Source organism: Variovorax frigidus (genome assembly GCF_051216515.1).
Classification (GTDB): Bacteria; Pseudomonadota; Gammaproteobacteria; order Burkholderiales; family Burkholderiaceae_C; genus Variovorax.
In genome coordinates this window covers 451,985-506,391 of the sequence record NZ_JBPJZF010000004.1, presented here as the reverse complement: position 1 = coordinate 506,391, position 54,407 = coordinate 451,985, and the positions used below count along the sequence as shown (strand labels likewise).

The 54,407-nt window shown below is 68.3% G+C and carries 53 protein-coding genes, 1 pseudogene and 1 riboswitch (1 of these 55 cut by a window edge); of the genes and pseudogenes, 33 read left to right on the top strand and 21 right to left on the bottom strand.

From position 1 onward, the window contains the following. Window positions 1-275 precede the first annotated feature (275 nt). From ACSFBC_RS14655 to ACSFBC_RS14625, 7 genes are all read left to right on the top strand, one after another. Window positions 276-1,493 (top strand): multidrug effflux MFS transporter, encoded by a 1,218-nt coding sequence (locus tag ACSFBC_RS14655; RefSeq protein ID WP_435511047.1) that lies wholly within the window; start codon window positions 276-278, stop codon window positions 1,491-1,493. Beyond that, on the top strand, window positions 1,494-2,942 hold the full coding sequence (locus ACSFBC_RS14650) for an MFS transporter (RefSeq protein WP_435511046.1): 1,449 nt from the start codon (window positions 1,494-1,496) through the stop codon (window positions 2,940-2,942). Between the two features lie 11 nt (window positions 2,943-2,953). Next, the gene (locus tag ACSFBC_RS14645; protein WP_435511045.1) at window positions 2,954-3,604 is read left to right on the top strand and encodes a paraquat-inducible protein A; all 651 of its coding nucleotides are present in this window, start codon (window positions 2,954-2,956) and stop codon (window positions 3,602-3,604) included. Next, window positions 3,601-4,272 (top strand): paraquat-inducible protein A, encoded by a 672-nt coding sequence (locus ACSFBC_RS14640; RefSeq protein ID WP_435511044.1) that lies wholly within the window; start codon window positions 3,601-3,603, stop codon window positions 4,270-4,272. Before ACSFBC_RS14645 ends, ACSFBC_RS14640 begins: the two co-directional genes overlap by 4 nt. Then, window positions 4,265-5,905, top strand: a complete 1,641-nt coding sequence (locus tag ACSFBC_RS14635; RefSeq protein ID WP_435511043.1) for a PqiB family protein — start codon at window positions 4,265-4,267, stop codon at window positions 5,903-5,905. The genes ACSFBC_RS14640 and ACSFBC_RS14635 overlap by 8 nt, the downstream gene beginning before the upstream one ends. Then, window positions 5,902-6,531, top strand: coding sequence for a PqiC family protein (locus tag ACSFBC_RS14630; protein ID WP_435511042.1), 630 nt, complete (start codon window positions 5,902-5,904; stop codon window positions 6,529-6,531). Before ACSFBC_RS14635 ends, ACSFBC_RS14630 begins: the two co-directional genes overlap by 4 nt. A 126-nt stretch (window positions 6,532-6,657) precedes the next feature. Beyond that, the gene (locus tag ACSFBC_RS14625) at window positions 6,658-7,008 is read left to right on the top strand and encodes an AAA family ATPase (RefSeq protein ID WP_435511041.1); all 351 of its coding nucleotides are present in this window, start codon (window positions 6,658-6,660) and stop codon (window positions 7,006-7,008) included. Here ACSFBC_RS14625 and ACSFBC_RS14620 read toward each other — a convergent pair. After that, entirely contained in the window at window positions 6,918-7,406 is a 489-nt protein-coding gene (locus ACSFBC_RS14620; RefSeq protein WP_435511040.1) for an isochorismatase family protein, read from the bottom strand. The two genes, ACSFBC_RS14625 and ACSFBC_RS14620, sit on opposite strands and share 91 nt — an antisense overlap. Before the next feature lie 56 nt (window positions 7,407-7,462). After that, entirely contained in the window at window positions 7,463-8,371 is a 909-nt protein-coding gene (locus tag ACSFBC_RS14615) for an MBL fold metallo-hydrolase (protein WP_435511039.1), read from the bottom strand. A gap of 154 nt (window positions 8,372-8,525) precedes the next feature. Here ACSFBC_RS14615 and ACSFBC_RS14610 point away from each other — a divergent pair, with 154 nt between their 5' ends. Further along, on the top strand, window positions 8,526-9,521 hold the full coding sequence (locus ACSFBC_RS14610) for a GlxA family transcriptional regulator (protein ID WP_435511038.1): 996 nt from the start codon (window positions 8,526-8,528) through the stop codon (window positions 9,519-9,521). A 74-nt stretch (window positions 9,522-9,595) separates the two neighbouring features. After that, the gene (locus ACSFBC_RS14605; protein WP_435511037.1) at window positions 9,596-10,474 is read left to right on the top strand and encodes a DUF4272 domain-containing protein; all 879 of its coding nucleotides are present in this window, start codon (window positions 9,596-9,598) and stop codon (window positions 10,472-10,474) included. Between the two features lie 187 nt (window positions 10,475-10,661). On the opposite strand, the gene ACSFBC_RS14600 is transcribed toward ACSFBC_RS14605, so the two are convergent. Both ACSFBC_RS14600 and ACSFBC_RS14595 read right to left on the bottom strand, forming a co-directional pair. Next, window positions 10,662-11,327: a carboxymuconolactone decarboxylase family protein gene (locus tag ACSFBC_RS14600; protein WP_435511036.1), complete on the bottom strand. Its 666-nt coding sequence runs from the start codon at window positions 11,325-11,327 to the stop codon at window positions 10,662-10,664. A gap of 107 nt (window positions 11,328-11,434) precedes the next feature. Then, the gene (locus ACSFBC_RS14595; protein WP_435511035.1) at window positions 11,435-11,839 is read right to left on the bottom strand and encodes a (R)-mandelonitrile lyase; all 405 of its coding nucleotides are present in this window, start codon (window positions 11,837-11,839) and stop codon (window positions 11,435-11,437) included. Between the two features lie 97 nt (window positions 11,840-11,936). Here ACSFBC_RS14595 and ACSFBC_RS14590 point away from each other — a divergent pair, with 97 nt between their 5' ends. After that, a complete protein-coding gene (locus ACSFBC_RS14590) occupies window positions 11,937-12,860 on the top strand; it encodes a LysR family transcriptional regulator (protein ID WP_435511034.1) in 924 nt (307 codons plus the stop codon). Here ACSFBC_RS14590 and ACSFBC_RS14585 read toward each other — a convergent pair. Further along, complete coding sequence (locus ACSFBC_RS14585; protein WP_435511033.1) at window positions 12,844-13,743, bottom strand: LysR family transcriptional regulator; 900 nt, start codon at window positions 13,741-13,743, stop codon at window positions 12,844-12,846. The two genes, ACSFBC_RS14590 and ACSFBC_RS14585, sit on opposite strands and share 17 nt — an antisense overlap. 301 nt (window positions 13,744-14,044) lie before the next feature. Here ACSFBC_RS14585 and ACSFBC_RS14580 point away from each other — a divergent pair, with 301 nt between their 5' ends. The 6 genes from ACSFBC_RS14580 (at window position 14,045) to ACSFBC_RS14555 (ending at window position 20,537) form a co-directional block, all read left to right on the top strand. Further along, complete coding sequence (locus tag ACSFBC_RS14580) at window positions 14,045-15,268, top strand: MFS transporter (protein WP_435511032.1); 1,224 nt, start codon at window positions 14,045-14,047, stop codon at window positions 15,266-15,268. Between the two features lie 188 nt (window positions 15,269-15,456). Further along, a complete protein-coding gene (locus ACSFBC_RS14575) occupies window positions 15,457-15,798 on the top strand; it encodes a cyclophilin-like fold protein (protein ID WP_435511031.1) in 342 nt (113 codons plus the stop codon). A 270-nt stretch (window positions 15,799-16,068) separates the two neighbouring features. Further along, window positions 16,069-16,899, top strand: a complete 831-nt coding sequence (locus ACSFBC_RS14570) for a 2Fe-2S iron-sulfur cluster-binding protein (protein ID WP_435511030.1) — start codon at window positions 16,069-16,071, stop codon at window positions 16,897-16,899. Further along, window positions 16,886-17,878, top strand: coding sequence for an FAD binding domain-containing protein (locus ACSFBC_RS14565; RefSeq protein WP_435511029.1), 993 nt, complete (start codon window positions 16,886-16,888; stop codon window positions 17,876-17,878). Before ACSFBC_RS14570 ends, ACSFBC_RS14565 begins: the two co-directional genes overlap by 14 nt. A 13-nt stretch (window positions 17,879-17,891) precedes the next feature. Then, on the top strand, window positions 17,892-20,084 hold the full coding sequence (locus ACSFBC_RS14560; RefSeq protein ID WP_435511028.1) for a xanthine dehydrogenase family protein molybdopterin-binding subunit: 2,193 nt from the start codon (window positions 17,892-17,894) through the stop codon (window positions 20,082-20,084). 96 nt (window positions 20,085-20,180) lie between these two features. Next, window positions 20,181-20,537, top strand: a complete 357-nt coding sequence (locus tag ACSFBC_RS14555) for a cyclophilin-like fold protein (protein WP_435511027.1) — start codon at window positions 20,181-20,183, stop codon at window positions 20,535-20,537. Window positions 20,538-20,788: 251 nt separating this feature from the next. Here ACSFBC_RS14555 and ACSFBC_RS14550 read toward each other — a convergent pair whose 3' ends face one another. Next, window positions 20,789-21,766 carry a formylglycine-generating enzyme family protein gene (locus ACSFBC_RS14550; RefSeq protein WP_435511026.1) on the bottom strand — a complete coding sequence of 326 codons (978 nt, stop codon included), beginning with the start codon at window positions 21,764-21,766 and terminating at the stop codon, window positions 20,789-20,791. 158 nt (window positions 21,767-21,924) lie between these two features. On the opposite strand from ACSFBC_RS14550, the gene ACSFBC_RS14545 reads away from it, so the two are divergent. After that, on the top strand, window positions 21,925-22,203 hold the full coding sequence (locus ACSFBC_RS14545) for a DUF4148 domain-containing protein (RefSeq protein WP_435511025.1): 279 nt from the start codon (window positions 21,925-21,927) through the stop codon (window positions 22,201-22,203). A 19-nt stretch (window positions 22,204-22,222) separates the two neighbouring features. Here the strand turns inward: ACSFBC_RS14545 and ACSFBC_RS14540 are convergent, their stop codons facing one another. Next, on the bottom strand, window positions 22,223-23,521 hold the full coding sequence (locus ACSFBC_RS14540; RefSeq protein WP_435511186.1) for an MATE family efflux transporter: 1,299 nt from the start codon (window positions 23,519-23,521) through the stop codon (window positions 22,223-22,225). Window positions 23,522-23,733: 212 nt separating this feature from the next. Continuing rightward, window positions 23,734-24,300 carry a DUF2239 family protein gene (locus ACSFBC_RS14535; protein ID WP_435511024.1) on the bottom strand — a complete coding sequence of 189 codons (567 nt, stop codon included), beginning with the start codon at window positions 24,298-24,300 and terminating at the stop codon, window positions 23,734-23,736. Window positions 24,301-24,527: 227 nt separating this feature from the next. Between ACSFBC_RS14535 and ACSFBC_RS14530 the strand changes: the two genes are divergently transcribed. The 4 genes and pseudogenes from ACSFBC_RS14530 to ACSFBC_RS14515 all read left to right on the top strand — a co-directional run bounded on the left by ACSFBC_RS14530 (window position 24,528) and on the right by ACSFBC_RS14515 (window position 27,439). Next, entirely contained in the window at window positions 24,528-25,256 is a 729-nt protein-coding gene (locus ACSFBC_RS14530; protein WP_435511023.1) for a DUF4198 domain-containing protein, read from the top strand. Between the two features lie 59 nt (window positions 25,257-25,315). Continuing rightward, window positions 25,316-25,552 carry a DUF3649 domain-containing protein gene (locus ACSFBC_RS14525; RefSeq protein WP_435511185.1) on the top strand — a complete coding sequence of 79 codons (237 nt, stop codon included), beginning with the start codon at window positions 25,316-25,318 and terminating at the stop codon, window positions 25,550-25,552. Further along, window positions 25,549-27,146: pseudogene (locus ACSFBC_RS14520) on the top strand (PepSY-associated TM helix domain-containing protein). Before ACSFBC_RS14525 ends, ACSFBC_RS14520 begins: the two are co-directional and overlap by 4 nt. Further along, window positions 27,143-27,439 carry a DUF3325 domain-containing protein gene (locus ACSFBC_RS14515; protein ID WP_435511022.1) on the top strand — a complete coding sequence of 99 codons (297 nt, stop codon included), beginning with the start codon at window positions 27,143-27,145 and terminating at the stop codon, window positions 27,437-27,439. Before ACSFBC_RS14520 ends, ACSFBC_RS14515 begins: the two are co-directional and overlap by 4 nt. A 3-nt stretch (window positions 27,440-27,442) precedes the next feature. Here ACSFBC_RS14515 and ACSFBC_RS14510 read toward each other — a convergent pair whose 3' ends face one another. The 3 genes from ACSFBC_RS14510 to ACSFBC_RS14500 all read right to left on the bottom strand — a co-directional run bounded on the left by ACSFBC_RS14510 (window position 27,443) and on the right by ACSFBC_RS14500 (window position 28,609). Continuing rightward, a complete protein-coding gene (locus tag ACSFBC_RS14510) occupies window positions 27,443-27,574 on the bottom strand; it encodes a hypothetical protein (RefSeq protein ID WP_435511021.1) in 132 nt (43 codons plus the stop codon). A gap of 16 nt (window positions 27,575-27,590) precedes the next feature. Beyond that, complete coding sequence (locus ACSFBC_RS14505) at window positions 27,591-27,977, bottom strand: lipoprotein (protein ID WP_435511020.1); 387 nt, start codon at window positions 27,975-27,977, stop codon at window positions 27,591-27,593. A 131-nt stretch (window positions 27,978-28,108) separates the two neighbouring features. Continuing rightward, entirely contained in the window at window positions 28,109-28,609 is a 501-nt protein-coding gene (locus tag ACSFBC_RS14500) for a hypothetical protein (protein WP_435511019.1), read from the bottom strand. 81 nt (window positions 28,610-28,690) lie between these two features. Between ACSFBC_RS14500 and ACSFBC_RS14495 the strand changes: the two genes are divergently transcribed. The 12 genes from ACSFBC_RS14495 (at window position 28,691) to ACSFBC_RS14440 (ending at window position 46,556) form a co-directional block, all read left to right on the top strand. Then, window positions 28,691-31,069: a Tex family protein gene (locus ACSFBC_RS14495; protein ID WP_435511018.1), complete on the top strand. Its 2,379-nt coding sequence runs from the start codon at window positions 28,691-28,693 to the stop codon at window positions 31,067-31,069. A gap of 9 nt (window positions 31,070-31,078) precedes the next feature. Further along, window positions 31,079-32,152 carry a patatin-like phospholipase family protein gene (locus ACSFBC_RS14490; protein WP_435511017.1) on the top strand — a complete coding sequence of 358 codons (1,074 nt, stop codon included), beginning with the start codon at window positions 31,079-31,081 and terminating at the stop codon, window positions 32,150-32,152. Window positions 32,153-32,276: 124 nt separating this feature from the next. Next, window positions 32,277-32,834, top strand: a complete 558-nt coding sequence (locus tag ACSFBC_RS14485) for a fasciclin domain-containing protein (protein ID WP_435511016.1) — start codon at window positions 32,277-32,279, stop codon at window positions 32,832-32,834. Between the two features lie 93 nt (window positions 32,835-32,927). After that, window positions 32,928-33,207: riboswitch (cobalamin riboswitch) on the top strand. Between the two features lie 130 nt (window positions 33,208-33,337). Then, the gene (locus ACSFBC_RS14480; protein WP_435511015.1) at window positions 33,338-35,506 is read left to right on the top strand and encodes a TonB-dependent receptor; all 2,169 of its coding nucleotides are present in this window, start codon (window positions 33,338-33,340) and stop codon (window positions 35,504-35,506) included. Beyond that, window positions 35,506-36,396: an ABC transporter substrate-binding protein gene (locus ACSFBC_RS14475; protein ID WP_435511014.1), complete on the top strand. Its 891-nt coding sequence runs from the start codon at window positions 35,506-35,508 to the stop codon at window positions 36,394-36,396. The genes ACSFBC_RS14480 and ACSFBC_RS14475 overlap by 1 nt, the downstream gene beginning before the upstream one ends. A gap of 571 nt (window positions 36,397-36,967) precedes the next feature. After that, on the top strand, window positions 36,968-37,975 hold the full coding sequence (locus tag ACSFBC_RS14470) for a FecCD family ABC transporter permease (RefSeq protein WP_435511013.1): 1,008 nt from the start codon (window positions 36,968-36,970) through the stop codon (window positions 37,973-37,975). Beyond that, window positions 37,972-38,748, top strand: a complete 777-nt coding sequence (locus ACSFBC_RS14465) for an ABC transporter ATP-binding protein (protein ID WP_435511012.1) — start codon at window positions 37,972-37,974, stop codon at window positions 38,746-38,748. The genes ACSFBC_RS14470 and ACSFBC_RS14465 overlap by 4 nt, the downstream gene beginning before the upstream one ends. Next, window positions 38,748-39,668 (top strand): LLM class flavin-dependent oxidoreductase, encoded by a 921-nt coding sequence (locus ACSFBC_RS14460; RefSeq protein ID WP_435511011.1) that lies wholly within the window; start codon window positions 38,748-38,750, stop codon window positions 39,666-39,668. The genes ACSFBC_RS14465 and ACSFBC_RS14460 overlap by 1 nt, the downstream gene beginning before the upstream one ends. Window positions 39,669-39,697: 29 nt before the next feature. After that, entirely contained in the window at window positions 39,698-40,756 is a 1,059-nt protein-coding gene (gene cobW / locus ACSFBC_RS14455; protein WP_435511010.1) for a cobalamin biosynthesis protein CobW, read from the top strand. 19 nt (window positions 40,757-40,775) lie between these two features. Next, window positions 40,776-44,603 carry a cobaltochelatase subunit CobN gene (gene cobN / locus ACSFBC_RS14450; protein WP_435511009.1) on the top strand — a complete coding sequence of 1,276 codons (3,828 nt, stop codon included), beginning with the start codon at window positions 40,776-40,778 and terminating at the stop codon, window positions 44,601-44,603. A gap of 130 nt (window positions 44,604-44,733) precedes the next feature. Further along, on the top strand, window positions 44,734-45,837 hold the full coding sequence (locus ACSFBC_RS14445) for a magnesium chelatase ATPase subunit I (protein ID WP_435511008.1): 1,104 nt from the start codon (window positions 44,734-44,736) through the stop codon (window positions 45,835-45,837). A gap of 86 nt (window positions 45,838-45,923) precedes the next feature. Next, complete coding sequence (locus tag ACSFBC_RS14440; RefSeq protein WP_435511007.1) at window positions 45,924-46,556, top strand: vWA domain-containing protein; 633 nt, start codon at window positions 45,924-45,926, stop codon at window positions 46,554-46,556. Here ACSFBC_RS14440 and ACSFBC_RS14435 read toward each other — a convergent pair. From ACSFBC_RS14435 to ACSFBC_RS14390, 10 genes are all read right to left on the bottom strand, one after another. Further along, window positions 46,522-47,598, bottom strand: coding sequence for a PAS domain-containing sensor histidine kinase (locus ACSFBC_RS14435; RefSeq protein ID WP_435511184.1), 1,077 nt, complete (start codon window positions 47,596-47,598; stop codon window positions 46,522-46,524). The two genes, ACSFBC_RS14440 and ACSFBC_RS14435, sit on opposite strands and share 35 nt — an antisense overlap. A gap of 200 nt (window positions 47,599-47,798) precedes the next feature. Then, window positions 47,799-48,224 carry a cupin domain-containing protein gene (locus ACSFBC_RS14430; RefSeq protein WP_435511006.1) on the bottom strand — a complete coding sequence of 142 codons (426 nt, stop codon included), beginning with the start codon at window positions 48,222-48,224 and terminating at the stop codon, window positions 47,799-47,801. Between the two features lie 82 nt (window positions 48,225-48,306). Beyond that, window positions 48,307-49,134, bottom strand: a complete 828-nt coding sequence (locus tag ACSFBC_RS14425; protein ID WP_435511005.1) for an AraC family transcriptional regulator — start codon at window positions 49,132-49,134, stop codon at window positions 48,307-48,309. A 117-nt stretch (window positions 49,135-49,251) separates the two neighbouring features. Further along, on the bottom strand, window positions 49,252-49,398 hold the full coding sequence (locus tag ACSFBC_RS14420; protein ID WP_435511004.1) for a hypothetical protein: 147 nt from the start codon (window positions 49,396-49,398) through the stop codon (window positions 49,252-49,254). Window positions 49,399-49,434: 36 nt separating this feature from the next. Continuing rightward, a complete protein-coding gene (locus ACSFBC_RS14415; RefSeq protein ID WP_435511003.1) occupies window positions 49,435-49,641 on the bottom strand; it encodes a hypothetical protein in 207 nt (68 codons plus the stop codon). Between the two features lie 80 nt (window positions 49,642-49,721). Beyond that, window positions 49,722-50,210, bottom strand: a complete 489-nt coding sequence (locus ACSFBC_RS14410) for a hemerythrin domain-containing protein (RefSeq protein WP_435511002.1) — start codon at window positions 50,208-50,210, stop codon at window positions 49,722-49,724. Window positions 50,211-50,347: 137 nt separating this feature from the next. After that, window positions 50,348-51,373, bottom strand: a complete 1,026-nt coding sequence (locus ACSFBC_RS14405; RefSeq protein WP_435511001.1) for a patatin-like phospholipase family protein — start codon at window positions 51,371-51,373, stop codon at window positions 50,348-50,350. A 132-nt stretch (window positions 51,374-51,505) separates the two neighbouring features. Next, on the bottom strand, window positions 51,506-52,522 hold the full coding sequence (locus ACSFBC_RS14400) for a Bug family tripartite tricarboxylate transporter substrate binding protein (protein ID WP_435511000.1): 1,017 nt from the start codon (window positions 52,520-52,522) through the stop codon (window positions 51,506-51,508). 166 nt (window positions 52,523-52,688) lie between these two features. Next, a complete protein-coding gene (locus ACSFBC_RS14395; protein WP_435510999.1) occupies window positions 52,689-54,077 on the bottom strand; it encodes a J domain-containing protein in 1,389 nt (462 codons plus the stop codon). Beyond that, window positions 54,074-54,407, bottom strand: the final stretch of a protein-coding gene (locus ACSFBC_RS14390) for an Hsp70 family protein (protein ID WP_435510998.1). 1,385 nt of this gene lie beyond the right edge of the window; 334 of the gene's 1,719 nt are visible here — the last part of the coding sequence; its start codon lies beyond the right edge, outside the window — the gene reads right to left on this strand; it ends in the stop codon at window positions 54,074-54,076. Before ACSFBC_RS14390 ends, ACSFBC_RS14395 begins: the two co-directional genes overlap by 4 nt.

Here is a 54,407-nt window from a genome sequence, read left to right as displayed (position 1 = left end):
TGATTTGGATGATGTAGAACCGGTCTTGGGTGGGTGTCTCCGCCCCTTTCGGGAGCGGCCTCTTCGCTCGGTGGCCTGTTCACCCAGATCAACTTGCTTCGTTGGTCTGTGGGATGAAGTTTGAGCCTGAACAGCGCCCGAAAACGCGCACGCGCGGAACCATGGCGTTCGGGCAATGGAAACAATGCGGCCGCCAGGGCGCTCCGGCGTCGTAGCACAGGCGCGCCCGCCGCGCTGCCGGATGGCCGTTTCCGGGTTGGCGACAATCACCCCCTATGACTTCTTCGCGTTTTTTCAAGATGGCGCTCGTATTGGGCCTGCTGTCGGCCATCGGTCCGTTCGCCATCGACATGTATCTGCCTGCGCTGCCGGCCATCGGCACCAGCCTGCGCGCCGATATCGGTGCCGTTCAGTGGAGCCTTACGGTGTTCTTCCTGGCGCTTGCGGTGGGCCAGCCTTTCTACGGTCCGATCTCCGACATGGTCGGGCGCAAGCCGCCGCTGTACTTCGGGCTCGGCCTGTTCGCGCTGGCCAGTGTGGGCTGTGCGCTGGCCAGCGACATCCAGACGTTGATCGTGCTGCGCTTCCTGCAGGGTCTGGGCGCCGCGGCCGGCATGGCGATCCCGCGGGCCATCGTGCGCGACCTGCACACCGGCAACGACGCGGCGCGGCTGATGTCGCTGCTGATGCTGGTGTTCAGCATCTCGCCGATCCTCGCGCCGCTAGTCGGCAGCGGGGTGATCGCGCTGGCCGGCTGGCGCGCGGTGTTCTGGGCCGTCACGCTGGCGGCCATCGCCGGGCTGGTGCTGATCAACACCTCGCTCGGCGAGACCCGCACGCCCGAGCAGCGCGTCGAGAGCAGCCTGGGCAGCGCCCTGGCCGGCTACGGCCAGCTGCTGCGCGACTGGCACTACCTGGGCCTGGTGTTCATCGGCAGCTTCGCGATGGCCGGTTTCTTCACCTACCTGGCCAACTCGTCCTTCGTGATGATCGACCACTACGGCCTGTCGCCCGTGATGTACAGCGTGGCCTTCGGCGTCAATGCGGCGGCCTTCTTCGCAGCCGCGCAGTTCAACGGCCCGCTGGGCGAACGCTTCGGGCTGGCACGCGTGGTCAAGGGCGCGGTGGCGGCCTGCGGCGTGGTGATGGTGGCGATGTTCGTCTACTACCTGCTGGGCGGCGATTCGATCTGGGTGCTGCTGGTGCTGTACTTCATCGCCAGCGGCCTGATGGGCCTGGTGATTCCCACCACCTCGGTGCTCGCGCTCGAGGAGCACGGCAGCATCGCCGGCACCGCGTCGGCGCTCATGGGCACGCTGCAGATGCTGACCGGCGCGGTCGTGATGGGCGTGGTGGGCCTGTTCACCGACGGCCGACCCCTGCCCATGGTGGCCGGCATGGCCGGCGGCGCGCTGGTGGCCGTGGTGCTGACCTGGCTCACGCTCGGCAGCGCCTATGACGCCGAATCGGCCGGCGAGCCCGCGGTGCGCTGAATGAGCGCTGGCACCCTGCGCGAGGAACCGTCTTCCGCTCTGACTGCGGCGCCGCCGCGCGACGGGCTGCCCATGCCGCAGCGCCTGTACGCGATGGCCGTGATCATTCTCGGCATCACGGTCGCGGTGCTCGACGGCACCATCGTCAACCTCGCGCTGCCGGGCATCGCACGCGAACTCAATGCCAACCCCGCGCATTCGATCTGGGTGGTCAACGCCTACCAGATCGCCACGCTGGTGATGCTGCTGCCGTTGGCCGCGCTGGGCGACCGGGTGGGCTACCGCCGGGTCTACCTGCTGGGCGTGGCCCTGTTCACCGTCTCCTCGCTGGCCGCGGTGCTGGCCAATTCCCTCGGCACGCTGATCGCCGCACGGGCCGTCCAGGGCCTGGGCGCGGCCGGCATCATGAGCGTCAACGCGGCGATGGTGCGGCTCATCTATCCGTCGGCGCAGCTGGGGCGCGGCATCGCGGTCAACTCGATGGTGGTGGCGACGGCCTCGGTGGCCGGCCCCTCGGTGGCCGCGGCCATCCTGTCGGTGGCCTCCTGGCCCTGGCTGTTCGCGCTCAATGTGCCCCTGGGGCTGGCGGTGCTGGCGCTGGGCCTGCGCGCCTTGCCCTTCAACACCGCGGCGCCGGCCGTCGGCCTGCGTTTCTCGTGGGTCGATGTGGTGCTCAACGTGCTGATGTTCGCGCTCATCTTCATCGGCGCCGACCGGCTCGGCGTGCGCGAAGCCGATGCGGCGCAGGGCACCCAGCCCGTGGCCTGGGCGCTGCTGCTGGCCGGCGTGGCGGTGGGCTTCGTCTACCTGCGTCGCCAGCGTGCGCTGGTGGTGCCGCTGTTCCCGATCGACCTGCTGCGCATCCCGGTGTTCGCGCTGTCGATGGGCACCTCGGTCGCGGCCTTCTGCGCGCAGATGCTGTCGTACATCGCGCTGCCGTTCCTGCTGCTCGACGTGTACGGCCGTACCCATCTGCAGGCCGGCCTGCTGATCACCGCCTGGCCGCTGGCCATCGTGGTGATGGCGCCGATCGCCGGACGGCTCATCGGCCGCTACCCCGACGGCCTGCTGGGCGGTATCGGCCTGGGGCTGCTGGCGATCGGCCTGGGCCTGCTGGCGGCCTTGCCGGCCCAACCCGACAACCTCGACATCGTCTGGCGCATGGCCCTGTGCGGCGCGGGCTTCGGCCTGTTCCAGTCGCCCAACAACCACACCATCGTGACCACGCCGCCGCCGCACCGCAGCGGTGCGGCCAGCGGCATGCTGGGCACGGCGCGCCTCACGGGCCAGACCCTGGGCGCGGTGCTGATCGCCGCCATCTTCAGCGTCTGGAGCCCGCACGAGGGGCGAGGGCCGCTCATTGCGCTGGTGCTGGCGGCCGCCTGTGCGGCATTGGCTGGCATCTGCAGCAGCCTCCGTCTGAGGGCGGGGACTTCGCCAAGCCATTAAGCTTGGCGTCAATGAAGGAAATCCCCGAGGCGATCGTCTGCGAAGGCTGCGATGCGGTGTACCACCGCGCGCCGCTGCATGAACGCGAGATCGCCCGCTGCCCGCGCTGCGGCACCGAGCTCGATCGGCACCCGGGCGCGCAGCAGGCGCGCATCCTGCCGCTCACCGTGGCCGGGCTGATCATGTTCTTCATCGCCAACCTGTTCCCGATCGTCGAGATCGAACTGCGCGGCCTGCGCAGCCAGACCACGCTGACCGGCGCCGTGATCGCGCTGGCGGGCGAAGGCATGTCGCTGGTGGCGCTGCTGGTGCTGGCCACCACGCTGCTCTTTCCGCTGCTGCAGTTGCTGATCCTGATCTGGCTGCTGGTCCCCTTGCGGCATCAACACCGCGTGGCCGGTTTTGCCTGGCTGGTGCGCGCGATGCAGTCGCTGCGGCCCTGGGGCATGGTCGAGGTCTTCCTGCTGGGCGTGCTGGTGGCGCTGGTCAAGCTCTCGAGCATGGCGACGGTGCTGCCCGGTCCTGCGCTCTATGCCTTCATGGCGCTCACGGTGCTGCTGACCGCGGTGCTGGCCTTCGATCCGCGCGGTTTCTGGACGATGGCCGAAGGCGCGACGGCGGCGGCCGAAGACACGCCTTCGGCGCCCGAGGAAGCCGCATGACGGCCGTGCCGCGCGCCATCGCCACCGGGTTGATCGGCTGCCGGCACTGCGGCACGGCCTGGGCCGAGGCAGAGGACGGCGCGCCCTGTGGCCGCTGCGGCACGCCGCTGCACATCCGCAAGCCCGACAGCCTGAACCGCACCTGGGCGCTGCTGATCGCGGCCTGCGTGATGTACCTGCCGGCCAACCTGCTGCCGGTGATGATCACCCGCACGCTGTTCGGCTCGCAGAACGACACCATCATGAGCGGCGTGATCTACTTCTGGATCACCGGTGCCTACGGGCTGGCCGCCATCGTCTTCGTCGCCAGCTTCCTGGTGCCGCTGTTCAAGCTGGCGGCACTGTTCGTGCTGGTGGTGAGCGCACAGCGCCGCAGTCGCTGGCGCCGCGTCGAGCGCGCCAAGCTGTATCACCTGATCGAGATCATCGGCCGCTGGTCGATGCTCGACGTCTTCGTGGTGGCGCTGCTGGCGGGCCTGGTGCGCATCCAGGGCTTCGCCGAGATCACGGCCGGCGTCGGCATCGCAGCCTTCGGCGCGGTGGTGGTGCTGACCATGCTGGCGTCGTTGAGCTTCGACCCCAAGCTCACCTGGGACGGCCACACCGGGCCCGACGACGAAGAAGACGATACCGAGCAAGAGAACCCAAGGGACGCACGCCATGAGTGAAGACGACAAGAAGACCGACGGGCGACCCCCCGCATTGCCCGCGCCGCGCGTGGCGAAGCGGCGCGACTGGATACCCTCGCTGATCTGGCTGATCCCGGTGGTGGCGGCGCTGGTCGGCATCACGCTGGTGGCACGCATCCTGATCGACCGCGGCCCCGAGATCGAGGTCAGCTTCAAGACCGCCGAGGGCCTGGAAGCCGGCAAGACCGCGGTCAAGTACAAGGACGTGCAGATCGGCGTGGTGCAGAGCCTGCGCCTGGCGCGCGACCGCTCGCATGTGCGCGTGACCTTGCAGCTCAACAAGGATGCCGACGCCTTCACCGCCACCGACACCCGCTTCTGGGTGGTGCGGCCGCGGCTCGACACCTCGGGCATCTCGGGCCTGAGCACCTTGCTGTCGGGCGCCTACATCGGCGCGGACGCCGGTGTGGCCGACGAAAGCTCGAAGGACTTCACCGGCCTCGAGGCGCCGCCCATCGTCACGCGCGATGCCTCGGGCAAGCAGTTCCTGCTGCGCGCGCCCGACCTCGCGTCGCTCGACGTCGGCTCGCCTGTGTACTTCCGCCGGATCAAGGTCGGCCAGGTGGCGGCCTACGAACTCGACGAGAACGGCCGCGGCGTGACGCTGCGTGTGTTCGTGAACGCGCCCTACGACAAGTTCATCGGCGCCAACTCGCGCTTCTGGCAGGCCAGCGGCATCGACATGCGGCTCAATGCCAGCGGCATCACGCTGCGCACCCAGTCGCTGGCCACCATCCTGATCGGGGGCATCGCCTTCGGCGCGCCCGAGAACAACAGCGGCCCGCTCGCGATCGAGAACACGTCGTTCGCATTGGCCGACGACGAGAGCTCGGCCATGAAGCCGCCGGACGGTCCGGCGCAGACCATGCTGCTGTACTTCAACCAGTCGCTGCGCGGCCTGTCGCCGGGCGCACCGGTGGACTTCCGCGGCGTGGTGATCGGCGAGGTCAAGTCGATCGGCATCCAGTTCGACCGCAGCGAGCGCGAGTTCCGCATGCCCGTGATCGTCACGGTCTACCCCGACCGGCTGCATACCAAGGCCAATGGCGAACCCCGCGAGTCGCGCATCGCGCAGGACAAGCGCCTGCAGTTCCTGATCGGCAAGGGCCTGCGCGCACAGATGCGCACCGGCAACCTGCTGACCGGCCAGAACTACATTGCACTCGACTTCTTCCCCAAGGCGCCGCCGGTGACGGTGGACGTGAGCAAGACGCCGCTCGAGATGCCCACGCTGACCAACAGCCTGGACGAGCTGCAGTCGCAGGTGCAGGAGATCGTCACCAAGGTCAACAAGGTGCCCTTCGAACAGATCGGCACCGACGTGCGCAAGGCGCTGGCCACGCTCGACAAGACGCTGGTCGGCGCCGAGCAGCTCACGCGCACGCTCAACAACGACGTGTCGCCCGAGATCACGGCGGCCATGAAGGACGCACGCAAGACCATCAACTCGGCCGAGCGCACGCTGGCGCAGGACTCACCGCTGCAGCAGGACATGCGCCAGACCCTGCAGGAACTCACGCGCGCGGCCGGTTCGGTGCGCGTGCTGACCGACTACCTCGAACGCCATCCCGAGTCGCTGCTGCGCGGCAAACCGGAGGACAACAAGAAATGAAGCGACTGCCCCGACGACTCCTGAGCGCGCTGCCGCTGGCCCTGGCGCTGCTGGCCGCAGGCTGCGCCACCAGCACGCCTGACCGCTACTACACCTTGGCTGCGCCGGCCGATGTCACGGTCGTCGCGCCCGCGGCCGCGCCGATCTTCATCGAACTCGCGCCGGTCGCGGTGCCCGAGCGCCTCGCGCGCCCGCAGATGCTGGTGCAGCGCGCAGGTGGCGGCGCCGAAGTGGCCTTGCTCGAGCAGCACCGCTGGTCGTCGTCCTTCGAGAATGAACTGCGCGACGCGTTGGCCGCGGGCATCGCGAGCCGGCTCGGTGCCATCGACGTCACCAAGGGTGGCCGCCAGCCCAGCCAGCCGGCCTGGCGCATCGCGCTGCAGGTGCAGCGCTTCGACGCCATCGAGGCCACGCGCGTCGATGCGGCGTTCAGCTGGACTGTGCGGCGCTCCGATTCGGAACGCAGCGCGACCTGCCAATGGTCGGCCAGCGAGCCCGTGGGGCAGGGCATCGATGCGCTGGCACTCGGTGCACAGCGCATCACCTCGCAGGCGGCGCAGGCCATCACACGCCAGTTGTCGGCGCTGCAGGCGGATCCTGCGGCGGCTTGCCGCGGCGCCAGCTGAAGCGGTGGTGCGCGGGTGCGCAAGCTGCGGCAGCCGTTCTTCGCCATCGCCGAGAACCCGTCACTCGTTCGGCGGGGAGCAATTTGCCCCTGACCAGCTTCAAGCAAATCGACCACGGAGAACCCGATGCTGATCGTTCTCGGCGGACCACCAGGTGTCGGAAAAACCGCCACTGCGCGCCAAATCGTCGCCCGTTTGCCATCTGCCTATCTGCGCATCGATACCATTGAGCGAGCGTCGAGGAAGGTGGCCAGCGCGGTCTTCTTCGGTCGGCGGTTGTGCCCCAGTTCGCTTTCGGCTTTCCAGGTTGCTTCTCGGAAGATCTTCTGCACTGGGCGACCATCGCGCAGACGGCCTGCTCAACCTTGGCGCACCAAGGTGCTGTTCTACTCAACCTGGCAGCGAGCGCTCAGCCCTTGCAGGGCCAGGTTGCTCAAGGCCTTGGCAGGGGCGGCACAGCCCTTGGCGATGATGTGAATGCTCAGGTCGCGCGCCTGCGGGGACAGCGCGGTGTGGGTGACGCAGTGCTGCGTCATCATGCCGGTGAGGTACAGGTCGGTGATGCCGGCTTGGCGCACGATCTTCTCCAGGTCGGTGTTGAAGAAGCTGTCGGCTTCGCTTTTCACGACGATCGGTGCATCGCCCAACGCGGCAGCGACATGGCCATGGGTTTTCACCCCCTCGGTGCCGGGCTTGAATGCGGGGGCATCCGCCGCATTCACGTGCTGCACGCCGACGACCAGCCATCCCTCGCGCTTCGCCTGCTCAATTGCTTCTACAGCACCTTTGCAAGCTTCCTCCGCGTTCTCCAGTACGAAGGCACCGCCAGGGAAGTAATCATTCTGAATGTCGATGACGACAAGTGCTTTTTTCATGGGTTTCTCTCTTCAGGTCATGGGGCCTGCCCGAACTCCCGGGCAGGGTCACATCATCAGAACTGCATGGCCTCGCCGTCTTCCGGGATCGTCACGCGGTTCTGAATCTTCTTCTCCTGCACGAACTGGCGCAGTTCCTTGCGGCTGAGCGACATGTGGTTCACCGAATCCATGTGTACCGCCACGATCGCGGCGTTGGGCGCTGCCTGAGCGGCCTGCAGCGCGTCCTGCTTTCCCATGATGATGGGATGCTCCTCGAAACCGCTCATGAGAGCGCTCCCGGTGTTCAGGATCACGACGTCCGGCTTGTACTGCTTCAATGCCTGGTCCACTTCAGGACGCCATACGGTGTCGCCGGCGATGTACACCGTCTTCGCATCGGGCGCAGAAAACACGACCCCCATCACGGGGCCCATCGCCTCGGCACGTGCAGGGTCCGCAAACCACAAATCTGTGCCGTGCTGGCCACCGGTCTTGCTCAACGTCACACCGTGAAAGGTGTTGGCGCCCCCGAGGACACGCACATCCTTGAAGCCTTGGCCACGAATGGTCCTGGCATCCGTTTCGTTCTGCACGAACACGGGCATGTTCTTGGGGATCTGCCGCTGCGCCGCGTCGTCCCAGTGATCGGTATGGGTGTGGGTCACCACGACGGCATCGACACTCTTCATGACGTCGTCGACGGAGAACGGCAGCTCCACCAATGGATTGCGCAGTTCACTGCGGTACGTGTTTGGAAAGCCTGGAAACCCGCCCTTGGGTGAGAGCATGGGGTCGACCAGAAACGTGGTGCCGGAGAAATCGATCTTGACGGTCGCATTTCGAATGTGCTGGACCTTGACGGTCTTTGTCAGGGAAGCAGGCGCCTTCGGGGCGGTGGCGCCGGAGTAGGCGGTGCCGCAGGCGACAAGCATGGCGGTGCCACCCAGGGCGAGCGCGCTCCGCAACGTGTTCGAGACTTGCATGAGTTTTCCTTTTCAATGATTGCTGGTGACGCGCGGTAAGAGGTCCATTCGCGTTGGAGTCAAGTTTGCGAAGGGGCAGGGTTTCGCACCAGTGGCCCAGAGGGCGTTGTTCGATACGATCGGGCCATTCTGTCGATCTGCTCTTGGAGAGTTCATGCAACCTGTGCGAGTCGCAGTTCTGGCGTTCGAGGGTGTCAGCCTCTTTCACCTCTCTGTCCCGAACATCGTGTTCGGCATGAAGCCGGCCCCTGAGGGACTGCCTGCGTATGAAGTCCAGTACTGTGCGCCGGTGCCCGGCCGTGTTCGCTGCGACCAAGGCATGGAGATTGAGGTGCCCAGCGGCCTTGACGCCATGGCCGATGCCGACCTGGTCATCGTTCCGGCTTGGAACCATCCCGAAAAGACTACCCCCGCTGCGCTGTCGGAGGCCCTGCGCGAGGCACATGCACGCGGCGCCCAGGTCGTCGGGCTGTGCCTGGGCGCCTTTGTGCTGGGTGATGCAGGCCTGCTGGACGGGCGCCGAGCGACGACCCACTGGGCTTGTCGTGAACTCTTCGCCAAGCGTTTTCCGCTGGCCAACTTTCTTCGTGACGTGCTTTATGTAGACGACGGCAACGTCATGACGTCTGCCGGGACGGTCGCCGCGATCGACTGCTGCCTGGACCTCGTGCGCCAGCGGCATGGTGCCGAGGTGGCCAATCGCGTGGCGAGGCTGCTGGTGACGCCGCCGCACCGCCAGGGCGGTCAGGCGCAGTACATCGAACAGCCGGTGCCTTCGCTGCCCAGCGAGAACCGTTTGCCGGGCGTGTTGGAGTGGGCACGGACGCACCTGTCGGAGTCCTTGACGCTGGATGTACTGGCCGACACGGCGCGCATGAGCCGGCGAACCTTCACCCGACGTTTTCGCGAGGCCACGGGAACCACCTTCGTGAAGTGGCTGACGGCCGAGCGTATCGCCAGGGCGCAGCAGCTGCTGGAAACCACGGAATGGTCCGTTGAGCGTGTTGCGACCGACGTGGGCTTTGGCACGTCCCTGTCGCTGCGTCAGCACTTTGCAACTCAGCTGCATACATCACCATCTGCATACAGGCGGCTTTTTTGTGAAGGCCAACGGGGCGACTCGAAGGCCTTGCTCGCAAGGGAAAAATGACAGCCTGTTCACGCCTTCGAGAAGACTCGATTCATTGAGCAGAGGTTTCGGCGTCACCCGGTACGATTCAGGCCATGAAAGCGACTGACATTCTTCGCCGCTGGTGGAGCCGGCAGAACGAGCGGGACGCCTTCAAGAACGGCATGATCGAATTCAGCAAGCTTTGCCGGGCTGCCGTGGTGCGCCATGATCCCGCTGCTCGCTGCGTTCGAGTCCGTGCACTTTGGTACGGCGACCAGACCCGTTCGCGGATTCTGTGGACGGATGGCAGGGGCCGCAAATGGCAGTGGAATCTTTTTATCCCCTTCTCTGTTTCTTTAAAGAAGGCTGGCGAGCGCGACATCATCATCGAGCGATCGCTGCAGAATCTATTGAGTCCGCCGCTGGAGAGTGAGTGGCATGAATTGGAGTTCCGTACGGCCGAGCAGGTCGCGCAACGCCTGCTGGCGCTGATCGTGGTCGTATGGCGCGCCAATTCCAGCGAAGAGCTCGCGCAACAGGGTATTGCCTGGGCAAAAGAGCATGGCATCGATGCGTTTCTTTCCCCGCTGGAGCAGCGCTTCGTCTTTCACGCCCAGCGCCCGGCGCAGCCGGACATCGTCAACTTCGGGTGGCGCGCCGAGGCCATGATGCCGTTGGTCTGGGCACTGGGCGGTATACCCGCGCTGCCGCCCTCGCACCAGCGCGCCGACATCTGGAGGATTCCGCTCGTGCAGCAGGCCCGACACTCACCGGCGGACCTCGTGGCCAGGGCCCGCCTGCGACCCGACAATGAGGTGGGCGATGAAGAAAGTCGCCTGCTCAGCGAGCACTGGCATGTGGTCGATGCCCAACTGCGCGGGCAGGCCGTTCGTGCCGACCTCGACGCAGGCGTTGTCCTGGAGCGCCGCTATGCGTTGAGCTGGATGATCGGCTATGGAAAGAGTTGGGATGAGGTTCCACTCGACACCTGAAGTTCGCGATTGACCGGCGCCAACAGTCTGTTGGCCAGAATTCCGCGGCGTCACGAACGACTGGCTCCGGCCGAAAACCGTCGTCCGAGCGAGCATCCATAGCTCCCGGATCAGCCGAGATCGTTTCGCTCAACTTCGGCCGGCAATCGGTTTTTGCGATCGACTCACCGGCCGTCCTGCCGTCGAGTCAGCGCGCGGCTTTCGTCGCAAGCTGACGCGCAAGAGCCTCTCGAGCCCTCCGTGCTGCATCGGCATCGACCTTTTCGGCCAGCACCTGCGTCAACTGGTTCAGCTGACTGGCCGTAATGCCTGCGTTCATGCCGATGCCCATGTGCGACTGCACCTGCGATTCGGCGCCATGCAATGCAGACAGCATGCTCACGGTCGCCAGCTCGCGGCTTTGCCAGTCCAGGTTGTCACGCTCGAAGATGTCGCCGAAGAGATGCGTCTTGAGGTACTCGTCGATCACCGGAGCGAACTCGAAGAGCGCGCCTTTCACGGGACTGCCCACGAGTCGGGTCTGATTGGCGGTGCCGGCAGCCAGCAATGCGTCGCCCTTGGGAATGGTGCGACTCGGGGCCAGCCCCTGTGCGTCCTGCAGGCCGCTTTGCTTGCGCGCCTCGACCACCTTCATCAACTCGCCGAGCGCATTGAGGCTGCGCGGAAATCCGGCGTACGCATAGAGCTGAACCAGCACTTCCTTCGCTTCGTTCACGGTCAGCCCGGCGTCGAGTCCCTGGTTCAACGCGACATGGAGGCGCGCCATGTCGCCCAAAGCGCCAAACGCGGCGATCGGAATGAGAGCCTGTTGGCGAACGGAGAGTGATTCCGTGTTTGTTTGAATCTGGGTCATGTCCGGGACGGCTGCCGAAGTTGGAGATCCTGCCGGGGCTGGCTGGGCGCCCGCAGCGAACGGCTGCACGATTGCAAGGCACGCGACGATCTGGTGGAGACGTCTGTTCACAGCGACCCTGCCAGGTACTCGGCGTCGCTGACGTGCGCCAGCCAGTCGACATTCCGGCCGTCGAGCGCCTCTGCCACCGAGATGTGCGTCATGGCGGTCGTGGCCGTCGCACCGTGCCAATGCTTGTGACCGGGTGGACACCAGATGACGTCGCCTGCGCGAATCTCCACGATCGGCTCGCCTTCGCACTGGGTCCAGCCGCAGCCGGCCGTGACGATCAATGTCTGGCCCAGCGGATGCGTGTGCCAGGCTGAACGCGCACCGGGTTCGAACGTGATGCTGGCGCAGGATGCGCGCGCCGGCGGCGGTGGGTTGTTCAGCATGTCGATGCGGACGGTGCCGGTGAAGAACTCGGCGGGTCCTTTGGCGGACGGCAGCGTGCCGGGGCGGATGAGCTTCATGAGGATGCCTTTCACGGTGGGTCGGCCAACTTTATGGCCGGACGGTTCGGCTGAGAAGACTGCAGAATCGGCATGCACATGTGCAAGAGAATCACCAATGGCCAAAGAAAACCTGAATGATCTGCAAGCGTTCGTCGCGGTCGCGCGCGAGCGGAGCTTCACGCGGGCCGCAGCGCAATTGGGCTTGTCGCGCTCCGCGCTGAGCCACGCGATGCTCGCGCTCGAAGCGCGCCTGGGCATCCGGCTTCTCACCCGGACCACCCGAAGCGTTTCGACCACGGAAGCCGGTGCCCGTCTGCTCGATACGGTAGCGCCGCGGCTGCAGGAGATCGAGGCCGAGCTGGGTCAACTGAGCGCGATGCGAGACAAGCCCGCCGGCACGGTGCGCATCACGGCGCACGACCATGCGATCACCACCGCGCTCTGGCCGCGGTTGCTGCCCTTGCTCAAGCAGTACCCCGACATCCAGATCGAGTTCAGCGTCGACTACGCCTTCACCGACATCGCGTCCCACCGTTTCGATGCCGGGGTGCGGGTGGGAGACCGCGTGGACAAGGACATGGTGGCGGTGCGCATCTCGCCGGATCTGCGCATGGCGGTCGCCGCCTCACCCGACTACCTCGTGGGCAAGCCGATCCCCAGGAAGCCGCAGGACCTGACCATGCATCGCTGCATCAATTTGCGCCTTCCCACGCAGGGCAATCTGTACGCGTGGGATTTCGAGAAGGGGAAGAAGTCGGTCAACGTGCGGGTGCAGGGCCAGACGGTGTTCAACAGCACGACGCTGATGCTTCAGGCGGCACTGGACGGGATGGGCTTCGCCTTCGTGCCCTTCGACCTGGTGCAGCCGCACATCGACGCGGGCCGGCTCGTTCCGGTGCTGGAGGACTGGTGGCCGAGCTTTCCGGGCTATCACCTCTACCACGCGAACCGGCGCCAGCTTGCGCCGGCCTTGGCGCTTGTCATCGAAGCGTTGAGGTATCGCGTGCCGGCGCGTGCCGCGGCTACCGCGACGCGCTGAAGCGCAACGCTTTCACCACCAGCGAAAACGCCGGCGACGGTTGGCGCTTGCTGGGGTAGTACAGGTGGTAGCCGGCGAATTTGGGGCACCAGTCCTGCAGGACCCGGACCAGCCGACCCGATTCGATGTGCGACATCAGTTCATCCTCCGGCAGCAGCGAGATGCCGAGCCCGGCCAAGGCTGCGTCCACCTGAGGCGGTGCGGTGTTGAAGATCAGAGGTCCATCGACGCGAACGTTGACTTTGCGTCCGCGCTTCTCGAAGTCCCAGACATACAGCCCACCGGACGTCGGCATGCGCTGGTTGATGCATTGATGCTTTGTGAGGTCGGCCGGCGTCTTGGGAACGGGATGGACAGCGAAGTAGTCGGGTGACGCCACCACCGCCATCTGCAGCGGCGGGCCGATGGGCACCGCGATCATGTCGTTGTCGATCGTGTTTCCCATGCGAACGCCCGCATCGAAGCGGTCGGCCACGATGTCCCGAAAGCTGTAGTTCATGTCGAACTCCAGCTTGATGTCCGGGTACTCGCGCAGCAACGGCGTGAGCTTGGGGAGCAGCACCGTGTGCAGCACGTTGTCGCCGCAGGTGATGCGCACGGTGCCTGCAGGCTTGTCGCGCAACGCGGTCAGCGCCTCGAGCTCGGCCTCGATCTCCTCGAAGCGGTGGCCAATTGCATTCATGAGCCGCTCGCCGGCCGACGTCGGCGCGACGCTGCGGGTGGTGCGCGTGAGCAGGCGGATCTGCAACCCTTCCTCCAGTCCGCGGATCGCCTGGCTGAGCGCCGACTGGGTGACGCCGAGCGTGCCGGCCGCCTTAGTGAAGCTGCCCTCGCGAGCCACCGTCACGAAAGCCAGCAGGTCATTGAGATTGCGTCTTGGCATGTCGATGTGCGCAGCGCGCGGACTGATTAGCGGGGGTAATAAATGTATTAAGCATTCATTACCTAGTCAACCCTTGCCTGGCTCGGCAAACTTCCTTCACGGTGCGAAAGCGCCACATCGAGCAAGACAGCGAGCGCCTGCTCGCTGCAGATCTTCAAAGGACATCGACCATGAGAACTTTCACTGACGCCCTCTCTGCCGCAGTCACAGGGCAAGCCGGCAATGCGTTCGATCGACGCGGGTTCTTCGACCGCGTGACACCGATCCCGTTCGACAGGCACCCCGTCGCGGCGAGCGCCTGATGACAGCGCAGGCCATCGGCGCGCCCGCGGGCAGCGCCACCTTCGAACAGCGAAGCGAGGCGCAACCCGCGCACTGGGGCGGCGTCTTCGCGATGACCTTGTGCGTTTTCGCGTTGATCGCATCGGAGTTCATGCCGGTCAGCCTGCTGACGCCGCTGGCGGCCGACCTCCATGTCACCGAGGGCATGGCCGGACAGGGCATCGCCATCTCCGGCGCCTTCGCGGTGCTCACGAGCCTGTCGATCTCGGCGATCGCCCGGAGGATCGATCGCAAGACCTTGCTGTTGTCGCTGACGGCGCTGATGTGCCTCTCCGGCGCCACCGTCGCGCTCGCCCCCGACTACCTGACGTACATGGCGGGCCGCGCGCTGATCGGCGTCGTCGTCGGCGGTTTCTGGTCCATGTCGGCGGCGACGGCCATGCAGTTGGTGCCGCCTTCGAAGGTACCGCGGGCGCTGGCGATCTTCAACGGCGGCAATGCGCTGGCCACGGTCGTGGCGGCACCGCTGGGGAGCTACCTCGCCTCGATCATCGGCTGGCGTGGCGCCTTCTTCTGTCTGGTGCCGGTCGGCGTGATCGCGTTCGTCTGGCAATGGTTCAGTCTGCCAAGCATGAAGGCGCAGCCACGTGCGCCGGGTTCGGGCACGGTCTTCAGGCTCCTCGAGAACCGGCTGGTCGTGCTCGGCATGCTGGCGGTGGGCGTCTTCTTCATGGGGCAGTTCGCTTTGTTCACCTACCTTCGGCCCTTCCTGGAGACGGTGACACGGGTGGATGCATCGAGGTTGTCGCTCGTGTTGCTGACGCTGGGTGTCGCGGGCTTCATCGGCACGACGGTCGTGGGTCGGTTCCTGAAGATCTGCTTCTACGGCACGTTGGCGATCATCCCGGTCCTCATGGCGGCGATCGCGTTGACGCTCACCGTCGTCGGCGGCTCGGTGTCCGCCACGACGGTGCTGCTGGGCGTCTGGGGTCTGGTGGCCACCGCGGCGCCGGTGGGCTGGTGGTTGTGGATTGCACGAACGCTTCCGCACGACGCAGAGGCCGGCGGCGGGCTCATGGTGGCGGTGGTGCAGCTTTCGATCGCAATGGGCTCCACGGTGGGCGGATTGCTGTTCGACCGCAGCGGCTACCGAAGCACCTTCGCATTCAGCGCAGGCCTGTTGCTGGTCGGCGCCTTCCTTGTTTTCCTGACAGCGCGTGCAGACCGCACGAAATCAAAATGACCCAGAACCGCGGTCCGTTTGCAGTGAAAAGCAGACCTTGCCGACCATCGCGCCTGCACCTTGCGGGCTTGTGCATCGGCCTGGCCCTGCTTGGTGGCAGTCACGCCGACGAAAAGTCGGTTCCAGGTTCGCGTGTCCCCGTCACTGCGGATGCCGTTGCCGCACCTGGAAAACCAAAGGAGTCCCGCATGTGGATGACCGTCGGCGAACGTCGCCTCGCCCTGACCTTGGCCGATACGGACGCCGCGCGTGCGTTCGCTGAGCGCCTGCCGCTGACGCTCGACATGACCGACCTCAACGGCAACGAGAAGAAGTTCGACTTGCCTGAAGCGTTGCCTGCGAATCCCGGTCGACCGGGAACGATCCGCAACGGTGACCTCATGCTGTATGGGCCGAACACCGTGGTTCTCTTCTATCTGACCTTCGACTCTCCGTACTCGTACACCCGGCTGGGTCAGGTGGATGACCCGAACGGCCTGGCGCAAGCGCTCGGGCAGCGCGACGTACGGGTCCGGTTCTCACGGGACTGAAGGTCTGGCCCGGAAACAGCGCGAGCCGAGATGCACAAGCCGGAAGTCGCACCGCGCCTTGAAGCCATTAGCCGGGCTAATAAGGGCATTAAGCATTCGTCACGTAGTCGATCACCGGCGTGTTCGTCAAAGTCACGCTTGGCGAGAAACGGCCGAGCGATCTCGCTCGCAGACCGCCGTGAACGCTCAAACACGGCGAGGTGATCACGAGAACGCCCGCAATGCCGGCCCGGCCGCCAACGCACCCCCTTTTTTGAAAGGACCAAGTCCATGCCCCACGAAATCCAGAACGATGCTCCGGCCGAACTCAGTGCCGACGAAGCGGCGCTCCTCCGCGAGATGCCGGTGCTCGGCGACGTCGGCCAGGCCCGTCGTACCTTCATGATGCAAACCGGTAGCGGTGGCATCGGCCTCTTCGCGGCCAACCTGCTGGCGACCGAGTCCGCGCTCGCGCAATTGCCAACGGTGCCCGGTGCAGCCTCGGCACCCGTGGTGGCGCAGAACGTCGTCAAGGTCAGCTTCCAGGTCAACGGCGTGCTGCAGACGCTGGAGGTCGACTCGCGCGTGGTGCTGCTCGATGCCCTGCGCGAACGCCTCGCATTGACCGGCTCCAAGAAAGGTTGCGATCAGGGCCAGTGCGGCGCCTGCACCGTGCTGGTTGACGGGCAGCGCGTCCTGTCGTGCCTCACGCTGGCAGCGACCCTCGAAGGGCGCGCCGTGACGACCATCGAAGGGCTGGCGAAGGGCGATCGGCTCCATCCCATGCAGGCCGCATTCATCAAGCACGACGGCTTCCAGTGCGGCTACTGCACGTCCGGCCAGATCTGCTCGGCCATCGGCATGCTCGGCGAGGCCCAGCGCGGCCAGGTCAGCCACGTCACCGAGAACGTCGGCAAGACCACGACACGTCTCACCGACGAGGAGATCAAGGAGCGCATGAGCGGCAACATCTGCCGCTGTGGCGCCTACCCGGGCATCGTCGCTGCCATCCAGGAGGTCCACTCCGGCCGCCAGGCTGCGCAGACCTGGGGATTCGCCACCGAGACACAACTGGCAATGGCCATGGACGCCACGAAGGAGGACGGCCATGCGACCGTTTGAATACCTGCGCGCGTCCGACGCCGCTTCCGCGACGGCCGCCATGTCGGACATGCCGCAAGCCAGGTACCTTGCCGGCGGCAGCAACCTCCTGGACCTGATGAAAGAGGACGTGGAGCGTCCGACGCGTCTGGTGGACATCACCCGCCTGCCGTTGCGCGAGATCCAGCGAACGCGCGCGGGCCTGTCCATCGGCGCGCTCGCCACCAACACCGAAACCGCCAACCACCCGTTGATCCGCGAGAACTACCCGCTGCTCACGCAAGCGATCGTCGCAGGCGCTTCCGGGCAGCTGCGCAACATGGCCACCAACGGTGGCAACCTGCTGCAGCGCACGCGCTGCAATTACTTCTACGACACGTCGATGCCGTGCAACAAGCGCGAGGCCGGCAGCGGCTGCGGCGCGCGCGAAGGCCTCAACAAGATCAGCGCGATCCTGGGCTGGAGCGAGGCCTGCGTCGCGACCTATCCCGGAGACATGGCCACGGCGCTCTATGCACTCGATGCCAAGGTGCGCGCTCGCGCGCCGGACGGACGCGAGCGCCTGATCCCCATCACCGACTTCCACCGGCTGCCGGGCGACACGCCCCAGCGCGACAACAACCTGGCGCATGGCGATCTGATCGTCGCCATCGAGCTCCCCGTTTCCTCGGGTGATTTCGCTCGCAACGCGCACTACCTGAAGGTCCGCGACCGCGCCTCTTACGCCTTCGCGATGGTCTCGGTCGCTGCCGCACTGGACATGGATGGCAGCAGGATCCGTCAGGCGCGCGTGGTGATGGGCAGCGTCGCCCACAAGCCTTGGCGGAGTGCCGAGGCCGAAGCGATTCTCGTGGGCCAGCGCGCCGACGAGGCCACCTTCCAACGCGCCGCGCAAGCCGCGCTGCAGGATGCCCGTCCGTTGGCGCACAACGCCTACAAGGTCGAACTGGGTCGGCGTTCCGTCGTCCGGGCGCTGATGCGCGCCGCGCGAATGGTTTGAGAAGAGGAATCACATGTCACGCTATCTAGGCAAAGAAACGACGCGCGTCGATGGGCTCGCCAAGGTCACGGGCAAGGCGAAGTACACCGCCGAGTTCCAGATCCCGAATGTCACCTACGGCTTCATCGTGCTGAGCACGGTAGCCAAAGGCCGCATCTCGGCGATCGACACGCGCGAGGCCGAGAAGGCCGGTGGCGTCATCCGTGTCTTCACGCACCTGAACGCCGGCAAGCTCGGTCCGGCGCCCGAGGCCGGCGCGGCACCGGCATGGACGTGGCCGCTGCAGTCGGACCGCGTGTTCTTCAACGGCCAGCCGATCGCGCTGGTGGTGGCCGAGAGCTACGAACAGGCCCGCTACGCGGCGCGGCTGGTGAAGGCCACCTACGAGACCGAGCCGCACAACACCGACTTCTCGAAGGTACTCGACCGCGCACAGCCCGACCCTGCCACGGTGAAGGGCACGCCCCGCGGAAATCCGGTCGCGGCGATGCAGGCCGCTGCGGTCAGGATCGAGGCGGAGTACCGCATTCCGATCCACCACCACAACCCGATCGAGCCGCATGCGGCCATCGCGTTCTGGCAAGGCGATCAACTCACGATCTTCGACAAGACGCAGGAGGTCTACGGCGTCCAGAAGCATCTGGCGGAGAGCCTGGGGGTTCCGGCCGAGAACATCCGCGTGATCTCCCCGTTCGTCGGTGGTGCCTTCGGTGCCTCGCTCAAGCCGAATTACTACCCGTCGCTGACGGCGATGGCGGCCCGTGAACTCAAGCGTCCGGTCAAGGTGGTGTACACACGGACGCAGATGTTCACGGGGCATGGCTACCGGCCCGACACCCTGCAGAAGATTGCGTTGGGTGCCGACCGCAACGGCAAGCTGTCGTCCATGGTCCACGAGGCGTTTCACAACACCTCGTCGTTCGAGGCGTTCTCTGATTCGACCACCGGCTTCACGCGGCAGGTCTATGCATGTCCCAACCTGCATGCCCCGCTGAAGGTCGCAGCGACCGACCTCGCCACCCCCACCTGGATGCGCGCACCTGGCGCGGTGAGCGGCATGTTCGCGCTGGAGAGCGCCATGGACGAGCTGTCCTATGCGCTCAAGATCGATCCGATGGAACTGCGGCTCATCAACTACGCCGAAGTCGATCCTGAAAGCGGCAAGCCCTTCTCCAGCAAGGCACTGCGTGAGTGCTACCGGCTCGGCGCAGAGAAGTTCGGCTGGAAGAAGCGCAAGGCCGAGCCGCGCTCGATGCGTGACGGGCGCCTGCTGGTCGGCTGGGGCATGGCCTCGAGCGTCTGGGGCGCCATGCAGATGCCGGCCAGCGCGCGCATCACCTTCAAGGCAGACGGCACCGCCGGCGTGACCAGTGCGACCAGCGACATCGGGCCGGGCACGTACACCGTGATGACCATGATCGCGGCCGAATTCCTCGGCCTTCGGCTGGACCAGGTGCACTTCGAGCTCGGCGACACGCGGCAGCCCAAGGCGCCGGCGCAAGGCGGATCGTGGACGACGTCCAGCGTCGGGTCGGCCGTCCGGGGCGCTGCGCTGACCATCGTCGCAAGGCTCCTGGACCTGGCGAACCGGGATGCCGCGTCGCCGCTGAAAGGGTGGAATGCAGCCGACGTGGAAATGCTCGATGGTCGCCTGCGTCTCAAAAGCGATCCGTCGCGCTCGGTCGACATCGCCGACCTGATGCGTCGCACCGGAACCATCGAGATCACCGAGACCTATGATTCGACGCCGTCTCCTGAGCGCGCGAAGTATGCGACGCTGGGTCACGGTGCCCAGTTCGTCGAGGTGAAGGTCGATCCGGACCTCGGCACGGTGAAGGTGACCCGTGTGGTGGAGGTCACCGCCTGCGGGAAGATCCTCAATCCCCTGGCGTCCCACAGCCAGGAGATCGGCGGCGTGGTCTGGGGCATCGGCATGGCGCTGGAGGAAGCGACAGAGATCGACCATCGCTACGGTCGCATCATGACCGCGAGCCTGCAGCACTATCACGTGCCGGTGAACGCCGACATCCATTCCATTGAAACCATCTTCGTCGAGGAAGAAGACACCGTCGTCAATCCGCTGGGCGTCAAGGGCATGGGTGAACTCGGCATGGTGGGCATTCCGGCAGCGATCGCGAACGCCGTCTTCCATGCAACAGGAAAGCGTGTGCGCGATCTGCCGATCACGCCGGAAAAACTCATTTGATGCGCGAGGTCATGAACTCTCAGGAGGCGCCTTCGCTGTCCTCGCCGCGACAGCCATTGCGCTTGGATTGGTTGCCCGTCAACTGAGGACGCATTCATGAACATCCTGATCACCGTGGGCAGAGCCGTCATTGCGACGGGCCTGCTCGACGACAGCGACAGTGCCAAAGATTTTGCGGCGCTGCTACCGCTGAACCTGACTTTGAAAGACTACGCGTCGACGGAAAAGATCGCGGACCTGCCGCGACTGCTGACAACGCGAGGCGCGCCGGCGTCGTACACACCTTCGTCCGGCGACATCAGCTTTTACGCGCCGTGGGGAAACCTGGCGATCTTCTACGAGGACGGCCACCTCTCGAGGGGTCTGGTGCGCCTTGGGAGAATCGATTTGGGGCTCGATGCATTGCGGGAAGAGCATCCGATGACCGTGAGAGTGGAAATTGCCGGCCCATGAGCCTGTGCGGCCGTGTCGCGAGGCGTGGTCGACAAAAGCTTCGACGCAAGGGCGTCGTTGATCGCCCGGATACTTGCGAAGGTGGATGTGCACCTGGGCGCCGGTCCAAGTCGATCGTTCAACAGACCAGGCGTGCGCCAAAGGCTTGAACAGAATCCTGTCATTGGTCGTGTCGCGAATCTGCGGAGCAAGCATCCAATGCCAGTAGAGAGCCCTCCGGCCATCAGATCAGCGCGGTCCAACCGCGCCATTCATTCCTCCCGCACCAACCGAATCCCCACCAGCGTGTAGCGCGTGCTCGGTGCGTTCCAGTTGCGATAGGACGCGCGGGCGTAGAAGGGCCAGGTGTGCCAGGAGCCGCCACGGCGCACCCGCACCGTGCCGTCGACCGGGCCCTGCGGGTCGTCGATCGGAGAATGCGCGTAGTAGTCGTCGCCGTGCCAGTCGGCCACCCATTCCCAGGCATTGCCGTGCATGTCGTGGAGGCCCCAGGGGTTCGGCGCGAAGCTGCCGACCGGCGCGGTGAAGGCATGGCCATCGTCGCCCTCCAGGGCCATCGCCTGCCAACGCGGCCAGTAGCGGGCGCTGTTGGCATCGAACACATTGGCCGTGCCCAGCAGCGTGCGGGGGTCGTCACCCGCGTGGTAGCGGCTTCGGGTGCCGGCACGGCAGGCGTACTCCCATTCGGCCTCGGTCGGCAGGCGGTAGCGGCGGCCTTCGGTCTGGCTGAGCCAGGCCGCCAGCGCCTGGGCGTCGTGCCAGGTCACGTTGACGACCGGATGGTCGTCGCCTTGCATGAAACCGGGGTTGCGCCACGAGTAGCGGAGATCGCGGCCTTCGAAGGCGTCGCCGCGCGGCGTGCGGGCCGGGTCGTAGTCGGCGCGCCAGCCGTAGCCGCCGGTCCCGTCCGCCTCCGACTCGGGCAGGTAGCCCGAGACTTCGACGAAGCGGCGGAACTGACCCACCGTGACCTCGTGCTGTCCCATCCAGAAGGTGCGTGTGATGCGCGCCCGGTGCACTGGGCCTTCGTCGTCAAGTTGCGCGAAGCGCGCCGCCGGCAATTGCGGATAGGCGCGTGCCAGCGATTCGGGCGCCTCGTCGCTGCCCATCAGGAATTCGCCGGCCGGCAGTCTCACGAAGGCCATGCCGAGACTGTTGCGCTCGACCTCGGCCGCGTGCGCGCCGGCAACGACCCAGGTCAGGAGCAAGAGCAGGAGGGGGCGCTGCATGTGCGCATGCTAGGGCATCCGGTGTCGTCGCGCGTGGCCTTGCATCCATCCGCGAATTCCCTGCGTATAGATCCTGTGCGGACCTGAATCGGACTGCACACCGGTTCCGTCGGCCTTCACGGGCTGGCGGTCGTCACCCTGCCAAGAGGAGTTCCATCATGTCCACCAAGTTCATCGCCATCGCTGCCGTTGCCGCCTTCACCGGGCTGACCGGCCTCAGTGCCCAGGCCTTCCAGGGCGAGCAGAACAACATCCAACCGCAACCCTTCCAGTCGATGCGCTCGCGTGCCGAGGTGGCGCAGGAAGCGCTGAAGCCGGTGCAGATCACCAATGGCGGCACCGGCGTGGCCAAGCCGGTGGCCTCGGCCGACCGCGCCGCGGTGCGGGCCGGCGCGCGCGCGATCGCCGCCAACGGCGCTTCGCTGTACGGCACTTGAGCCCTGCGGCCAGCGGCCCTCAGACCATCCTGCGGATCGCCTTCTTGCGCCACACGCCGCGGTAGTAGGCGGTCTGCAGTCCCAGCATCGCGATGAAGGTCACGGGGTAGGCCACCCACACGCCGTTGATGCCGATGCGGTGGCTCATGAAATAGGCCACCGGCACTTCGATCAAGGCGATGCAGAAGATCGAGATGGCGGTGGGCACCAGCACCGAGCCGCTGGCCCGCATGATCCCCGACAGCACCGAAGCCATGCCGAAGATCACGCTGCTCCACAGCATGATGTGCAGGAGCGTCTGCGCCAGTTCGAGCACCGGCGCGCTGGTGATGAAGAAGCCCATCAGCGGGCGTGAGAACAGGTAGCCCAGCAACACCAGCGAACCGGTCAGCACCAGGTTCATCAGCAGGCCGGTGCGCGCGATCGCGCCGAGCTGTTCGGTGCGGCCCGCGCCGATCGCCTGCGCACCGAGGATCGAGGCCGTGATGGCGATCGAGATGGCCGGAAACTGCACATAGGCCACCACCTGGTTGACCGCGCCGTAGGCGGCCGTGGCGTTCGAGCCGTAGCTGTTCACGAGCGAAAGCAGTGCCACCTCGGCCAGCGCGATCACGATCATCTGCACGCCCGTGGGCACACCGACCTTGAGCACGGTCTTCAGGATCTTGGGGTCGATGCGCATGGCGTGCGCGAACGCGGCGTCGGGCGCCAGCGGGCTCTTCGTCTTGCGCAGGCGGAAGGCCAGCCAGACCGTCGCGACCACGAAGGACACCACCGTGGCCGCCGCGCCGCTGGCCACGCCCAGCTGCGGCAGGCCGCCCCAGCCGCGGATCAGCGCCGGCGTCACCACCAGGCCGATGCCGGTCGAGATGGCCAGCGTGTAGAGCGGCGTGACGGTGTCGCCCACGCCGCGCAGCATCGCGGTCGAGAGCAGGAACACGAACAGGCCGGGCATGGCGATCAGCATGATGCGGGCGTAGGCCGTGGCGTCCGCCAGGATGTCGGGCGGCGTGCCCAGCGCCGCGAGCAGCGGTGCGGTGAAGCTGCCGCCGAACACCGCCACCGCCACGCCGAAGGCGATGCCCACCGTGAGGGTGGTGCCAGCGATGGCCTTGACCTTGGCGGTGTCGCGCGCGCCCCAGGCCTGGCCGATCAGCACCGAGGCGCCGGCGCCCAGGCCGATGGTGAAGGCGATGAAGAAGAACATCACCGGGAAGAAGCTGGACACGGCCGCCATCGCGCCCACGCCGATCATCTGGCCCACGTAGACGTTGTTGAGCGTGCCCGACAGCGATTGCAGGATGTTGCTCAGCAGCATGGGCGCGAGGAAGAAAAGGAAGATCTTCCAGAGCGGGCGGCGCGGATCGGGGCTGGGGGCGCCGCTTCGGGTCGCGGCGGGTGGTGCCGCGTTGGCGGCGGGTGCCACGGGGACCAGGGTCGGGTCGGCCACGGTGGCGGGTGCGGCGACGATCTCGCCGGCCACGCGCAGGTCGTCGGCCTGCAGGTCGGCGGTCAGGGCATCGGGTTTCTTCATTGTGTTTTTTCCCAGGCGGCGTGGCTCAATTGATCCAGATGGGTGCGGACGTCGTCGGGCCAGGACGCGATGCGTTCGAGAAAGGGTTGCCGTTCGCCGGCGAACAGCGCGCGCGTCGCGTCCTCGAAGCCCGGCAGATCGCCGGCGATCTCGGTCATGAAGCGGTAGGTCGATTCGCGCGCGGTGCGCAGCGTATCGCGTCCTTCGTGCGTGCGGCGTGCCTCGTCCACGATGCGCCGCAGCGCGACCGAGGCGCCGCCGGGCTGGCTGGCCAGCCAATCCCAGTGCCGCGGCAGCAGCGTGACTTCACGCGCGACCACGCCGAGCCTGGGCCGGCCCACGCCGCGCGGCGGGGCGATGTCCTCGGCGGCTTCGGGTCGCAGATCGAGATCGATCCGGTTGCCGGTGGCGTCGTCGAACACGCGCAGCAGCGGTTCCTGCGGGGGCGGCGCCGAACGCAACTGCGCCACGACGTCTGCGCGGGGACCGGCGGCGATGCGCCGGAAGCCGGCGAAGACCGTGAGGCGGTCGGCGGAGGGGGGAGAGGAGGGCAGGGTGGACATCGGAATGGGCCGTGAGCAGCGGAGCCTGGAATTTACCCGGATAAAAAGAAGTTTTCAATATCCTCCGGGTAAAAATCCTTGAACAGCTTGGGCTGCGAGACACTTTGACACCCGGATAGAATGAGAATGGTTCGTATTTGTTTAAATGCGACCTGCCGCCCGCTTCGGCCTGAATGCCCATTCGGCGGCCCCGCCTTCGATTCCATCGACATTCTCCGCACCTCTCCATGAACAAGACACTCGCCGCTGCTTTCACCCTGCTGGGATTCGCGACCGCCTCGCAGGCCCACCAGATCTGGCTCGAGCAGCCGACCGGTCAGAGCGCGGTGATCCGCTTCGGCGAGTTCGGCGAGAACCTGCGCGAGACTTCGCCGGGCCTGCTCGACAAGTTCGGCCAGCCCACCGCCACGCTGGTGTCGGCCCAAGGCGAGAAGAAGATCGATGCGCGCAAGGACGCCCAGGGCTTTGCGCTGCCGTTCAAGGCGGCCAAGGGCGAGTCGATCGTGGCCGAGGACGCGAGCTACCCGCTCTACACGCTCAAGCAGGGCGAGAAGGAATCGAAGAACTGGTACCACCCGGCTGCGCGGCTGATCACCGGCTTCGCGCCGCAGGAAGCCAAGCTGGCCTTCGACCTCGTGCCGGCCGGCGGCCTGGGCGAGTTCAAGCTGGTGTTCAAGGGCCAGCCGCTGCCCAAGGCCAAGGTCACGCTGGTCACCCAGTCGGGCTGGTCCAAGGAAGGCCGCACCGACGCGCAGGGCCTGGTGCGTTTCGACATGCCCTGGAAGGGCACCTACGTGGCCGAGGTCAGCCACACCGATCGCACCGGCGGCGAGCGCCCCGGTGCCGCCGGCCCCGAGAAGTACGACGGCGTGAGCTACGTCACCACGCTGACCTACATCAAGGCCGAGGGCGTGGCCCCGATCGCTGCCGGCCCGGCCGCCACGCCCAACAAGTGAACGCCGTGCTGCACCGGGCGCTGTGCGTCGGGCCGCTGCTCTCGCGCATCGTGGCCGCGATGTTCGGCGGCTACGGCCTGGCGGCGCTGACCAGCGTGGCCGCGCTGGCCCTGCCCATGAGCAAGCCGCAGGCCGTGCTCACGGGCATGCTGGTCAGCTTCGCGGTGTTCGCGGGGGCGGTGGTCTGGGTGTTTGCGGTGCGCAGCGCGCGGCGCGCCTGGGCCGGCCTGCTGGTCGCGGCCGTGCCGCTGGGGCTGGCCGCCTGGTCGGTGTGGCCCGCGGGAGGCTCGACATGAGCGTTGACAAGCCCGTGAAGAAGGCGCCGCCCAAGGCGCGCGGCATCCGCCAGACCATGTCCGACCTCCACATCTGGACGGGCCTGCTGGTCGGCTGGTTCCTCTATGCGATGTTCCTCACCGGCACGGTGAGCTACTTCAAGGACGAGATCTCGCAGTGGATGCGGCCGTGGTGGCGCAGCGCGTCGCCGATGCGATGCAGACCGACGCGGCCGGCAGCCCGCAGTGGAGCATCGGCCTGCCCGACGCGCGCAACAACGTCGTCAGCACCTTCTGGCGCACGCCGGGCGTGCAGGGACGGCGCGCGTTCCAGAGCGGCACCTTCGATCCGGTCAGCGGCCACAAGGTCGCGTCGCGCGAGACCGGCGGCGGCGAATTCTTCTACCGCTTCCACTTCCAGTTCCACTACATGCCGGTGCTCTGGGGCCGCTGGCTGGCGGGCCTGTGCGCGATGTTCATGCTGGTGGCCATCGTGAGCGGCGTGATCACGCACAAGAAGATCTTCATCGACTTCTTCACCTTCCGCGGCGGCAAGGGCCAGCGCTCGTGGCTCGATGCGCACAACGCGCTCTCGGTGTTCGGGCTGCCCTTCCACTTGATGATCACCTACACCGGGCTGATCACGCTGGCGGCCCTGTACATGCCCTGGGGCAGCCAGGCCGCCTTCAAGACCGCTGCCGAGCGGCAGCAGCTCTCGGCCGAGCTCAGCGCCTTCATCGCGCCCGGCACACCCAGCGGCCAGAAGGCGGCGCTCGCGCCCATCGACGACATGGTGCGGCAGGCGCAGGCGCGCTGGGGCCGCGACAACGTCAAGCGCGTGAACATCACGCTGCCCGGCGATGCCGCCTCGCGCGTGAGCATCGCGCGCGGCGACGAGGGCCGCGCATCGGTGAGCCCGCAGTACATGCTGTTCGAAGGTGCCACCGGCAAGCTGCTCGAGACCAAGGACAGCGTGGGCGCCGCCGCCGAGACGCGCGGCGTGATGTATGCGCTGCACCTGGGGCGCTTCGGCGACACGGCCACGCGCTGGCTCTATTTCCTCGTGAGCCTGGCCGGCACCGCGATGGTGGGCACGGGCCTGGTGATGTGGACCGTGAAGCGTCGGCAGAAGCTGCCCGATCCCGACAAGCCCTACTTCGGCTTCTGGCTGGTGGAGCGCCTGAACATCGCCGCTATCGCGGGCCTGTCGATCGCGATGACGGCCTTCCTCTGGGGCAACCGGCTGCTGCCGCTCGACCTGCCCAAGCGCACTGAATGGGAAATCGACCTGCTGTTCATCGTCTGGGGCCTGGCACTGCTGCATGCGATGCTGCGGCCCGCGAAGACGGCCTGGATCGAGCAGCTCTGGATCGCCACCGCCGCGCTCGCGCTGCTGCCGGTCGTGAGCGCCTTCACCACCGAGCGGCCGCTGTGGCGCAGCCTCGTGGCGGGTGACTGGGTCTTTGCGGGACTCGAGCTCACGCTGTGGGCCCTGGCCGCGCTGCATGCACTGCTGGCGATCCGCACCGCGCGGCACAGCGCCAAGGTCAAGCCCGCGCGCCGCGCAGCAGCGCCGGTGGGGACCACGGCCACAACGGCCGGGGAGGGCGCATGAGCGGCTGGTTCCACGGGGTGGCCTTCGTGCTGTGCCTGCCGGGCTTCGCCGCGCTGGCGCTGGCCATGGAGCGGCAACAGGAAGAGCTGTTCGAGCATGCCTTCGCGCCGGCGCTCACCCGTCGGCTGCGCGTGGCGGGATGGGGCGCCTTGTCGCTCGCGCTCTGCGTGCTGGTCGGCGTGCAGGGCTGGGGCCTGGGGCTGGTGAGCTTCAGCGGCCACACCAGCCTGGCGGCCGGGCTGGTGTTCGTCGCCTTGCTCGCGCAGGGCAGGCGGCAAGCCGCGCGGCGATAAGCCTCAGCGCAGATCGTTCGCCTGCAGATCGGTGTCCATGGGCGTGCGGTCGGGAGGCCGCATGGACGTGTCGTCGAGGGGAATCTGGAGACCCGCCGCGCCACCGATCGGGCGGGGCCGGCGGGTCGGGTTCAAGCCTGGAAGGCCTGGATCAGCACTTCATCGCGGCGGCTTGCGCGGCGAAAGCGTCGGTGGCGGCCTTGCAGGCGGTGCCCAGTTGAGCCTGGTCGGCACTGAGGCTGGCCCAAGCGGCCTTGGTCTGTTCCATCGAGGCCTTGACGGCGTCGGCGGCGGCACCGCTTTGCTTGCTCATGCAGGCATTGACCTTGTCCAGGTAGGCCTGGCAGTCTTGCGGCAATGCGGCGGCCGTGGTGCTCGCTGCGGGTGCGGTGGCGGCTGGCGCGGCGGCAGCGGGCGCAGTGGCGGCCGGTGCGGTGGCAGCAGGAGGGGTTGCAGCCGGGGCGGCGGGCGCCGGTTCCTGCTTGGAGCAGGCGCTGAGGGCGGCCGCGATCGAGATCAAGGCGAAAAACTTCTTCATTGGTTCATTCCTGTTGTAGTCAATGACCGTGCGGCGGCCGTCTCCCACGGCGCGGTGACGCACGAGCCCGGGAATCCAGGCAAGCGGCAGTATGCCTGCACCGCATGGCGCAACAGGGACGCGCGCAGGGCTCAGCGCAGGCGCCAGAAACTGCGCCAGAACCGACGCGCACCGGCCTTCATCTGACGCACCGCGCGCCACGGCGCGCTCTGCCGCACGATGCCCAGCACATGGTCCTTCCACGCAGTCCAGCGTGGGTACCAGCGCGCGAACCAGCCGATGCGCATCAGCGTGGGCTGCACCAGCTGGAACAGCCGCGCCACCACGGCCGTGCCCGCGAGCTTGGCCGCGCCCAGGAGCAGCACACCGCTCGCGTAGTGGCCACGGCCGAACAGGAACAGCGCGAGCAGCTTGATCGGCAGCAGCGCGATCACGGGCAGCGCGAAGGTCAGCAGCGCACCCCAGGGCGGCAGGCTGCGCACCCAGTGTTCGAGCCGCCCCCACAGCGGCAGGCGCGCGAGCTTGGCGACCTGTGCGGCCAGCGGTTCCCAGCCCCATTCCTCGAACAGCAGCACCGGCACCAGCAGCAGGGTGGCGACGAGGCGGAGCAGGCGGCGCAAGCGGATCGACATGCAAGCGATTGTGACCCCCGGCGCCTCGCGGGCCTATGGCAAACTTCTGCGCTTTATTGCGCGCCCAGGGTTCATTCAGACATGCAGAAAATCATTCGCCAGCTCGCGTCCGAAATCAAGGTCGGCGAGCACCAGGTGAAAGCGGCCATCGAGCTGCTCGACGGCGGCGCCACGGTGCCCTTCATCGCCCGCTACCGCAAGGAGGCCACCGACGGCCTCGACGACATCCAGCTGCGTGAACTCGAAGCGCGCCTGTCGTACCTGCGCGAACTCGACGAGCGCCGCACGGCCGTGATGAAGAGCATCGACGAGCAGGGCAAGCTGACCGACGCGCTGCGCATCGCGATCGCCACCGTGGCGACCAAGCAGGAGCTGGAAGACCTCTACCTGCCCTTCAAGCAGAAGCGCCGCACCAAGGGCCAGATCGCGCGCGAGTCCGGCATCGAGCCGCTGGCCGACAAGCTCTTCGCCGACCCGACGCTCGATCCGGCCGTCGAGGCCAAGGCCTTCCTCAGGCCCGCCGAGACGCTCGACGACGGCAAGCCGGGCCCCGACTTCTCCACCGTGCCGGCCGTGCTCGACGGCGTGCGCGACATCCTGTCCGAGCGCTGGGCCGAAGACGCGGCGCTGGTGCAGCGGCTGCGCGAATGGCTCTGGAGCGAAGGCCTGTTCAAGTCGACGCTGATGGCGGGCAAGGACGAGAACAACGTCGATGTGTCCAAGTTCCGCGACTACTTCGACTACGACGAGCCCATCGGCCGCGTGCCCTCGCACCGCGCGCTGGCCGTGTTCCGCGGCCGCGCGCTCGACATCCTCGACGCCAAGCTGGTGCTGCCGGTCGAGCCCGAACCGGGCAAGCCCAGCATCGCCGAAGGCCGTATCGCGCTGCACCTGGGCTGGAGCCATGCGGCGCGCCCGTCCGACGACCTGATCCGCAAGTGCGTGGCCTGGACCTGGCGCGTGAAGCTCTCGCTCTCGACCGAGCGCGACCTGTTCACCCGCCTGCGCGAAGACGCCGAGAAGACCGCCATCAAGGTCTTCGCCGACAACCTGCGCGACCTGCTGCTGGCCGCGCCCGCGGGACGGCGCGTGGTGCTGGGCCTCGACCCGGGCATCCGCACCGGCGTGAAGGTGGCCGTGGTCGACGCGACCGGCAAGCTGGTCGAGACCGCCACCGTGTTCCCGCACGAGCCGCGCAAGGACTGGGAAGGCTCGCTGCACACGCTGGGCAAGCTCTGCGCCAAGCACGGCGTGAACCTGATCGCGATCGGCAACGGCACCGCCAGCCGCGAGACCGACAAGCTGGCCGCCGACCTGATCAAGCTGCTCGCGAAGATGGCCGACCAGGCCGGCGCGCCGCCCATGGCCATCGACAAGGTGGTGGTGAGCGAGGCCGGCGCCTCGGTCTACTCCGCCAGCGAATTCGCCTCGCAGGAAATGCCCGACGTCGACGTGAGCCTGCGCGGCGCGGCCAGCATCGCGCGCCGCCTGCAGGACCCGTTGGCCGAGCTCGTGAAGATCGACCCCAAGTCGATCGGCGTGGGCCAGTACCAGCACGACGTGAACCAGAGCGAACTCGCGCGCACGCTGAGCGCGGTGGTCGAGGATTGCGTGAACTCGGTGGGCGTGGACCTCAACACCGCCAGCGTGCCGCTGCTGTCGCGCGTGTCGGGTCTGTCGGCCAGCGTGGCCAAGGCGGTGGTGCGCTGGCGCGAGGCCAACGGGGCCTTCGCCACGCGCAAGCAGCTGCTGGAAGTCACGGGCTTCGGCCCCAAGGCCTTCGAGCAGAGCGCCGGCTTCCTGCGCGTGCGCGACGGCAGCAACCCGCTCGACATCACCGGCGTGCACCCGGAAACCTACCCGCTGGTGGAACAGATCATGGTCAAGACCGGCAAGCCCATCACCGAGCTGATGGGCCGCGCCGACATGCTCAAGACGCTGAAGCCCGAACTCTTCGCCAACGAGAAGTTCGGCGTGATCACGGTCAAGGACATCCTGGGCGAACTCGAGAAGCCGGGCCGCGACCCGCGCCCCGACTTCAAGGTGGCGCGCTTCAACGACGGCGTCGAGGACATCAAGGACCTGGTCGAGGGCATGATCCTCGAGGGCACGGTGAGCAACGTCGCGCAGTTCGGCGCCTTCATCGACCTGGGCGTGCACCAGGACGGCCTGGTCCACGTGAGCCAGCTCGCGAACAAGTTCGTGGAAGATGCGCGCGAGATCGTCAAGACCGGCGACATCGTCAAGGTCAAGGTGATGGAGGTCGACGTGGCGCGCAAGCGCATCGGCCTCTCGATGCGCCTCGATGCGGCGCCCGCGCGCCGCGACGGCCCGCGCGACAACCGCTTCGAGGGCGCCGGCCGCGGCCAGCAGCAGGGGCCGCGCCGCGACAACGCGCCGCAGCCCGCGGGCCAGATGGCCAGCGCCTTCGCCAAGCTGCAGGGGCTGCGCGGCAAGTAGCCGCCCTGCATGAAGGCACTGCGCATCCACGCCGGTCCGGCGGCCAGGCGCCTGATCGAAGCGCAGGGCCTGCGGCCAGACGACGTGCGCGTGGTGCCGGGCGCAGCTGGCGGCCCCAAGGGCCTGATCCTCGGGCCCATCGACCGCTTCCTGTTCGGCGACTGGCTGCCGCGCTCCACGCAACCCATCGATCTCGTGGGCGCGTCGATCGGCGCCTGGCGCCTGGCCAACGCCTGCCTCGACGATCCGATGCGCGCGCTGCGCGACTTCGAGGACGGCTACATCACGCAGCACTTCGAACCGCCGCCGGGCCAGAAGCGGCTCACGGCGAAGCAGGTCAGCGCGCAGTTCGGCGAGGGCTTGCGCAGCTTCTACGGCGGCCGGGCCCAGGAGGTACTGAACCACCCGCGCTACAGCCTGCACGTGATCACCGCGCACGGCCGGCACCTGCTGGGCCGCGAGGGGCGAGGGCGCACGGCCCTGGGCTACCTGGGGGCCTTCATGGCCAACGGCGTGCGGCGCAAGGCATTGGGCGGCTGGCTCGAGCGCGTGGTGTTCTCCACGCCCGATGCGGCGCTGCCCTTCGCGACCACCGATTTCGCGACCCGGCGCGTGGCATTGAGCGAAGCCAACTTCGCGCCCGCGCTGCAAGCCTCGTGCTCGATCCCCTTCATGCTCGAGGCGGTGCACGACATCCCCGGCGCGCCGCCCGGCGCCTACTGGGACGGTGGCATCACCGACTACCACCTGCACCTCGATTACCGCACTGGGCCCGAGGGCCTGGTGCTGTACCCCCACTTCCAGCAGGCGGTGGTGCCCGGCTGGCTCGACAAGGGCCTGAAGTGGCGCCACAAGGCCACGCCCTTCCTCGACGGCATGGTGGTGCTGGCGCCGTCGCCCGAATGGGTCGCGACCTTGCCCGGCGGCAAGCTGCCCGACCGCAACGATTTCCTGCGCTACGGCAACGACCTGGCGGGCCGCATCCAGGCCTGGCGCACCGCGGCGGCCGAGGCAGGGCGGCTGGCCGACGAACTGCAGCAATGGCTGGAACGGCCCGACATGACGCAACTCCGCGTGCTGTGATCGAGGGGGCGCCGCGCGAAGAAAGGATTTTGTTGGCGCATCGATGAATCCAATGGGCGGCGCGCCCCGTATGAATGACACCCGACGCGCATCTTCGCGGCGGTGAATGCAACAGGAGTCATCCATGCAAGCCAAGTTCTCACGTCTCGCTTCCCTCGCACTCGCAGCCGCTCTGTCGGTCGGTGCGGTCTCCGCCATCGCCCAGGTCACCGTCGGCGGCGCGCCGATGTTCGCCACCAAGGACATCATCGACAACGCCGTCAATTCCAAGGACCACACGACCCTGGTCGCCGCGGTCAAGGCAGCCGGCCTGGTCGAGACGCTCAAGGGCCCGGGTCCGTTCACCGTCTTCGCGCCCACCAACGCCGCCTTCGCCGCCCTGCCGGCCGGCACGGTCGACACGCTGCTCAAGCCCGAGAACAAGGGCACGCTCACGACCATCCTGACCTACCACGTGGTGGCCGGCAAGGTGGATGCCAAGTCGCTCATGAAGATGATCGACGACGGCAAGGGCATGGCCTCGCTCAAGACCGTCGCGGGCGGCACGCTGGTCGCCAAGAGCAGCGGCGGCACCGTGACCGTGACCGACGAAAAGGGCGGCAGCGCCAACGTGACGATCGCCGACGTGTACCAGTCGAACGGCGTGATCCACGTGGTCGACAAGGTGCTGCTGCCCAAGTAAGCAGTACGGTTCGGCGGCAAGCCTCGCGCGGCAAGCTGTCCGACTTCTTTACCTTCCTATAATTCTGTGGTCGGGCCGGCGCTGTGAGCGCCGCGCCCGCACGGTTCGAAGGTGCCCCGCACGCTCTCCGCCTCGGAGGGTCTCGGGGTTAAACGGGAAGCAGGTGACTGGCGTCTTCACACGACGCGAGAAGTCCTGCGCTGCCCCCGCAACGGTCAGCGGATCTCTTGGAATCCCTCACGTCCATGCCTTCTTCGGCATGGCAGTCACTGCGCCTCCGGGCGTGGGAAGGCGAGGGGCTTCCGGTCGTGCATGCAACGCGCATGCAGGACGGTCCGCAAGCCCGGATACCGGCCTTCGCAACCGCTTCGGCCGCTGCGGGAGAGCGAGGGTCCGGGCAGGTCGGTGCATGCGCACCGGGCTTGGCCGCGAGGCGTTCTTTCTTCTTCAGCGTCATCACTGGTTTGGGCTCCGCGGGGTGGCGGGGCGCAGTTGGAAGACGCATGAAAAGAGCAATGATCCTGAACCCGGTCCGTGTGGGCGTGCTGGGTTTTCTCTCGATGGCCGCAGGCCCGGGCATGGCCCAGGAAGCCGATGCGCTGAACGAGATCTTCGTCACGGCCACGGCCCGCCCCGAGGCGCGCGCGAGCATCGCCGCGACCACGCAGGTGATCGATCGCGCCGCCATCGACCGGTCGACTGCCAAGTCGGTGACCGACCTGCTGGCCGAGAACGCGGTCGGCTTCTTCAGCGAATGGACCGCGGCGCAGACCTCGATCAACATCCGCGGCGCCACCAGCGACGGCCAGGGCCGCGACTACAAGGGGCAGGTGCTGGTGCTGGTCAACGGCCGGCGCGCAGGCACGGCCAACATCTCGAAGCTCAGCGCCAACGAAGTGGAGCGCATCGAGATCGTGCGCGGCCCGGCCTCGGTGATCTACGGCAGCCAGAACATGGGCGGCGTGATCAACATCATCATGAAGAGCGGCTACAACGCGCCGCCGAGCCAGGCCGGCCTGAGCGTGGGCTCGTGGGGCGGCGTGCAGGCCCATGCGCAGACCAGCGGCGGCGGCGAGCGCTTCGACTGGACCTTCGGCGTGTCGGGCGGCCGGCGCGACGACTACGAATCGGGCAAGGGCGGCGGCAAGCTGGCCAACACCGGCTGGGAACGCCGCGGCTTCGCGGGCGCGCTGGGCTTCCAGGTCGACGAGCGCAACCGGCTCGAACTCAAGCTGCGCACCGACGGCATCTACAACGCGGGCTTCCGCGGATCGGGCGCCAACACCGTCAGCAAGGACGACCGCACCAACGCCTCGGCCGACCTGAGCTACGAAGGCCGCACTGCCGACGAGCGCATCAGCTGGATGGCGCAGATCTACGCGGTGGCCGACGAGGACGAATTCAAGTGGGCCTCGCCCGTGGTGCGCTCGGGCACGCGGGCCACGCCCGGCACCTCGAGCGACTACAACGACCGCAAGCTCGACATCCTGGGCACGCGCCTGCAGCCGCGCTTCAAGCTGGGGCAGGGCAACGACCTGCTGCTGGGCTACGACTGGGAGCGCAGCCGGCTGCGCTCGGACCGCATCCGCGTCGCGCTGCCCGGCGGCCCGACCGGCCAGGTCGCGCCCTACGACAACAACCAGACCGAGCACGTCAACGCGCTGTACTTCGAGGATTCGCAGAAGTTCTTCGACGACCGCCTGACCGTGCGCGGCGGCGCGCGCCGCACCGAGGGCCGCACCGGCTTCGACTTCACGCCCAACCTGCCGCTGCAGCGCAGCGGCAGCCAGTCGTACGGCGAGACCACCTGGTCGACCGGCGCGACCTGGCGTGCGCTCGACGTGCTGAACCTGCGCACCGGCATCTCGACCGGCTTCCGCGCGCCGACCTCGACCGAACTGGGCTCGGACTTCACCGCGGTGGGCGGCGGCCGCAGCTTCGGCAACCCGAACCTCAAGCCCGAGAGCAACCGCCAGATCGAGTTCGGCGGCACGCTGCAGCTGCCGGTCTGGAACGCGGACGTGGCGCTGTTCCAGAACACGATTTCCGATCGCATCATCACCGTGTCGCGCGGCCCGACCACCAACACCTCGGACTACGCCAACAACGCGGCCGACATCGTGGTGCGCGGCATCGAGGCCAGCGCCAACGTCGACCTGGCGAAGGCGCTGAACTTCTCGACCGGCACCCACAGCCTCAACGCGTATGCGAACGGCTACTACAACTTCACCATGCGCGACAAGGGTGCGACTGCGCTCGACACCGACCGCGTGCAGCGCATGTACAAGTACGAAGCCTCGGTGGGCCTGCGCTACGGCCGCGGCGCGGGCAAGCTGCCCGACGACTGGAGCCTGCAGGTCGGCGCGTTGCTGCGCGGGCCGATGTGGTACGACACCGAAGAGGCGCTGCTGATCCCGCAGGGCGAGCCCTACAGCACTTACATCCACCGCAAGGGCGCGTTCACCGTCTGGAACCTGCGCGGCGACTACCGCATCAGCAAGCGCGTGAAGGTGTTCGCGGCGGTCAACAACCTGTTCGACCTGAACCGCAGCCCGATCTTCATCGCGCTCGACCAGAAGCCGTGCATCGCCGATCCGCGCTTCCAGAACGGCGGCTGCGGCACCTCGATGCCGGGCCGTGAGTTCCAGGTCGGCATGCAGGTCACGTTCTGATGCGACTCAAGCGCATCGCGCTGGCCCTGGGTCTGAGCGTGGCCGCCCTCACGGGGCAGGCCGCGCCGATCGCGGTCCGCGATGCGCTGGGCCGCACGGTGGTGCTGAGCGCGCCGCCGCAGCGTCTGGTGACCATCTTCGCGTCGAACACCGAGCTGGTGACCTCGCTGGGGCTGGCCGACCGGATCGTCGGCGTCGAGGAATACACGCGCTTTCCGCCCGAGGTCATGGACAAGCCGAGGGTCGGCGGCCGCCTGGGCTTCTCGGTCGACGCGGTGGTCGCGCAGCGGCCCGACCTGGTGATCGTCACGCCCGCGCGGCAGGCGGCCAACCAATTGGTCGACCCGATGACGCGCATCGGCGTGCCGGTGATCGTGCTGCTGAGCCGATCCGTCGGCGAGGTGCTCGACAACATCCGCCTGATCGGCCGCGCCACCGGCGTGCCCGACCGCGGCGAGGCGCTGGCGCAGTCGCTGCAGGCGCGGCTGGACGCCGTGGCGCAGCAGGTCGTGCAACGCAGGTCGCCGCGCATGGTGATGATCACCGGGCGCGTGGGCAACGGCATGCTGCTGGTGGCGCGCGCCGACACCTACACGGGCGAGGCGATGCGCATGGCGGGTGGGCGCTTCGCGATCGCAGGGCGGGGGGCGGTGGCGCAGGTGTCACCCGAAGCGATCCTCGCCTCGGACCCGGATGTGCTGCTGTTCGCGGGGACCCAGGCGGCGTTCGAGGACCTGGTGCAACTGCCGGGCTGGCGCGACATGCGGGCCGTGCGTGACAAGCGGGCGGTGACGGTGTCGCGCAGCGAGTTCCTGATTCCGGGGCCGCGGACCATCGACGGGATCGAGCGCCTGGCGAAGTGGCTGGGGTCGGTGGAGGTCAGGCCGTGAGCGTTTGGGTTTCACTTCCTCTCCCGGAGGGAGAGGGGAAAGAGGGCCTGCGCGCTGACACAGCCTCCGCATCGATGCCCTCTGTCTTGCTCCCTCTCCCTCTGGGAGAGGGCTGGGGTGAGGGCGGCAGCGCCCCCATCGTGCGAGCCCCCATCCCTGCCTTCCCCCGGAGGGGGAAGGAGCCAAAGCAGCCGCGCTTCTTTCACCAGGCAGCGAGGGAGCTGACCCGGTCTTTCTCCCTCCCCCTCCGGGGGAGGGTAGGGGTGGGGGCACTCAGCCTCAACAGAGGCTGGCCCGGACCACCGCCCATGCCCTCACCCTGCCCTCTCCCGGAGGGAGAGGGGAAAGAGGGCCTGCGCGCTGACACAGCCTCCGCATCGATGCCCTCTGTCTTGCTCCCTCTCCCTCCGGGAGAGGGGAAAGAGGGCCTGCGCGCTGACACAGCGTCCGCATCGACGTCCTCTGTCTTGCTCCCTCTCCCTCCGGGAGAGGGTTGGGGTGAGGGCGGCAGCGCCTCCATCGTGCGAGCCCCCATCCCCACCTTCCCTCAGCGGGAAAAGGCGCAACACCCGTGACCCCACCCACCCCTCGCCACCCCGCCCGCGCCTGGCTCATCGCCGCCGCGGTGCTCGGGGTCGCCTTGCTGCTCGCCGCCTGCGCCGGCCACGAGTGGTCGTCCCCGCAGGCCCTCTACCGCGCGCTCGCAGGCGACGACAGCCTGCGCAGCCGCCTCCTGCTGCAATGGCGCCTGCCGCGCGTGTTCGCCGCTGCACTGGTCGGCGCCTTGCTCGGCCTGTCGGGCGCGGTGTTCCAGGGCGTGTTCCGCAACCCGCTGGCCGAGCCCTACCTGCTCGGCGCTTCGGGCGGTGCGGCGCTGGGGGCCACGGTCGCGCTGCTCGTGCCGCTGGGCGTGCCTCAGTCGTATTCGTTGCCCGCACTCGCCTTCGCGGGTGCCTGGGGCGCGACCGCGCTGGTGCTCGGCGTCTCCCGCGTCGCCGGCGCGCTCGATGCCGCCGGCATGCTGCTGGCCGGCGTCGCCATCGCCGCGATGCTGGGCGCATTGCGCTCCTTCCTCATGCTCGCGCTGTCCGACGAGACCGTGAGCCTGCAGGTCGTGATGAACTGGGTGCTGGGCGGCATCCAGACGCCGTCGTGGCCCGGCCTGGGCCTGCTCGCGGCGCTGTGCGTGGCCTGCCTGCTCGCCACCTCGCGCATCGCGCACGGGCTCGACCTGCTGGGCCTGGGCACGCGCGCGGCGCAGGGCTTCGGGCTCGACGTGGCGCGCTTCACGCCCGTCGCGGTCATCGTCGGTTCGCTGGTGGTCGCGGCGGCCGTGGCCTACGGCGGCCTGGTGGCCTTCGTCGGGCTGGCCGCGCCGCACATCGCGCGCTGGATGGTCGGGCCGCTGCACCGGGTGCTGCTGCCGGCCTCGGCGCTCACCGGTGCCATCGTGGTGACCGTGGCCGACGCCATCGCGCGTTCGGCCCTGCCGCCGGCCGAGATCCCGCTGGGCCTGGTCACGGCGGTGGCGGGCGGGCCCTTCTTCATCGTGCTGCTCGCGCGGAGGCTGCGTTCATGAATCTGCTGCTCGAAGCACTGCACCTCGGCGTCTCGCGCCGCCACAAGTCCATCCTGCGCGACGTGTCGATCGGCTTCGGCGCGACCGGCTCGGTCGCCGTCATCGGCCCCAACGGCGCGGGCAAGTCCACGCTGCTCGCGCTGCTGGCCGGCCTCGAAACACCTGCGCAGGGCGAGGTGCGGCTGGGCACGCGGCGCGTGGTCGATGTGCCGGCCGCCGAGCGCGCGCAATCGATCGGCTTCATGCCGCAGCACTTCGAGCCGCACTGGGACCTGGTGCTGGAAGAACTGCTGGGCATGCGCCTCACGCCGCCGCGCGGCCCGGCTGCGAAGAACAACAAGTTGCCCACGGTCGACGAGGTGATCGCGCGCAACCAACTCGAAGCCTTCCGCGGCCGGCGCTGGTCGACGCTGTCGGGCGGCGAGCAGGCGCGGGTGCTGCTGGCCACCGTGCTCGCGACCGACCCGCCGATCCTGCTGGCCGACGAGCCCGGCGCCGCGCTCGACGTGCGACACCGGCTCACGCTGGTCGAGGCGCTGGCGCAGCGCGGCCGCTCGCGGCTGGTGATCGTCGCTATGCACGACCTCGACCTGGCTTTCCGCCATTTCGAGCGCATCGTGGTGGTGGCCGACGGCCGCATCGTGATCGACGGCGGCGAGGAGCTGATCCATGCCGCGCTGCTCGACGAGAGCTTCGGCGTGGTGTTCGACCGCATCGGTGTGCCGCCCGGCGTGATGCTGCGCGCGCGGCTGCGCCAACAGGCCGGCCCCTGATGCGCATCGACCTTTCAGGCTGGACCCGCGAAGCCACGCAGGGCGACCCGCGCGCCTTCTTCGCGCTCTTCGACACCGCCGACCGGCTGGGCTTCGACGGTGTGTGGTTCAGCGAATTCCGCCTGCCCACGGCCGACTGGCCGTACCCGTCGCCGCTGCTGCTGGCCGCGGCGCTGCTGGCGCGCACCGAGCGGCTGCGCGTGGGCACCTCGGTGCTGGTGCTGCCGCTGCACCAGCCGCTGCTGCTGGCCGACGAGATTGCGCAGCTGGCCTTCCAGAGCGGCGGGCGCATCGACATCGGCGTGGGCCGCGGCACCGAGCCCGCCACGCTGGCTGCATTGAACATCGATGCGGCCGAGACCCGCGCGCGCTTCGAACGCCACTGCATCGCGCTGCAGGCCCACGCCGCGCACGTGCCCCTCTACGTGGCCGGCTCCACGCCCGAGACGCTGGGCTTCGCGATCGCGCGCGACATCCCGCTGCTGCTGAGCCTGGAGCCGCCCGAGACCACGCAACTGGGCCACGTGGCCGACATCCTGCAGGGCCGGCCCTCGACGCTGCTCCAGCGTTCCTCTCTCGCGCGCTACGTGTGCATCGGCGCCGACGCGGCTTCGGTGAAATCGCAGCTCGACGGCCTCTGGCCCCAGCTGCAGACACGCCGCGCCTTCTTCGCCGCCAAGCGCGGTGTGCCGCCCGAACAGGTGCCGCGCATCGACCGCGAACGCATGTTGCGCGAGCAGTTCATCCACGGCGACCCCGCGCAATGCCATGCGCAGATCGTCGCCTTGCGTGAGCGCAGCGGCATCGATGCGCTGCGCTGCGTGTTCAACGCCAACGGGCTCTGGGACAACACCCAAGCCCTCGCCGGCATGACGCTCTTTGCGAACGAGGTGCTCCCCGCGCTTCGCGAGCCGGCATGATCCATCCCATCTCAGAAAGCCACACCCTCATGCAAAGCGCCAAGATCCCCGTCACCATCGTCACCGGCTTCCTCGGCAGCGGCAAGACCACGCTGCTGCGCCACATCCTGGGCAATGCCGAAGGCAAGCGCATTGCCGTCATCGTCAACGAGTTCGGCGAGCTGGGCATCGACGGCGAAATCCTGCGCGGCTGCGGCATCGGTTGCGACGAGGAGGGCAACGAGCGTGAAGGCGCACTGTACGAACTGGCCAACGGCTGCGTCTGCTGCACCGTGCAGGAGGAGTTCCAGCCCGTGATGCTGCAGCTGGCCGAGCGCCGCGCCGACATCGACGCGGTGATCATCGAGACCTCGGGCCTCGCGCTGCCCAAGCCGCTGGTGCAGGCCTTCCAATGGCCGGAGATCGCCAACGTGTTCACCGTCGACGCGGTGGTCACGGTGGTCGACGGCCCGGCCACGGCGTCGGGCCAGTTCGCCGAGAACACCGAGGCCGTCGATGCGCAGCGCCGCGCCGACCCCAACCTCGACCACGAATCGCCGCTGCACGAACTGTTCGAAGACCAGCTCTCGGCCGCCGACCTGGTGGTGCTCAACAAGTCCGATCTGCTCGATGACGCCGCGCGCGCGCAGGTCGAGGCGCTGATCCGCGCCGAGATCCCGGCCGAGGTCAAGATCGTCGCCGCCACCCAGGGCAAGCTGCCGCTGGCCCTGCTGCTGGGCCAGGGTCGCGCGGCCGAGACCACCATCGACCAGCGCACGAGCCACCACGACCACGAGGAAGACCACGACCACGACGCGTTCGACGCGCTGGTGATCGACCTGCCCGCGGTCGACCGCGACCGCCTGCTGGCCGCGCTGGCGCAGATCGTGGCCGCGCACACCGTCTATCGCATCAAGGGCTTCGTGGCGATCCCGGGCAAGCCGATGCGCCTCCTGGTGCAAGGCGTGGGCAAGCGCTTCGACCACCACTTCGACCGCCAGTGGCGCGAGGGCGAGGCCCGTCGCACGCAGCTGGTGTTCATCGGCGAAGACCTCGATGAGGCCGTGCTGCGCGAGGCGCTGCAGGCGGCCGTCGCCGTCGCGGCCTGACGCTTCGGGCCGGCGCGCGATGCACCTGCTGAGCACCCAGCCCGGCCGCTTCGTCGAAGACGACAGCGTCGTCACCCGGCTCGACCAGACGCCGGGCGAGATCGTGGTGCTGAGCTCAGCCGACACCACGCTCGCGCTCTTGGCCGCGGCACGCAGCGCGCTCGCCGCCACCGACCCCGGCTACCCCTCGCTGCGGCTGGCCAACCTGCAGTACCTGCGCCAGCCGGCCTCGCTCGACCTCTACGTCGACGAGGTGTTGCAACATGCGCGCGTGGTGATCGTCGATCACCTGGGCGCCGAATCGGCCTGGGCCTACGGGCTGCAGCAGATCGAGAAGCTCGCGCGCCGCAAGGGCCAGCAGCTCGCGATCTTTTCGGGCGACCTGCAGGAAGACGAGGACCTGCTGGCGCGCAGCACGCTGCCCCCTTCGGTAGGCCGCCAGCTCTGGCAATACACGCGTGCGGGCGGCGCGGCCAATGCGCTGCAGTTTTTGCGCGCCATCGCCTTCCACGGCCTGGGCCACGGCGAGGCGCCGCAACCGCCGCGCAGCCTGCCGCAGGTGGCGCTGCATGTGCCGGGCGGCTTCGGCGCCGCGCACACGGTGGCCGGCATCGACGACCTCCGCGCGCTGTGGCGCGACGGTGCGCCCGTGGTCGCGCTGGTGTTCTACCGCTCGCACCTGCAGTCGGGCAACACGGCGGTCTTCGATGCGATGGCCGCCGCGCTGCGGGCCGAGGGCCTGAACCCGCTGCCGGTCGCGCTCGATTCCCTGAAAGACCCGCTGTGCATCTCCGCGCTGCGCGGCCTGTGCCGCGAGCATGGCGTGCAGCTGGTGCTCAACACCACGGCCTTCGCGGCGCTGGGGCAGGGCGGCAACGCGGGCGATGCCGTGGCCGAACTCGCAGGCGATGCGCCCGTGCTGCAGGTGATCGTGAGCGGTGGCAACCGCGAGGACTGGCTGGCCGACAGCCAGGGCCTGCGCCCGCGCGACATCGCGATGCAGATCTCGCTGCCCGAGATGGACGGCCGCATCGTGACGCGCGCCATCAGCTTCAAGGGCCTGTCGCACCGCGACGAACTCACGCAGACCGAGGTGGTGAACTACCGGCTCGAGCCCGACCGCATCGCCTTCGTGGCCGAGTTGGCGCGGCGCTGGTGCCGGCTGCGCAGCCTGCCCGCCGCGGACAAGCGCCTGGCGCTGATCCTCGCCAACTACCCGGGCAGCGAAGGCCGCATCGGCAGCGGCGTGGGGCTCGACACACCCGCGTCGGTGATCGCGATCCTGCGCACGCTGGCCGCCGAGGGCCATGCGCTGGGCGATGCCGACAAGCTGCCGGCCGATGGCGACGCGCTGATGCACACGCTTCAGCAGGGCATCGCCAACGACCCCTCGCAATGGCCGCTGCGGCCCGCCTGGCAGAGCTATGCGCTGGCCGACTACCGCGCGCGCCTCTCTGCGTTGCCCGATGGCATGGCCGCGGCCATCGACGCGCGCTGGGGCGCGCCCGAGCAGGACCCGTCGTTGCGCCAGGGCCGCTTCATGATCGCGGGCCTGCGCCTGGGCCGCGTGTTCGTCGGCATCCAGCCAGCGCGCTCGCTGGCGGTGCAGGGCACACAGGACTATGCGAGCTACCACGATGCCGAGCTCGTGCCGCCGCACGGCTACCTGGCCTTCTACTTCTGGCTGCGCGACGTGTTCGCCATCGACGCGGTGGTGCACGTGGGCAAGCACGGCAACCTCGAATGGCTGCCGGGCAAGAGCCTGGCGCTGTCGCAGACCTGCTGGCCCGACGCCATCCTCGGGCCGCTGCCCAACGTCTACCCCTTCATCGTCAACGACCCGGGCGAGGGCGCGCAGGCCAAGCGCCGCACGCAGGCCGTGATCGTCGACCACCTGATGCCGCCGCTGACGCGCGCCGAGAACCACGGCCCGATGCAGGACCTCGAGCGCCAGGTCGACGAGTACTACGACGCGCTGCTGGTCGATGCACGCCGCGCCCGCGTGCTGCGCGCGCAGATCCTCGCGACCGTGCGCGCGCAGCACCTGGTCGAGGAGCTCGCGCTGCCCTCGGCCGCGGCCGACGACGACACCGTGCTCGCACGCGTCGACGCTTACCTGTGCGAGCTCAAGGAAACGCAGATCCGTGACGGCCTGCACGTGTTCGGTCAGTCGCCCGAAGGCCGTCTGCGCCGCGACACCCTGCTCGCGCTCGCGCGCTACCCCTCGGCCGACGGCGCGGGCGAGAACGCGGGGCTGCTCGATGCGCTGTCGCGCGACCTGCTGCCCGACGATGCGTTCGAGCCGCTCGACATCGAGCCCGCCACGCCCTGGCAGGGCGCGCGGCCCGCGCTGCTGGAGTCGGTCAGCGACGAACCCTGGCGCCATGCGGGCGACACGCGCGAGCGGCTGGAACTGCTCGCGCAGCGGCTGCTCGACGAGGCCGATGCAGGCATCGCGCTGCCGCAGCCCATGCCGCACACGCAGGCCGTGCTCGGCCGCATCGCGCATCGCTTGTCGCCCGACCTCGACGCCTGCGGCACGCAGGAACTCACCCAGCTCTCACGCGCGCTGCAGGGCCGCTTCGTGCCCGCCGGCCCCAGCGGCTCGCCTTCGCGCGGCCGGCCCGACGTGCTGCCGACCGGGCGCAATTTCTACTCGGTCGACACCCGCGCCATCCCCACGCCCACGGCCTGGATGCTGGGCCTCAAGTCCGCCGCGCGGCTGGTCGAGCTGCACCTGCAGGAACACGGCGAGTACCCGGTCGCGATGGGCCTGTCGGTCTGGGGCACGGCCACCATGCGCACCGGAGGAGACGACCTGGCGCAGGCCTTTGCGCTGATCGGCGTGCGGCCCAAGTGGGCGGCGGGCAGCCAGCGCGTGGTCGACTTCGAGGTGCTGCCCACCGTGGGCATCGGCCGTCCGCGCATCGACGTCACGCTGCGCATCTCGGGCTTCTTCCGCGATGCCTTCCCGGCGGCCGTGCAGATGTTCGACGCCGCCGTGCAGGCCGTGTCCGCGCAGGAAGACGAGGACGCCGAACGCAATCCGATCCGCGCCCGCATCCTGCGCGAGGCCGCCGCGCTGGAGGCGAAGGGCCTCGATGCCGCCACCGCGCGCACGCAGGCCGGCTGGCGCGTGTTCGGCTCGGCGCCGGGCCACTACGGCTCGGGCCTGCAGCCGCTGTTCGACCGCGGCGACTGGCAGAGCGACGACGACCTGGCACGCGCCTACGTCGACGGCGGCGCCCATGCCTACGGCCAGGGCAGCGACGGCGTGCCCGCGCAGGCCGCGCTGGTCGAGCGCCTGAAGACCATGGACGTGGTGCTGCAGAACCAGGACAGCCGCGAGCACGACCTGCTCGACTCCAACGACTACTACCAGTTCCAGGGCGGCATGGTCGCGGCCGTGCGGCACCTGAGCGGCCAGCAGCCCGCGATGTACCACGGCGACCACGGCAACCCGCAGGCGCCGCGCATGCGCACCTTGAAGGAAGAGATCGGCCGCGTGATCCGCGCGCGCGTGGTCAACCCCAAGTGGATCGACGGCGTGAAGCGCCACGGCTACAAGGGCGCCTTCGAGATGGCCGCGACCGTCGACTATCTGTTCGGCTTCGACGCCACCGCGCGCGTGGTCGGCGACCACCAGTACGCGATGGTGGCCGACGCCTACGTGATGGACCCGTCCACGCGCCAGTTCATCCAGGACCACAACCCGCAGGCGCTGCACGACATGCTGAGCCGGTTGCTTGAAGCCATGCAGCGAGGCCTGTGGCAGGCGCCTGGCGACTACCAGCGACAACTTGAAGACCTGCTGCTCCAACAAGAACAACGAATGGAAAAAGCATGACTCTCCCCCAGTCTTCGCGCACTTCGTGTCGCTTCGCCAACCCCCTTCCGGGGGCAGTACCAGCAGCCCGGCAAAGCCGGTTCTGCGGTGCTTTTGGCAAAGACCTTTCCCCTTCTTTGGAGACATTGGCATGAACAGCGCCGCATTGCCGCTGCCCTTTCCCTTCGCCGCCATCGCTGGCCAGCCGCAGTTGCGCCAGGCGCTGCTGCTGGCCGCGGTCGACCCCGGCCTGGGGGGCGTTCTGATCGAAGGCCCGCGCGGCACGGCCAAGTCCACGGCCGCGCGCGCGCTGGCCGAACTGCTGACCGGCGCGCCCTTCGTCACGCTGCCCCTGGGCGCAAGCCTCGAGCACCTGGTCGGCACGCTGGACCTGGGCCAGGCGCTGGCCGGCCATCAGGTGAAGTTCGCGCCCGGCCTGCTGTCGCGCGCGCATGGCGGCGTGCTGTACGTCGACGAGGTCAACCTGCTGCCCGACGCGCTGATCGATTCGCTGCTCGACGTGGCGGCCAGCGGGGTCAACAGCGTGGAGCGCGACGGCATCTCGCACCGCCATGCCGCGCGCTTCGTGCTCGTCGGCACCATGAACCCGGAGGAGGGCGAACTGCGTCCGCAACTGCTCGACCGCTTCGGTCTGTGCGTGCGCCTGACCAACATCGACGACGCCGCCGCGCGCCAGGCCATCGTGCGCGCCCGCCTGGCCTTCGACGCCGACCCGCAGGGCTTCCGCGCCGACCATGCCGACGCCCAGGGCGCCCTGGCCCTGGCCCTGGGCCGCGCCCGCGCCACCGTGGCCGACCGCGAGGCGCTGCGCTACGAAGACGAAGTGCACGCCGCCGTTGGCGCGCTCTGCATGGCCGCGCAGGTCGACGGCCTGCGCGCCGATTTGGTGATGCTGCGCGCCGCCCGCGCGCTGGCCGCCTGGGAGCAGGCCGACACGCTTACGACCGCGCATGTGCAGCAGGTGGCCGACCTGGTGCTGCTGCATCGGCGCAAGCCAGGCACCGAGAAGAGCGCGCCGGCTCCCGCTTCCTCTCAGGCCGGCGCGCCGCGTCCCTCGTCCGGCCAGGGCAACGGTGCATGGGGCGATGCGTCCACGTCGCCATCCAATGACGACACCGACTGGGGCGCCATGCCGACCGAGCCCGTGGGCATCGAACGCGTCAAGCCGCTGCGCCCGCTGATGGCCGCGGCGCCTTCACCGCAAGGCGCGGCCCACACCCCAAAAAAAGCCTGAGCCTCCGGAACGCCGATCCCGCTGGCGCGCGCCAGGGTGACCGGAGGCAGGGCACGCAACGGGACACGTCGCGCATCGCATCGTCGATGCGCAGCACCGCCTACGACTGGCCCCGCACGCTGATGGCCCGCGGCGCCGAGGCCCAACTGCGCCCCGAACACCTGCGCCGCCGCCCGCAGGAAGCCCGCAGCGACGCGCTGCATTGCTTCCTGCTCGACTGCTCCGCCTCGATGCTCAAGGACGGCAAGCTCGCGCGCGCCAAGGGCGTGCTGGTGGCGCTGATGGAAGAGGCCTACCGACGCCGCGACCGCGTGGCCCTGCTGTGCTTTGGCGGCAACACGGTCGAACTGCGCATGCCACCGCGGCGCGCAGGGGTCTGGAACGACGCCTGGCTGGCGCCCATTGCGGGGGGCGGGGGCACGCCGCTGACCTTGGGCGTTCAACAGGCGGGGATCCTGCTGGCGAAGCATGAATCCGCACAGCGGTGGTTGTGGCTGTTGACGGATGGGCGGAGTACGGAGAGTCCGGTGCGGCCTGTGGGGGTGGATGTGGCGACGGTGGTGGACTTTGAGGCGGATCGCGTTGCACTCGCGCGCGCCAAAGCGTTGGCGCAGACCTGGGCCTCAGGGTATTTTCGAGCGGATGAACCGGGAGGGATGCGCGCTGATCTTCCCGCTCCGCTTCCTAAACTCCATCCGCCACCGCAAACCGCAAGGTGAACGCCGTCCCCTCTTCTGCCGACGATGCCACCGCCATCGTCCCCCCGTGTGCCTTCGCGATCTCGTTGACGATGTAGAGGCCCAGGCCGACGCTGCGCACGGTGTTGCTGCCGCCGGTGTCGACGCGCACCATCGGTTCGAAGACCGTGGGCAGGGTAGCGGCGTCGATGGGATCGCCCAGGTTGTGGACCCGGAGTTCAGCCTGCATGGCGTCGATCGCCGAGGTGACGGTGATGGGCGTGCCGGCCCGTCCATAGGCGGTGGCGTTGCCGACCGGGTTGCCGATGAGCTGCGCGAGCCGGTCCTGGTCAGCCACGCAGGCGCCCGGGCCGTGGGTGCGGTGCGCGATCTCGCGGTCGGGAAAGGCGAGCCGGAGTTCGTCCAGCGTGTGTGCCGTCAGCGCGTGGAGGTCCATCGCTTGCAGGCTCACAGCCAGGCCCGTGCCGACGCGCGCCTGCGTGAAGTCGAGCAAATCCTCGATCAGCCGCTGCGCGCGTTCGGCCGAGCTGCGCACGTGGCGCAGCACGCGCATGCGGCGCTCGTTCTCGGCGCGGCCCAGCAGTTGCACGCCCATCAGGATGGCCGACAGCGGGTTGCGCAGGTCGTGGCTCACGATGCCGATCATCTGCTCGGCGAACAGCGCGCGGTCGCGCAGCAGGCGTTGCGACCGGAGTTCGGCTTCGAGCATCGCATCGGCCTTCTTGCGCGCGTTCATGAGTTCGCGCTCATAGCGGTTGCGGTCCTGCGCCACGAAAGCCGCGACCTCGTCGAACTCGCCCTCGGCGCGCTTGCGGCGGCGCGCGTTGAGGATCATCGGGATCAGTTGGCCGTCGGGGCGGCGCACCTCGAACTTGACCTCGGCCAGCGAGCCCTGCATCTGCAGCGTGGGCACCCAATGGGTCTGGTGGAAGATCCGGCCGCCCACGGTGAACAGGTCCTGCAGCCGTTTGGCGCCCACGAGTTCGTGGCGCGGCATGCCCAGCCAGTCGCAAAAGGTGGTGTTGACCTTGAGCAGGGTGCCATCCAGCGCGGTCACCAGCAGGCCGCAGGGGGCATGCGGGCGCTACCGGTCCCAGCGCCGCAAGTCCGGCGTTGTCGCCATCTCCCTATAGGCCGCCAACTGCCGGGGAACACGCGGTCGAGGATTTGTTGGCGCCCATGCCGGGGCGTGGCGAGTCCGATCGCAACGTTGCAAACCCTGCAGAGCGGGCCCTTGGGCGCCGGTCCGATGAAGAACCCGGTTCAGACCCACTGATCGTTGTCGACCGTCCGCTCGCCCCGCGCCCCGTCGCCCGTGTTCGCCACGCCGCGCGGCTCGATCAACAGCAGCTTGACCTCCGCGGCCGCTGAGGGCCGGTGCGCGACGCCCTTGGGTACCACCGCCATCTGGCCCGCGCGCAGCACGATCACGCCCTCGCCGGAAGGGTCGGCGCGGTGCGCGATGCGCAGCTCGCCTTCGAGCACGATGAAGGTCTCGTCGGTGTCGGCGTGCAGGTGCCATTGGAATTCGCCCTGGACCTTCACGACCTTGAACTGGTAGTCGTTCATCTCGGCGACGACGCGCGGTTGCCAGTGCGCTTCGATCCGGTCGATCTTGCCGGCCAGGTCGATGGCCTGGCATTGGCCGCGCGCGAACGGCGCCGCTGTGGAGGGGAGGGGCTGGGACATCGAACGCTCCGTTCTTCTTCAGTGGAAAGCGCCGAAGATACGCAGCGCGATGGCCGCTGTATTGAACGTTCGTGGGCGACCGTCAGCCGCCGTGCACGCCGGCCGTGATGCGCAGCCAGCGCCCGGGTGTCAGTCCGAAGGTCTTCGTGAAGTGCCGCGTCATGTGGCTCTGGTCGGCGAACCCCGCAGCCGCCGCGGCCTGGGACAGCGAACTGCCCTGGCGCAGCAGGCGGCGCACGACATCCAGACGCCGCAGGGTCTGGAAGCGGTACGGGCTCGTGCCGTAGTACAGGCGGAAGTCGTGCGACAGGCTCCAGCGATCGCGTCCCGTCGCCGCTTCGAGTTCCGCCAGCGTCACGGCTTGCGCTTGATGCGCGTGCAGATAGTCGTGCGCGCGTCGCGCTGCGTTGAAGTCGCCTGGCGGCCGGCGTGGGGCGGCGCCCGCAACCGTTTCCAGTGCATGCGCCAGCTCGACCAGTGCCTCGCTGTGTTCGAGCGGCTCGAGCATCGCGCTCGCGTGCTGCAGCAAGGTCGAGGTCGCTGCCGCCAGGCGCGGATCGGTGGTCACGCCGCCTTCGATGAAAGGCAAGGGCCGTCCCTGCAGCACTGCCTGAAACAGGGCCGGTTCGACGTAGATCATGCGGTACTGAAACCCCTCGTCGGTACCGGCCTGTCCATCGTGGGCCTCGTCGGGATGCAGCACCATCGTGTTGCCGGGCAGGCTGTTGCGTTGCCCGCGCCGGTACTTGAAGCTCTGGACGCCGGCGATCGTGCGGCCGATCGCATAGGTGTTGTGCCGGTGCAGGGCATAGGCCTTGCCGTGAAAGCGCGCCTCGATGCGTTCCACGCCGTCGATGGGTTCGGCGTGCCTCACCCATTCGGTACGCACGTGCGCTGGCTTTCGGTTCATGAAGGCCATGGTAGCGAAGCGCCACGGCCTCGATGCGCAGCGTGATGGGCATGGGGCCGCTTGGCGCGGCAGCCCTGCGCACTGGCTGCGCAGGGCTGCCTGACATGACCTGTGACGCTACCGCTGCGCCTTCTTGCGCTTCTCCCGCGTATCGCTGGGCAATTCCGCAGGCGTCTTCCCGTCGGGATTGCTGCCGGCACGGGGCGCCGGCACGTCCTTGGGATCGGGGCTGCCGGGCAACTTGGGTCCTCTGCGCGGGGTCATGGCATCTCCTTGAAACTCAGCTGGAGCGTGGGCTGTTCACCGTGTGGCGGGCTTTCCGGCCGGCGAGCTGCCGCCGGTGGTCGACTGGTCGATCGGCTTGTCGCCTTCGCGGACCTTGCGCTCGACTTCGGGCGCCGCGTCCTTCGCGGGCTCGGTCCTGGGCTCGCCGCGTTCCGCCTCCGTCTTGGCGGTCTGCTTCATGGCGCCTTGCACCGATGTCGGCTTTCGGGTGGGTTCGGTCATCTGCGTCCTGGAGGGGTTCGATGTGCTGCGCGATGCCCCGGAACGCGAGCCGATGTCGGCGCGCGTCGGGGGCGTCGGCATCAGGCGGCGGCCGTCGTCTCGGACATGAGCTCTTCCTTGCGGGCCTGCAGTTCGTCGCGCATGGCGACCAGGTCCAGGTTGCGGGCGGCGCGCGCCTTCACGAAGATCTCGTTGCGCTCTTCCTTCACGTGGTGGTCGATGTACTCGCCTAGCACGATGACCTTCGCGCACCACTTGCTGTCGTTCTCGTCGCCGTCGCGGATCTGTGCGATCAGGTCCTTCGCGCTCGCGTGCTCGACCTCGGCCTCGTCGAGCAGGTCCTCGGCCTTCACGGCTGCCCGCAGTGCGGGGTAGAAGATTTCTTCCTCGATCTGCGCATGGACGCTGAGCTCCAGGCAGATCTGGTCCGCCAGTTGGCGGCGTTTGGCAGGCGCTGTCTTGGCCTTGGATTCGGCCAGGGGCTCGAATTCCTTGAAGAGCTTCTTGACGTTCCGGTGGTCGGCATCGAGCAGGCTGCAGGCATCGGCGGGGGTGCGGGTGGTGGCCATGGGGGTGTTCCGTTGTGTTTCGTGGGAACCTGAACATCCACCCGCGCCGCAGGCGCTTGCGTAGGACCAATGCGATCGAAGCGCGAGGTGAGCGACGGACACGGCACCTTCGATGCCGTCGCGGCCTTGCGGTCGCGCTACCGCGCCCGGCTGCGCGTCGGTGCGATCGGCGGCGGGCGATGCGGCGCGTAGGGTGTCAGGTATCGATGCGCCACATCGACCGACGACGCGACGCCGACCGAAGACCGGTGTTCGTCCAGCCAGCGCTCGCAGGCCGCTCGGCCCGACTGTTTGAGCGCCTCGAACAGCGCCATGCCCACGCTGCGCTTGACCGACGCTTCGATCGCCAGGGCGGAGCCCTCCTGCGGCAGGCTGATCATGTGCATGCGGATGTCGTGCCCCTGGGCGTTGAGCAAGGCGAGGTCCTTGAGCTCGGAGACCAGGCCGTTGAGGGAGGCGATCTCGTTGATGCGGTTGAGGATGTTCTTGGCGGCCATCGGTATCTCGTCGCGCTGCGGCGGGGTGAGTTCGACCATCAGCAGGTCGGCTTCGGTCTGGCCCTCGTGCAGCGGCCACAGCGATGGGTTGGCGGCGTAGCTTCCATCCCAGTAGGCGTCGTCGCCGATCTGCACCGCCTGGAAAGCCATCGGCGCGCACGCGGACGCGAGGATGGCATCGATGGACATGTCCTCCGGTGTGAACACGCGGTTGGCGCCGCTGTGGGCGCTGACGGCATTCACATACAGACGAGGCCCGTGGCCGTTCCGCAGGGCGTCGACGTCGATCAGCGTGCCGAGGATCGCTCGCAGCGGACCGAGCCCGAGCGGATTGGCGACGTAGGGCGAGATCAACGGCATGGCGTCGTCCCAGACCCCCCAGCTGGGCTTTTTCAGCGGCAGCAGGAGCATGGTGAAGGGAAGACCGGCCACCGCGACCTGCTGCCAGAGCAGCGCCAGGCTTTCACGGGCGCCCGCCCGGCCGTCACGCGCATAGCCTGTGGCCAGCGCCGCACCGTTGAGCGCGCCGGCACTGGTGCCGCTGATGCGATCGATCTCGATGTCCGGCTCCTCGAGCAGCCGGTCCAGCACGCCCCATGTGAAGGCGCCATGGGCGCTGCCTCCTTGCAACGCAAGGTTCAACTTCAATGCGCGTTCCGCTTTCATGCCCACTCCCAGGTGCCATCGGCGATGGCGTATCGCACTATGGCGGTCGGAGCGCGCCGCTGGCGTAGGCGGGAGAGCACACGTGCGGCGATGCAGACGCGCGGGCCGGCCCTCCGGCCACCGGGCTGGCCGTCAGTCGGGCTTGATGTTTGCGCGCGCGATGACCTTCTTCCAGCGTTCCTGCTCGATGGCGATGAACTTGGCGAACTCCTCGGGCTTGTCGCCCACGGGCTCGGCCGCATCGCCGCGCAGCCGCTCGATCACGGCCGAGGTCTTCATGGCCTTGATCGTCTCCTGCGACAGCTTGGCGATGTGGGCGGCCGGCATGTTCGCCGGGGCCAGCATGCCGTACCACTGCGTCATCTCGAAGCCAGGGAAGCCTTGCTCGGCCACGGTCGGCACGTCGGGCAGCTGGGGCAGGCGCTTGGCCGAACCGGTGGCGATGCAGCGCACCTTGCCGGTCTTGATGAAGGGGATGATGGCTGCGGCGCCGATGGCCGAGGCCTCGAGCCGGCCCGAGAGCAGGTCGGTCAGCATGGGGCCGGTGCCGCGGTAGGGCACGTGCAGCATGAACACGCCCGAGGTGATCTTGAGGTACTCGAAAGCCAGGTGGCCCGCGCTGCCGTTGCCGGCCGAGCCGTAGCTGAGCTTGCCTGGGTTCTTCTTCGCGTAGGCGATGAACTCGGCCAGGTTCTTCGCCGGCACGTCGGGGTGCACCACGTAGAGGCTCGGCACCTTGGCCAGCAGGCTCACCGGCTTGAAGTCCCTGGTGGCGTCGTAGGGCAGCTTGTCGAAGATGTAGGGGTTGACGGCCAGCGTGCCGATGTGGCCCAGGATGATGGTGTGCTGGTCTTCGCTGCGCGCCACTTCCGACATCGCGATGTTGCCCGCCGCGCCGGGCTTGTTGTCGACGAAGACGCTCTGGCCGATGGTGTTCGACAACTCGGCCGCGGTCGAGCGCGCCACGATCTCCGAACTGCCGCCGGGCGCGAAGGGCACCACGAAGCGGATCGACTTGCTGGGCCAGGCCGGCTGCGCCAGCGAGGCCGCGGGCAGCGCGCCGCCCAGGCCCAGCGCGCCGGCGAACTGGAGCAGGGTTCTGCGGGATGGATGCGTGGCTTCTCGCGCGGTGGGGGTGTTGTCGAACATGGGGTGTCTCTGATCGTTGGAGGAGCTGCCGATAGTGATCGAAGGAAGCTTTCAGAAGCCTGTCAGCTGCGGGGCGAGGTGTTCTCGCGACCGATCGAAGATGAAGCGGCGGGCTGGGTGACGGTCAGCCGCGTGACCAGCCAGGGCGCGCTGCAGCAGCGCGCCCTTATTTGCCAGCCGCGTCGAGCTTCAAGCAGCGCTGCGCTTCCTCGGGCCGGCCGGCCCCCAGTGCCGCGGCGCGCTCGGCGCGCAGGCAGGCCATCAGCGTGTCGTCCTTGCGCGACCACAGGCCCTTGTCCTGGCAACGGATGGCGCGCGTGGCGAGCAGTGCGACCGCGTCGCTGTCGTCGACCTGCAGCCAGTTGGATTCGTGCACGAATTCCTCGGCGCTCTCGCAGCTGTCGCGGGTCACAGGGCCGGTGAACTCGTAGGCCAGCACCAGTTCGGGCGTGGCGGGCGGTGCGCCGATGCCGGTCTTGCCCGGCGCCGCGGCCACGGCAGGCGGTGCATGGCTGCCGAGCAAGCGGTTCATCACGCCCGAGAGCACGGCGGTGGCCAGCACCAGCACGAAGAGGCCGCCGACGACCGTGTTCAGCGTCTTGCGGGGCGTGCCGAAGTGACGCTCCTTGCGCTCGGCCTGGCGCGCCCACCGGGGCGCGAGCTTCGCATGCACCGCCTGCCATGCCGGCAGATGGGCGTGGCCCTGCGGGGCGAGGTGCAGCGCGAACCAGTCGGGGAAGTCGCCGGCCATGTGTTCGAGAACCTCGGCGAAGCTGCGCGTCTGCTCCGCCTGCGGCGAGGGCACGCGCGTGACCGTGGCCAGTGCCTGCTGCTGGAGCGCGATCGCCGCCGGCGTCTGCGCCTGCCACTGCAGGCCCTGGTTGATCACGCGCGAGATCCAGTGCGCGGCCTGGGTGCTGGCGATCGGCCGGGCGTTGCGATCGGTCCAGTGGAAGCGCCGGGCCGCGATGTCGAACAGCACGGCGCGACCGGCCGGGTCGTCGTGCAGCAGGTCGGCGATGCGGGCTTCGAGCTGCGCATGGCTGTCGAGGTGCAGCAGCCGCGGGTCGGCCAGCGCGTCCTCGAGCACGGCCGCGACGGCGCCGGGGGCTGCGTCGCGCAGTTGTGCGGTCCAGTGCTGCAGGGCCTGGCGCGCCTCGTCGGGGCGCTGCGGTGGAGGCACGGGCACGGCGGGGGCCTGTGCGGGCGGTGGTGCGAAGGGCGCGGGCGTCTCCGCGCGGGGCGCATCGAAAGGCGAGGCCGCGGGCACATCGGGCCTTTCGGGCCCTGCTTGATCGTCGGTGTCGCTGTCTTCCTCGTCTTCGCTGTCCTCGCCGTATTCTTCTTCGTCCTCTTCCTCTTCGTCATCCTCCTCGTCCGTGCGTGCAGCCCAGGCCTGCGCCTGCTCGTAGGCCTGGCGCAGCCGCTCGAAGGCCTCGCGCTCGCTGGCCTGGTCGATGGCCTTCAGCGCCACGGCGTAGGCGCGCTTGATGGTTTTGAGGTCACGGGTCGGCGCGATGCCGAGGCGCTCGAAGGCGGCGGTCACGGTGCTCAAAACACGAAGTCCGGGTCGAAGTGGTTGTCGCGCTCGAAGAAGCCGATGGCCTTGCGCAGCCGGTCGCGCGCCGGCCGGATCTGCCGCTCGTCCTGCGATTCCAGCGTGAGCTCGAAGCGGGAGATCTCGTCGCCCAGCCGTTCGCGCGTGTCGCTGCGCAGCTGCTGGAACACGCGCTCGGCCTGCGCCACCAGCGCGCGGTTCTCGGCCTTGTCGCGCGGGTGGATCTTGAGCTCGGCCAGTTGCGCGAGCCGCGCCGCGATCTCGAGTTCGCTCAGCACGCCGCTGTTGCCCTGGATCACCAGCCGGTGCACCTCCTGCGTGGCCAGC

Bases quoted from the DNA above. Each gene is read 5' to 3' on its own strand.
- ACSFBC_RS14655 (WP_435511047.1), top strand. From the start codon at position 276: ATGACTTCTTCGCGTTTTTTCAAGATGGCGCTCGTATTGGGCCTGCTG.
- ACSFBC_RS14650 (WP_435511046.1), top strand. From the start codon at position 1,494: ATGAGCGCTGGCACCCTGCGCGAGGAACCGTCTTCCGCTCTGACTGCG.
- ACSFBC_RS14645 (WP_435511045.1), top strand. From the start codon at position 2,954: ATGAAGGAAATCCCCGAGGCGATCGTCTGCGAAGGCTGCGATGCGGTG.
- ACSFBC_RS14640 (WP_435511044.1), top strand. From the start codon at position 3,601: ATGACGGCCGTGCCGCGCGCCATCGCCACCGGGTTGATCGGCTGCCGG.
- ACSFBC_RS14635 (WP_435511043.1), top strand. From the start codon at position 4,265: ATGAGTGAAGACGACAAGAAGACCGACGGGCGACCCCCCGCATTGCCC.
- ACSFBC_RS14630 (WP_435511042.1), top strand. From the start codon at position 5,902: ATGAAGCGACTGCCCCGACGACTCCTGAGCGCGCTGCCGCTGGCCCTG.
- ACSFBC_RS14625 (WP_435511041.1), top strand. From the start codon at position 6,658: ATGCTGATCGTTCTCGGCGGACCACCAGGTGTCGGAAAAACCGCCACT.
- ACSFBC_RS14620 (WP_435511040.1), bottom strand. From the start codon at position 7,406: ATGAAAAAAGCACTTGTCGTCATCGACATTCAGAATGATTACTTCCCT.
- ACSFBC_RS14615 (WP_435511039.1), bottom strand. From the start codon at position 8,371: ATGCAAGTCTCGAACACGTTGCGGAGCGCGCTCGCCCTGGGTGGCACC.
- ACSFBC_RS14610 (WP_435511038.1), top strand. From the start codon at position 8,526: ATGCAACCTGTGCGAGTCGCAGTTCTGGCGTTCGAGGGTGTCAGCCTC.
- ACSFBC_RS14605 (WP_435511037.1), top strand. From the start codon at position 9,596: ATGAAAGCGACTGACATTCTTCGCCGCTGGTGGAGCCGGCAGAACGAG.
- ACSFBC_RS14600 (WP_435511036.1), bottom strand. From the start codon at position 11,327: ATGACCCAGATTCAAACAAACACGGAATCACTCTCCGTTCGCCAACAG.
- ACSFBC_RS14595 (WP_435511035.1), bottom strand. From the start codon at position 11,839: ATGAAGCTCATCCGCCCCGGCACGCTGCCGTCCGCCAAAGGACCCGCC.
- ACSFBC_RS14590 (WP_435511034.1), top strand. From the start codon at position 11,937: ATGGCCAAAGAAAACCTGAATGATCTGCAAGCGTTCGTCGCGGTCGCG.
- ACSFBC_RS14585 (WP_435511033.1), bottom strand. From the start codon at position 13,743: ATGCCAAGACGCAATCTCAATGACCTGCTGGCTTTCGTGACGGTGGCT.
- ACSFBC_RS14580 (WP_435511032.1), top strand. From the start codon at position 14,045: ATGACAGCGCAGGCCATCGGCGCGCCCGCGGGCAGCGCCACCTTCGAA.
- ACSFBC_RS14575 (WP_435511031.1), top strand. From the start codon at position 15,457: ATGTGGATGACCGTCGGCGAACGTCGCCTCGCCCTGACCTTGGCCGAT.
- ACSFBC_RS14570 (WP_435511030.1), top strand. From the start codon at position 16,069: ATGCCCCACGAAATCCAGAACGATGCTCCGGCCGAACTCAGTGCCGAC.
- ACSFBC_RS14565 (WP_435511029.1), top strand. From the start codon at position 16,886: ATGCGACCGTTTGAATACCTGCGCGCGTCCGACGCCGCTTCCGCGACG.
- ACSFBC_RS14560 (WP_435511028.1), top strand. From the start codon at position 17,892: ATGTCACGCTATCTAGGCAAAGAAACGACGCGCGTCGATGGGCTCGCC.
- ACSFBC_RS14555 (WP_435511027.1), top strand. From the start codon at position 20,181: ATGAACATCCTGATCACCGTGGGCAGAGCCGTCATTGCGACGGGCCTG.
- ACSFBC_RS14550 (WP_435511026.1), bottom strand. From the start codon at position 21,766: ATGCAGCGCCCCCTCCTGCTCTTGCTCCTGACCTGGGTCGTTGCCGGC.
- ACSFBC_RS14545 (WP_435511025.1), top strand. From the start codon at position 21,925: ATGTCCACCAAGTTCATCGCCATCGCTGCCGTTGCCGCCTTCACCGGG.
- ACSFBC_RS14540 (WP_435511186.1), bottom strand. From the start codon at position 23,521: ATGCTGCTGAGCAACATCCTGCAATCGCTGTCGGGCACGCTCAACAAC.
- ACSFBC_RS14535 (WP_435511024.1), bottom strand. From the start codon at position 24,300: ATGTCCACCCTGCCCTCCTCTCCCCCCTCCGCCGACCGCCTCACGGTC.
- ACSFBC_RS14530 (WP_435511023.1), top strand. From the start codon at position 24,528: ATGAACAAGACACTCGCCGCTGCTTTCACCCTGCTGGGATTCGCGACC.
- ACSFBC_RS14525 (WP_435511185.1), top strand. From the start codon at position 25,316: ATGTTCGGCGGCTACGGCCTGGCGGCGCTGACCAGCGTGGCCGCGCTG.
- ACSFBC_RS14515 (WP_435511022.1), top strand. From the start codon at position 27,143: ATGAGCGGCTGGTTCCACGGGGTGGCCTTCGTGCTGTGCCTGCCGGGC.
- ACSFBC_RS14505 (WP_435511020.1), bottom strand. From the start codon at position 27,977: ATGAAGAAGTTTTTCGCCTTGATCTCGATCGCGGCCGCCCTCAGCGCC.
- ACSFBC_RS14500 (WP_435511019.1), bottom strand. From the start codon at position 28,609: ATGTCGATCCGCTTGCGCCGCCTGCTCCGCCTCGTCGCCACCCTGCTG.
- ACSFBC_RS14495 (WP_435511018.1), top strand. From the start codon at position 28,691: ATGCAGAAAATCATTCGCCAGCTCGCGTCCGAAATCAAGGTCGGCGAG.
- ACSFBC_RS14490 (WP_435511017.1), top strand. From the start codon at position 31,079: ATGAAGGCACTGCGCATCCACGCCGGTCCGGCGGCCAGGCGCCTGATC.
- ACSFBC_RS14485 (WP_435511016.1), top strand. From the start codon at position 32,277: ATGCAAGCCAAGTTCTCACGTCTCGCTTCCCTCGCACTCGCAGCCGCT.
- ACSFBC_RS14480 (WP_435511015.1), top strand. From the start codon at position 33,338: ATGAAAAGAGCAATGATCCTGAACCCGGTCCGTGTGGGCGTGCTGGGT.
- ACSFBC_RS14475 (WP_435511014.1), top strand. From the start codon at position 35,506: ATGCGACTCAAGCGCATCGCGCTGGCCCTGGGTCTGAGCGTGGCCGCC.
- ACSFBC_RS14465 (WP_435511012.1), top strand. From the start codon at position 37,972: ATGAATCTGCTGCTCGAAGCACTGCACCTCGGCGTCTCGCGCCGCCAC.
- ACSFBC_RS14460 (WP_435511011.1), top strand. From the start codon at position 38,748: ATGCGCATCGACCTTTCAGGCTGGACCCGCGAAGCCACGCAGGGCGAC.
- cobW (WP_435511010.1), top strand. From the start codon at position 39,698: ATGCAAAGCGCCAAGATCCCCGTCACCATCGTCACCGGCTTCCTCGGC.
- cobN (WP_435511009.1), top strand. From the start codon at position 40,776: ATGCACCTGCTGAGCACCCAGCCCGGCCGCTTCGTCGAAGACGACAGC.
- ACSFBC_RS14445 (WP_435511008.1), top strand. From the start codon at position 44,734: ATGAACAGCGCCGCATTGCCGCTGCCCTTTCCCTTCGCCGCCATCGCT.
- ACSFBC_RS14440 (WP_435511007.1), top strand. From the start codon at position 45,924: ATGCGCAGCACCGCCTACGACTGGCCCCGCACGCTGATGGCCCGCGGC.
- ACSFBC_RS14430 (WP_435511006.1), bottom strand. From the start codon at position 48,224: ATGTCCCAGCCCCTCCCCTCCACAGCGGCGCCGTTCGCGCGCGGCCAA.
- ACSFBC_RS14425 (WP_435511005.1), bottom strand. From the start codon at position 49,134: ATGAACCGAAAGCCAGCGCACGTGCGTACCGAATGGGTGAGGCACGCC.
- ACSFBC_RS14420 (WP_435511004.1), bottom strand. From the start codon at position 49,398: ATGACCCCGCGCAGAGGACCCAAGTTGCCCGGCAGCCCCGATCCCAAG.
- ACSFBC_RS14415 (WP_435511003.1), bottom strand. From the start codon at position 49,641: ATGACCGAACCCACCCGAAAGCCGACATCGGTGCAAGGCGCCATGAAG.
- ACSFBC_RS14410 (WP_435511002.1), bottom strand. From the start codon at position 50,210: ATGGCCACCACCCGCACCCCCGCCGATGCCTGCAGCCTGCTCGATGCC.
- ACSFBC_RS14405 (WP_435511001.1), bottom strand. From the start codon at position 51,373: ATGAAAGCGGAACGCGCATTGAAGTTGAACCTTGCGTTGCAAGGAGGC.
- ACSFBC_RS14400 (WP_435511000.1), bottom strand. From the start codon at position 52,522: ATGTTCGACAACACCCCCACCGCGCGAGAAGCCACGCATCCATCCCGC.